This is a genomic window from Pseudomonas sp. MYb60 (genome assembly GCF_002979555.1).
Lineage (GTDB): Bacteria > Pseudomonadota > Gammaproteobacteria > Pseudomonadales > Pseudomonadaceae > Aquipseudomonas.
In genome coordinates, this window is the sequence record NZ_PCOZ01000025.1 from 1 (window position 1) to 46,714 (window position 46,714).

43 protein-coding genes and 1 riboswitch are annotated in these 46,714 nt (G+C 61.3%); of the genes, 24 read left to right on the forward strand and 19 right to left on the reverse strand.

What is annotated here, in order from left to right; genetic code table 11:
* Nucleotides 1–428 precede the first annotated feature (428 nt).
* A riboswitch (cobalamin riboswitch) is annotated at nt 429–630 on the forward strand.
* A gap of 97 nt (nt 631–727) precedes the next feature.
* The 4 genes from CQ041_RS24135 to cobM all read left to right on the forward strand — a co-directional run bounded on the left by CQ041_RS24135 (nt 728) and on the right by cobM (nt 2,849).
* Nucleotides 728–916 (forward strand): CbtB-domain containing protein, encoded by a 189-nt coding sequence (locus tag CQ041_RS24135; protein WP_105524917.1) that lies wholly within the window; start codon nt 728–730, stop codon nt 914–916.
* An 11-nt stretch (nt 917–927) separates the two neighbouring features.
* A complete protein-coding gene (locus tag CQ041_RS24140) occupies nt 928–1,632 on the forward strand; it encodes a CbtA family protein (protein WP_105524918.1) in 705 nt (234 codons plus the stop codon).
* Entirely contained in the window at nt 1,629–2,021 is a 393-nt protein-coding gene (locus tag CQ041_RS24145) for a cobalamin biosynthesis protein (RefSeq protein WP_105524919.1), read from the forward strand. The genes CQ041_RS24140 and CQ041_RS24145 overlap by 4 nt, the downstream gene beginning before the upstream one ends.
* A gap of 69 nt (nt 2,022–2,090) precedes the next feature.
* Nucleotides 2,091–2,849 (forward strand): precorrin-4 C(11)-methyltransferase, encoded by a 759-nt coding sequence (cobM, locus tag CQ041_RS24150; protein ID WP_105524920.1) that lies wholly within the window; start codon nt 2,091–2,093, stop codon nt 2,847–2,849.
* A gap of 84 nt (nt 2,850–2,933) precedes the next feature.
* Here the strand turns inward: cobM and nfuA are convergent, their stop codons facing one another.
* Nucleotides 2,934–3,518, reverse strand: coding sequence for a Fe-S biogenesis protein NfuA (gene nfuA, locus CQ041_RS24155; RefSeq protein WP_032887092.1), 585 nt, complete (start codon nt 3,516–3,518; stop codon nt 2,934–2,936).
* Between the two features lie 95 nt (nt 3,519–3,613).
* Nucleotides 3,614–5,905, reverse strand: a complete 2,292-nt coding sequence (locus CQ041_RS24160; protein WP_105524921.1) for a fatty acid cis/trans isomerase — start codon at nt 5,903–5,905, stop codon at nt 3,614–3,616.
* Nucleotides 5,906–6,070: 165 nt separating this feature from the next.
* Here CQ041_RS24160 and metH point away from each other — a divergent pair, with 165 nt between their 5' ends.
* The 4 genes from metH (at nt 6,071) to CQ041_RS24180 (ending at nt 12,599) form a co-directional block, all read left to right on the forward strand.
* Nucleotides 6,071–9,781, forward strand: coding sequence for a methionine synthase (gene metH, locus CQ041_RS24165; RefSeq protein WP_105524922.1), 3,711 nt, complete (start codon nt 6,071–6,073; stop codon nt 9,779–9,781).
* Between the two features lie 52 nt (nt 9,782–9,833).
* Nucleotides 9,834–10,052: a DUF2970 domain-containing protein gene (locus CQ041_RS24170; protein WP_105524923.1), complete on the forward strand. Its 219-nt coding sequence runs from the start codon at nt 9,834–9,836 to the stop codon at nt 10,050–10,052.
* Between the two features lie 410 nt (nt 10,053–10,462).
* A complete protein-coding gene (locus tag CQ041_RS24175) occupies nt 10,463–12,121 on the forward strand; it encodes a nitrite/sulfite reductase (RefSeq protein WP_105524924.1) in 1,659 nt (552 codons plus the stop codon).
* Complete coding sequence (locus CQ041_RS24180) at nt 12,105–12,599, forward strand: DUF934 domain-containing protein (RefSeq protein ID WP_048727764.1); 495 nt, start codon at nt 12,105–12,107, stop codon at nt 12,597–12,599. The genes CQ041_RS24175 and CQ041_RS24180 overlap by 17 nt, the downstream gene beginning before the upstream one ends.
* A gap of 39 nt (nt 12,600–12,638) precedes the next feature.
* Here CQ041_RS24180 and CQ041_RS24185 read toward each other — a convergent pair whose 3' ends face one another.
* Nucleotides 12,639–13,043 carry a MerR family transcriptional regulator gene (locus CQ041_RS24185; RefSeq protein WP_105524925.1) on the reverse strand — a complete coding sequence of 135 codons (405 nt, stop codon included), beginning with the start codon at nt 13,041–13,043 and terminating at the stop codon, nt 12,639–12,641.
* A gap of 71 nt (nt 13,044–13,114) precedes the next feature.
* Here CQ041_RS24185 and CQ041_RS24190 point away from each other — a divergent pair, with 71 nt between their 5' ends.
* Both CQ041_RS24190 and poxB read left to right on the forward strand, forming a co-directional pair.
* Nucleotides 13,115–14,347, forward strand: coding sequence for an NADH:flavin oxidoreductase/NADH oxidase family protein (locus tag CQ041_RS24190; protein WP_105524926.1), 1,233 nt, complete (start codon nt 13,115–13,117; stop codon nt 14,345–14,347).
* 77 nt (nt 14,348–14,424) lie between these two features.
* Nucleotides 14,425–16,149, forward strand: coding sequence for a ubiquinone-dependent pyruvate dehydrogenase (gene poxB, locus CQ041_RS24195; protein WP_105524927.1), 1,725 nt, complete (start codon nt 14,425–14,427; stop codon nt 16,147–16,149).
* Between the two features lie 55 nt (nt 16,150–16,204).
* On the opposite strand, the gene CQ041_RS24200 is transcribed toward poxB, so the two are convergent.
* Entirely contained in the window at nt 16,205–16,759 is a 555-nt protein-coding gene (locus tag CQ041_RS24200; protein WP_105524928.1) for an NADPH-dependent FMN reductase, read from the reverse strand.
* Between the two features lie 227 nt (nt 16,760–16,986).
* Between CQ041_RS24200 and CQ041_RS24205 the strand changes: the two genes are divergently transcribed.
* Complete coding sequence (locus CQ041_RS24205) at nt 16,987–17,223, forward strand: hypothetical protein (RefSeq protein WP_105524929.1); 237 nt, start codon at nt 16,987–16,989, stop codon at nt 17,221–17,223.
* Nucleotides 17,224–17,284: 61 nt separating this feature from the next.
* Here the strand turns inward: CQ041_RS24205 and CQ041_RS24210 are convergent, their stop codons facing one another.
* Complete coding sequence (locus CQ041_RS24210) at nt 17,285–17,629, reverse strand: hypothetical protein (protein WP_105524930.1); 345 nt, start codon at nt 17,627–17,629, stop codon at nt 17,285–17,287.
* A 109-nt stretch (nt 17,630–17,738) separates the two neighbouring features.
* On the opposite strand from CQ041_RS24210, the gene CQ041_RS24215 reads away from it, so the two are divergent.
* Nucleotides 17,739–18,614, forward strand: a complete 876-nt coding sequence (locus CQ041_RS24215; RefSeq protein ID WP_105524931.1) for a LysR substrate-binding domain-containing protein — start codon at nt 17,739–17,741, stop codon at nt 18,612–18,614.
* A 48-nt stretch (nt 18,615–18,662) separates the two neighbouring features.
* Here the strand turns inward: CQ041_RS24215 and CQ041_RS24220 are convergent, their stop codons facing one another.
* From CQ041_RS24220 to CQ041_RS24240, 5 genes are all read right to left on the reverse strand, one after another.
* On the reverse strand, nt 18,663–19,229 hold the full coding sequence (locus CQ041_RS24220) for a GNAT family N-acetyltransferase (RefSeq protein WP_105524955.1): 567 nt from the start codon (nt 19,227–19,229) through the stop codon (nt 18,663–18,665).
* An 8-nt stretch (nt 19,230–19,237) separates the two neighbouring features.
* Entirely contained in the window at nt 19,238–21,493 is a 2,256-nt protein-coding gene (locus tag CQ041_RS24225; RefSeq protein WP_105524932.1) for an Orn/Lys/Arg decarboxylase N-terminal domain-containing protein, read from the reverse strand.
* Nucleotides 21,494–21,635: 142 nt separating this feature from the next.
* Entirely contained in the window at nt 21,636–22,376 is a 741-nt protein-coding gene (gene dnaQ / locus CQ041_RS24230) for a DNA polymerase III subunit epsilon (protein WP_163001950.1), read from the reverse strand.
* 70 nt (nt 22,377–22,446) lie between these two features.
* Nucleotides 22,447–22,899 (reverse strand): ribonuclease HI, encoded by a 453-nt coding sequence (gene rnhA, locus CQ041_RS24235; protein ID WP_010210917.1) that lies wholly within the window; start codon nt 22,897–22,899, stop codon nt 22,447–22,449.
* 31 nt (nt 22,900–22,930) lie between these two features.
* Nucleotides 22,931–23,689, reverse strand: coding sequence for a class I SAM-dependent methyltransferase (locus CQ041_RS24240; RefSeq protein WP_105524934.1), 759 nt, complete (start codon nt 23,687–23,689; stop codon nt 22,931–22,933).
* Nucleotides 23,690–23,754: 65 nt separating this feature from the next.
* Between CQ041_RS24240 and gloB the strand changes: the two genes are divergently transcribed.
* The 8 genes from gloB to CQ041_RS24280 all read left to right on the forward strand — a co-directional run bounded on the left by gloB (nt 23,755) and on the right by CQ041_RS24280 (nt 34,585).
* Entirely contained in the window at nt 23,755–24,522 is a 768-nt protein-coding gene (gene gloB / locus CQ041_RS24245; protein WP_105524935.1) for a hydroxyacylglutathione hydrolase, read from the forward strand.
* A gap of 98 nt (nt 24,523–24,620) precedes the next feature.
* Nucleotides 24,621–26,024 carry a transglycosylase SLT domain-containing protein gene (locus CQ041_RS24250; protein ID WP_105524936.1) on the forward strand — a complete coding sequence of 468 codons (1,404 nt, stop codon included), beginning with the start codon at nt 24,621–24,623 and terminating at the stop codon, nt 26,022–26,024.
* A gap of 210 nt (nt 26,025–26,234) precedes the next feature.
* The gene (locus CQ041_RS24255; RefSeq protein ID WP_105524937.1) at nt 26,235–28,064 is read left to right on the forward strand and encodes an extracellular solute-binding protein; all 1,830 of its coding nucleotides are present in this window, start codon (nt 26,235–26,237) and stop codon (nt 28,062–28,064) included.
* A complete protein-coding gene (locus CQ041_RS24260) occupies nt 28,061–29,893 on the forward strand; it encodes an extracellular solute-binding protein (protein WP_105524938.1) in 1,833 nt (610 codons plus the stop codon). Before CQ041_RS24255 ends, CQ041_RS24260 begins: the two co-directional genes overlap by 4 nt.
* Nucleotides 29,894–30,967: a microcin C ABC transporter permease YejB gene (locus tag CQ041_RS24265; RefSeq protein WP_105524939.1), complete on the forward strand. Its 1,074-nt coding sequence runs from the start codon at nt 29,894–29,896 to the stop codon at nt 30,965–30,967.
* A gap of 1 nt (nt 30,968) precedes the next feature.
* A complete protein-coding gene (locus CQ041_RS24270) occupies nt 30,969–31,988 on the forward strand; it encodes an ABC transporter permease (protein ID WP_105524940.1) in 1,020 nt (339 codons plus the stop codon).
* Nucleotide 31,989: 1 nt separating this feature from the next.
* Nucleotides 31,990–33,594 carry an ABC transporter ATP-binding protein gene (locus CQ041_RS24275; protein ID WP_105524941.1) on the forward strand — a complete coding sequence of 535 codons (1,605 nt, stop codon included), beginning with the start codon at nt 31,990–31,992 and terminating at the stop codon, nt 33,592–33,594.
* A 115-nt stretch (nt 33,595–33,709) separates the two neighbouring features.
* The gene (locus tag CQ041_RS24280) at nt 33,710–34,585 is read left to right on the forward strand and encodes an AraC family transcriptional regulator (RefSeq protein ID WP_105524942.1); all 876 of its coding nucleotides are present in this window, start codon (nt 33,710–33,712) and stop codon (nt 34,583–34,585) included.
* Here CQ041_RS24280 and CQ041_RS24285 read toward each other — a convergent pair.
* The 3 genes from CQ041_RS24285 to CQ041_RS24295 form a co-directional block, all read right to left on the reverse strand.
* Nucleotides 34,527–35,114: a LysE family translocator gene (locus CQ041_RS24285; RefSeq protein ID WP_105524943.1), complete on the reverse strand. Its 588-nt coding sequence runs from the start codon at nt 35,112–35,114 to the stop codon at nt 34,527–34,529. The genes CQ041_RS24280 and CQ041_RS24285 overlap by 59 nt on opposite strands.
* An 88-nt stretch (nt 35,115–35,202) precedes the next feature.
* Nucleotides 35,203–36,891 (reverse strand): phospholipase D-like domain-containing protein, encoded by a 1,689-nt coding sequence (locus tag CQ041_RS24290; protein WP_105524944.1) that lies wholly within the window; start codon nt 36,889–36,891, stop codon nt 35,203–35,205.
* A 54-nt stretch (nt 36,892–36,945) separates the two neighbouring features.
* Nucleotides 36,946–37,380: a helix-turn-helix domain-containing protein gene (locus tag CQ041_RS24295; protein ID WP_105524945.1), complete on the reverse strand. Its 435-nt coding sequence runs from the start codon at nt 37,378–37,380 to the stop codon at nt 36,946–36,948.
* 107 nt (nt 37,381–37,487) lie between these two features.
* On the opposite strand from CQ041_RS24295, the gene CQ041_RS24300 reads away from it, so the two are divergent.
* Nucleotides 37,488–38,186, forward strand: coding sequence for an SDR family oxidoreductase (locus tag CQ041_RS24300; RefSeq protein ID WP_105524946.1), 699 nt, complete (start codon nt 37,488–37,490; stop codon nt 38,184–38,186).
* Here the strand turns inward: CQ041_RS24300 and CQ041_RS24305 are convergent.
* Nucleotides 38,176–39,060, reverse strand: a complete 885-nt coding sequence (locus CQ041_RS24305) for an NAD(P)/FAD-dependent oxidoreductase (RefSeq protein WP_105524947.1) — start codon at nt 39,058–39,060, stop codon at nt 38,176–38,178. The two genes, CQ041_RS24300 and CQ041_RS24305, sit on opposite strands and share 11 nt — an antisense overlap.
* A 146-nt stretch (nt 39,061–39,206) precedes the next feature.
* On the opposite strand from CQ041_RS24305, the gene CQ041_RS24310 reads away from it, so the two are divergent.
* Nucleotides 39,207–39,644 (forward strand): Rrf2 family transcriptional regulator, encoded by a 438-nt coding sequence (locus tag CQ041_RS24310; protein WP_105524948.1) that lies wholly within the window; start codon nt 39,207–39,209, stop codon nt 39,642–39,644.
* On the opposite strand, the gene CQ041_RS24315 is transcribed toward CQ041_RS24310, so the two are convergent.
* Together CQ041_RS24315 and CQ041_RS24320 are read right to left on the reverse strand one after the other, a co-directional pair.
* A complete protein-coding gene (locus tag CQ041_RS24315) occupies nt 39,641–40,270 on the reverse strand; it encodes a ribonuclease T2 (RefSeq protein WP_105524949.1) in 630 nt (209 codons plus the stop codon). The genes CQ041_RS24310 and CQ041_RS24315 overlap by 4 nt on opposite strands.
* 36 nt (nt 40,271–40,306) lie before the next feature.
* Nucleotides 40,307–41,287 carry a Gfo/Idh/MocA family protein gene (locus tag CQ041_RS24320; RefSeq protein ID WP_105524950.1) on the reverse strand — a complete coding sequence of 327 codons (981 nt, stop codon included), beginning with the start codon at nt 41,285–41,287 and terminating at the stop codon, nt 40,307–40,309.
* A gap of 127 nt (nt 41,288–41,414) precedes the next feature.
* Between CQ041_RS24320 and CQ041_RS24325 the strand changes: the two genes are divergently transcribed.
* Entirely contained in the window at nt 41,415–41,777 is a 363-nt protein-coding gene (locus tag CQ041_RS24325) for an NUDIX hydrolase (RefSeq protein WP_105524951.1), read from the forward strand.
* 9 nt (nt 41,778–41,786) lie between these two features.
* Here the strand turns inward: CQ041_RS24325 and CQ041_RS24330 are convergent, their stop codons facing one another.
* Nucleotides 41,787–42,035 carry a DUF1652 domain-containing protein gene (locus tag CQ041_RS24330; RefSeq protein ID WP_105524952.1) on the reverse strand — a complete coding sequence of 83 codons (249 nt, stop codon included), beginning with the start codon at nt 42,033–42,035 and terminating at the stop codon, nt 41,787–41,789.
* 247 nt (nt 42,036–42,282) lie between these two features.
* On the opposite strand from CQ041_RS24330, the gene CQ041_RS24335 reads away from it, so the two are divergent.
* Complete coding sequence (locus tag CQ041_RS24335) at nt 42,283–43,227, forward strand: sensor domain-containing diguanylate cyclase (protein ID WP_105524953.1); 945 nt, start codon at nt 42,283–42,285, stop codon at nt 43,225–43,227.
* Between the two features lie 335 nt (nt 43,228–43,562).
* Here CQ041_RS24335 and CQ041_RS24340 read toward each other — a convergent pair whose 3' ends face one another.
* Complete coding sequence (locus CQ041_RS24340) at nt 43,563–43,892, reverse strand: hypothetical protein (RefSeq protein ID WP_105524956.1); 330 nt, start codon at nt 43,890–43,892, stop codon at nt 43,563–43,565.
* A gap of 80 nt (nt 43,893–43,972) precedes the next feature.
* The gene (locus CQ041_RS24345) at nt 43,973–46,471 is read right to left on the reverse strand and encodes a TonB-dependent siderophore receptor (protein ID WP_105524954.1); all 2,499 of its coding nucleotides are present in this window, start codon (nt 46,469–46,471) and stop codon (nt 43,973–43,975) included.
* Nucleotides 46,472–46,714: the final 243 nt, after the last annotated feature.

Sequence of the window (46,714 nt, forward strand, 5' to 3'; positions counted from 1 at the left end):
GTTGGGGCGAAGGCCTTTTGGTTACTTTTGGGCCTTTCCAAAAGTGACCCGCTGTAAGAGCGGAACCCTAAGCCGCCATTACCGCAGCAATGGATATGTACACAAAAAAATAGCCATCGGGGGCAAGCCCCCTCCCACATTTGAACTGTGAACCGCGCACCCAAACGGTCGGCTACCAGGCCGCCGCGCTTTTGCTCCTGATCTGGAGCGCCCCGTCAAACACGCTGGCCGAACGCAGGCTTGAATCCGTGGGCAACCCGACACGACGTGGTGCCAAGCGTTGGGCAAAGCGTTTTTGGTTACTTTTTGGGCGCTTTTCAAAAAGTGACCCGCTGCAAGAGCGGAACCCTACGTAGCCGTTACCGCAGCAACGGATATACCCCGACCCAGCGCAGATCCCAATTGACTCCCCTCCCACCCCCATGCTCTCCTACACCCTTGTTTCGGGTGCCCTGCAAAGGGTGAAACGGGAAACCGGTGCGTCATAGCGATATGACCAGTCCGGTGCTGCCCCCGCAACGGTAAGCGAGCGAAACGTCATATCCACTGTGCCCAGGCATGGGAAGGCGACGTTTTCAGGCATTGAGCCCCTCGCAAGCCCGGAGACCGGCCCGAAAATAATCAGATAACAAACCCGCGGTGGGCGGGCGCTGTTCGAAACCCTGCGTGCCCGGCTCGCGGGGTTTTCATGCGCTCGTCTCACCCTGAACACCCAAAGGGACGCGCCATGTCGACCATCAGCAGCACTTCGTCTACCGCCAGCAGCACCACCACCCTGAGCCAACGCCTGACCGCCGCCATTGGTGCGTCGATCCTCGGCGCGTGCCTGGTGTATTTCGCCGGGTTCTCCCATATCGAAGCGGTGCACAACGCCGCCCACGATACCCGCCACAGCGCTGCGTTCCCGTGCCATTGAGACCTGCCGACATGATCAAGCGTATCGCGCACACCGCAGGTTTCGCCGGCCTGGCGGCCGCCCTGCTGCTGACCCTGCTGCAAAGTTTCTGGGTCGCCCCGTTGATTCTGCAGGCGGAAGCCTTCGAGCAAGCACCCGCAGCGACCGAAATGCCCCATGACCACGCCGCAGGCGCCGCCGCACACAGCCACGACGCCGAAGCCTGGGAGCCTGAAGACGGCTGGCAACGCGTGCTGTCCACCACCGGTGGCAATCTAGTGGTCGCCGTCGGCTTTGCGCTGATGCTGGCCGGTCTGTACACGCTGCGTGCGCCTACTCGTACCGCCCAGGGCCTGTTGTGGGGCCTGGCCGGTTATGCCACCTTCGTCCTGGCGCCGACCATGGGCCTGCCGCCGGAACTGCCGGGCACTGCTGCTGCCGATCTGGCGCAACGGCAAGTCTGGTGGATCGGCACTGCCGCCTCCACCGCCGCCGGTATCGCGCTGATCGTATTTGGTCGCAACTGGCTGCTCAAGGCGCTGGGCGTGGCGATCCTGGTGGTGCCGCACGTGATTGGCGCGCCGCAACCGCAGGTGCATTCGATGCTGGCACCTGAAGAACTGGAAGCCCAGTTCAAGATCGCCTCGCAGCTGACCAACGTCGCGTTCTGGCTGGCCCTGGGCCTGATCAGCGCCTGGCTGTTCCGTCGCAACCGTGACGGCCAACACTCGGCATGACCCTGGTGGTCGGCCTGGGGTGCCAGCGGGGCTGTGACGTTCGCGCCCTGCTGGACCTGTTCGAGACCGCCCTCGCCGAGGGCGGTCTCGACCCCACGCAGGTAACCGCACTGGCCAGCATCGATCGCAAGCAGGATGAACCGGGATTACTGGCACTGGCGCAGCAGTTGCAATTACCGCTGCACTGTTTCAGCGCCGGGCAATTGGCGGTGTTCGAACACCGCCTGAGCCATAAATCCGAGGTCGCTTATGCCCATACCGGCTGCTATGGCATCGCCGAAAGCGCCGCCCTGGCCCTGGCCGAGCAACTCGCCAACAGCCCTGCGCGCTTGCTGATCCCTCGCAAAAAAACCACCCAGGCCACCTTTGCATTGGCGTGTGCCGGCTGAAATCCCGATAATTGTCCTTCCCGATCATGAGCAATCTTCATGCTCGCCCGCTTTCAAACAGGAATCCCCATGACCGTCTACTTCATCGGCGCAGGCCCCGGCGACCCGGAACTGATCACCGTCAAAGGCCAGCGGCTGATCCGCAGTTGCCCGGTGATCATCTATGCCGGCTCGCTGGTGCCCGCGGCGGTACTGGAAGGCCATCGGGCGCAAACGGTGGTCAACAGTGCCGAGCTGCATCTGGAACAGATCATCGATTTGATCAGGACGGCCCACACCAATGGCCAGGACGTGGCGCGGGTGCATTCGGGTGATCCAAGCCTGTATGGGGCAATTGGCGAGCAGATTCGTCATCTGCGCGAGCTGGGCATCCCGTTCCAGATCATCCCCGGTGTCACGGCCGTGGCCGCCTGTGCAGCCTTGCTGGAAACCGAGCTAACCCTGCCGGGTATCGCCCAGAGCGTGATCCTGACCCGCTATGCGGACAAAACCAGCATGCCCGCCGGTGAGGATTTCGACAGCCTGGCGCAGCATGGCACCACCATGGCGATCCATCTGGGGGTCAACCATTTGGATAAAATAGTCGCCGAGCTGCTCCCGCATTACGGCGCGGATTGCCCAATTGCCGTGGTACATCGGGCAACATGGCCGGACCAGGATTGGGCCACAGGCACGCTGAGCGACATTGCCGAAAAAGTCGCGGCCAAGGGGTTTCGGCGCACGGCACTGATCGTGGTGGGCCGGGTGCTCGCCAGCGACACTTTCAGTGAATCGTCGCTGTACCGCGCAGGCCATGCGCACCTCTTCCGCCCTGAGAAACAGGATTAGGTTATTGACGCAAGCCGCTGAATTTAAAGCATAAAAAACGGCGCTCACGGGGCGCCGTTTTTTCGTCTGCAGCGAACACCTTACTCAGTAGTAGGCGTTTTCTTTCTGCGTGTGGTCGGTCACGTCACGCACGCCCTTCAGCTCCGGCACACGCTCCAACAACGTACGCTCGATGCCTTCGCGCAGCGTCACGTCCGCCTGGCCGCAGCCCTGGCAGCCGCCACCGAATTTCAGCACCGCGATGCCGTCATCGACCACATCGATCAAGCTGACCTGACCGCCATGGCTGGCCAACCCAGGGTTGATCTCGGTTTGCAGGTAGTAGTTGATGCGCTCGTTCACCGGGCTGTCGGCGTTGACACTCGGGACCTTGGCGTTCGGGGCCTTGATGGTCAGCTGGCCGCCCATACGATCGGTGGCGTAGTCGACCACGGCGTCATCCAGGAAGGCTTCGCTGAAGTGGTCGATGTACGCCGTGAAGCTTTTCAGCCCCAGGGCGGTGTCTTCAGGTTTTTCTTCACCCGGCTTGCAGTAGGCGATGCACGTCTCGGCGTACTGCGTGCCAGGCTGGGTGATGAAGACGCGGATGCCGATACCCGGGGTGTTCTGCTTGGACAGCAGGTCGGCCAGGTAATCGTGGGCGGCGTCGGTAATGGTTATGGCAGTCATGGAAACTCCTCACAGGCTTGCCGGCAGTTTACGCCAAAATATTACCCAGGTACAAAGTCCGAGTAATTTTGTCAGGAACTTGCCGGCGATGGCGCTTACAGGTTCTCGTAGCGATTCATGTCCAGCACACCCTCTTCCACCGGCGTGGTTTCGTGGATGTACTGCGACAGGTCATGGAAGTACTGCCAGAACAACGGATGCGTGCGGCGCACGCCCCAACGGTCGACCACCTTTTCAAAGCCCTGGGCATCCTTGACCTGCTGCATCTGGGCCACAAATTCGCGTACTTCCTGAGTGGGGATATTGAACATGAAGTTCGGGTAGCTGCTCAGAACGCCTGGGTAGATCGTCACGGTGTCCAGGCCCGGCTGATAGCGATATGCCTCCCCCAGCAGGAACGCCACATTACTGTGGGCACGGTTGCGCAACAGGCTGTAGACCACACGTTTACCGGTAGATGTTTCGACCCGCAGCATGGTCGCTTCAGGCAATTGGTCGATGACCTTGAGGCCGGCCGCCGGGCGCGCGGTGAGCTGGCTCAGGGCCTGCTCGGCGTCCTGCAGCGCCGGGTCGATGCCGCTGCCCGAGCAATAGGCGCTGATGCAACGGTTGATCGGGTCCGGGCTGGCGTTCAAACTGCCATAGCGCGCAAGCAACTGGTTGGCGAAGTCGCGCTTCGGATCCTTTTCGCTCAGGTGCAGGCCAGTGGGCGTGTCGTCGTCAATGGCTTCGTAGTCCAGCCAGAGTTTGAGTTTGCCGCTGTTCTGGTACCAGTCATCGAGGAAGTCTTCGCGAGAGTCCGCCGGCATCAGGCGCAGGAAGTTCTGCTCGGCACCGTTGCGGATCAGGTCAAAGTACAGCCGCGTCTGGGCCTGATGCGACACATTGCCGAACACATCGAAGTTCACCGCCAACTGATAATAGGTGCGCTCCAGCAGCGGGTAGTCGAACAACCACATCGTCTGCGGCACTTCGCCGATCAACCCCTTGGTCACCGAGGCGCTGTCGAAGTGACGGAATATGCTCAACAAGGCGTTGTCATTGCCAGCCCACAGGCTAGACCAGTTGGGCGCCGGCAGGTCGGCGTAATTGTCGCGGCGCAAAGCCTCGTAGGCGTTGCGCTTGTCGCGGTAGGCCAGCCACAGGCTGAGGACGCTGCCGACATCATCGTTCTGCCCCGGCATCGCCAGCAACGGCGTGGTCTGGCCGCGATAACGGGCGTCGGTGATGTAGAGGTCATGGTCCGGGTCCTGGAACAGGGTCCAGAAGTTGTCGCGGATCACGTCCGTGGCAATCTGCCCACGGCACACCGGCCCGCGAATGAACGTGCGCACGAAGTATTCGGCGTTATCGAGCATGAACTGATAGCGGGCCTTGGCCGGGATGGCTTCGAACGTCTCGAACGGGTTGGCGCGACGGCCCGGCCCATAACCCGGCAAGGCATTGACCTGCCAGTTGTCGGCGTAGAACAGGTCCTTGACCCGCGCCAATTTCGCCGCGCTGAACGGGTACGTGATGTGGGTTTTGTGCACGATCACGCCCTGCACCGGCCACAGGCGGTAGTACACCTGCGTGCCCGGATCATCGTTGGGGCGCCGGGTGGCGATCAGGTCGATGGGCTGGCCGCTCGGCGTGCGTGAGCGCACCCACTGGAAGAAATGCCCAGGCTCGCCGCCTTCAAAGTAGATATGGGCGAGGAACAGGTGCTCGAACAACCAACGCGCGACCAGGCTTTCCTTGGCGCCGGGGCGGTTGAGCAGGTTTTCCCACTGCTGGACCTGCAGGGCCTCCTTGGCACTCGGTGCCAGCCCTTGTTCGTCAATCGGCGCACCGGAGGCGAGCCAGCGTTGCAGGGTCTGGTATTGCTGGTCGGTCAGGCCGGTGACGGCCAGAGGCATCCCTTCCTTGGGGTGGGCGCCCGCGTACGCATTGAACTCGCCCGGGGTGGCACACATGTTCGCGCGGTTCAGGCCCAGCACGATATTGTCGGGCAGCTTGGTGTTGGGGGGCAGCGGCGCGGTGTGCCCCAGCTCCAGCATGCGCGCCATCAGCGCGGCCTGGCTGCCCTGGGCGTCCAGCACGGAATAGAAGCCCTTCTGCTGCCAGGCCTGCTTGCCAAACGCGTCATAGAACAACCGCGTGGTCGGCGTCGCCTGGGTGCGTTCGCCGTCGTACACCGGCATTTTGCTCGCACCCCGGGCTGCGCCCTCGGCACTGCCCAGGTTCAACTGGCAGGCAGAGTCGTAGCAGGCATGGCAGGCCACGCACTTCTCGGTGAAAATCGGTTGGATGTCGCGGGTATAAGAGATCGCCGGGGCGGATCCTTCTGCCTGGGCAGTACTGGCTATCAAGGCCAGGACGGCGCTGACGATAAGACGAAGTGACATGTATCCGGTCCCGATTCAATGCTTGCGCTGTAATGTGTCGGTGATTCTACCGGGCCATACCTTCGAGCAACATGAACGATATTCATGCAAAACAGCACATGCTCAAAATCGGCACAGGTTTGTTATGATTCACGCCCTCCGAAATGCCTGACCTAGAGTAGTCCCATGTCCGATCGTAGCGTTCGTCTGCAAGCCCTTCATCAAGCCCTCAAGGACCGCATCCTGATCCTCGACGGTGGTATGGGCACGATGATCCAGAGCTACAAGCTTGAGGAAAATGACTACCGTGGCAAGCGCTTCGCGGACTGGCCGAGCGACGTCAAGGGCAACAACGACCTGCTGGTGCTGACCCGTCCGGACGTCATCGGCGGTATCGAAAAAGCCTACCTGGATGCCGGCGCCGACATCCTCGAGACCAACACCTTCAACGCCACGCGCATCTCCATGGCCGACTACGGCATGGAAGAACTGGCCTATGAGCTGAACGTCGAAGGCGCACGCCTGGCACGCAAGGTCGCCGACGCCAAGACCGGCGAAAACCCGGACAAGCCGCGCTTCGTCGCGGGCGTGCTTGGCCCGACCAGCCGCACCTGCTCGCTGTCGCCGGACGTGAACAACCCCGGCTACCGCAACGTGACCTTCGATGAACTGGTGGAAAACTACACCGAGGCCACCAAAGGCCTGATCGAAGGCGGTGCCGACCTGATCCTTATCGAAACCATCTTCGACACCCTCAACGCCAAGGCCGCGATCTTCGCGGTGCAGGGTGTCTACGAAGAACTGGGCCTCGAGTTGCCGATCATGATCTCCGGCACCATCACCGACGCCTCCGGCCGCACCCTCTCGGGCCAGACCACCGAAGCCTTCTGGAACTCGGTCGCCCATGCCAAGCCGATTTCCGTCGGCCTCAACTGCGCCCTGGGCGCCAGCGAGCTGCGGCCGTACCTGGAAGAGCTGTCGAACAAGGCCAACACCCACGTTTCCGCACACCCTAACGCCGGCCTGCCCAACGAGTTCGGTGAGTACGACGAACTGCCCTCGGAAACCGCCAAGGTCATCGAAGAATTCGCCCAGAGCGGCTTCCTCAATATAGTCGGCGGCTGCTGCGGCACCACGCCGGGCCATATCGAAGCCATCGCCAAGGCGGTGGCCGGTTATGCGCCGCGCCCGATCCCGGATATTGCGAAGGCTTGCCGCCTGTCGGGCCTGGAGCCGTTCACCATTGATCGCAGCTCGTTGTTCGTCAACGTCGGCGAACGCACGAACATCACCGGCTCGGCCAAGTTCGCCCGGCTGATCCGTGAAGACAACTACACCGAAGCCCTCGAAGTCGCCCTGCAGCAGGTGGAAGCCGGCGCGCAGGTGATCGACATCAACATGGACGAAGGCATGCTGGACTCGAAGAAGGCCATGGTGACCTTCCTCAATCTGATCGCTGGCGAGCCGGATATCTCCCGCGTCCCGATCATGATCGACTCCTCCAAGTGGGACGTGATCGAAGCCGGCCTCAAATGCATCCAGGGCAAAGGCATCGTCAACTCCATCAGCATGAAAGAAGGCGTGGAACAGTTCATCCACCACGCCAAGCTGTGCAAGCGCTACGGCGCCGCCGTGGTGGTGATGGCCTTCGACGAAGCCGGCCAGGCCGACACCGAAGCGCGCAAGAAAGAAATCTGCAAACGCTCCTACGACATCCTGGTCAATGAAGTCGGCTTCCCGCCGGAAGACATCATCTTCGACCCGAACATCTTCGCGGTCGCCACCGGCATCGAGGAGCACAACAATTACGCCGTCGACTTCATCAATGCGTGCGCCTACATCCGTGACGAGCTGCCGTATGCGCTGACGTCGGGCGGCGTGTCCAACGTGTCGTTCTCGTTCCGGGGCAACAACCCGGTGCGCGAGGCGATCCACTCGGTGTTCCTGCTGCATGCGATCCGCAACGGCCTGACCATGGGCATCGTCAACGCCGGCCAGCTGGAGATCTACGACCAGATCCCGGCCGAGCTGCGCGACGCCGTGGAAGACGTGGTGCTCAACCGCACCCCGGAAGGCACCGACGCCCTCCTCGCCATCGCCGACAAGTACAAGGGCGATGGCAGCGTCAAGGAAGCCGAGACCGAGGAATGGCGCAGCTGGGAAGTCAACAAGCGCCTGGAGCACGCGCTGGTCAAGGGCATCACCACCCACATCGTCGAGGACACCGAGGAATCGCGCTTGTCGTTCGCGCGCCCGATCGAAGTGATCGAAGGCCCGCTGATGTCCGGCATGAACATCGTCGGCGACTTGTTCGGCGCGGGCAAAATGTTCCTGCCCCAAGTGGTGAAATCCGCGCGCGTGATGAAACAGGCCGTGGCCCACTTGATCCCGTTCATCGAGCTGGAAAAAGGCGACAAGCCAGAAGCCAAGGGCAAGATCCTGATGGCCACGGTGAAGGGCGACGTGCATGACATCGGCAAGAACATCGTCGGCGTGGTACTCGGCTGCAACGGCTATGACATCGTCGACCTGGGCGTGATGGTGCCGGCGGAGAAGATCCTGCAGGTGGCCAAGGAGCAGAAGTGCGACATCATCGGGCTGTCCGGCCTGATCACGCCGTCGCTGGACGAGATGGTGCACGTGGCCCGCGAGATGCAGCGCCAGGACTTCCACCTGCCGCTGATGATCGGCGGCGCGACCACCTCCAAGGCGCACACGGCGGTGAAGATCGAGCCCAAGTACAGCAACGATGCGGTGGTGTACGTCACCGACGCCTCCCGCGCGGTAGGCGTAGCGACGCAGTTGCTGTCCAAAGAGCTGAAAGCCGGCTTCGTCGAGCGTACCCGCGAGGAGTACGTCGAAGTGCGCGAACGCACCGCCAACCGCAGTGCTCGTACCGAACGCTTGAGCTACGCGGCCGCTATCGCCAAGAAGCCACAGTTCGACTGGAGTACCTACAGCCCGGTGGTTCCAACGTTTACCGGCGCCAAGGTGCTGGACAATATCGACCTGAACGTCCTGGCCGAGTACATCGACTGGACACCGTTCTTTATTTCCTGGGACCTGGCCGGCAAATTCCCGCGCATACTCACCGACGAAGTGGTCGGCGAAGCCGCCACCACGCTGTACGCCGATGCCCGGGAAATGCTCAAGAAACTGATCGACGAAAAACTCATCAGCGCCCGCGCTGTATTTGGTTTCTGGCCGACCAACCAGGTGCGCGACGATGACCTGGAAGTTTACGGCGAGGATGACAAGCCGTTGGCGACCCTGCATCACCTGCGCCAGCAGATCATCAAGACCGACGGCAAGCCGAACTTCTCCTTGGCCGACTTCGTTGCGCCCAAGGACAGCGGCGTGACCGACTATATCGGGGGCTTCATCACCACCGCCGGCATCGGCGCCGAGGAAGTGGCCAAGGCGTATCAAGATGCCGGCGACGACTACAACTCGATCATGGTCAAAGCCCTTGCCGACCGCCTGGCCGAAGCCTGCGCCGAATGGCTGCACCAGCAAGTGCGTAAAGACTATTGGGGTTACGCCAAGGACGAGCAACTGGACAACGAGGCGCTGATCAAGGAGCAATACAGCGGCATCCGCCCTGCCCCCGGTTACCCGGCCTGCCCTGACCACACCGAGAAAGCCCAGTTGTTCCAACTGCTCGACCCTGAAGCCCGCGAACTGCAGGCTGGGCGCAGCGGCGTATTCCTCACCGAGCACTACGCAATGTTCCCCGCAGCGGCCGTCAGCGGCTGGTACTTCGCCCACCCGCAGGCGCAGTACTTTGCCGTGGGCAAGGTCGACAAGGACCAGGTCACCAGCTACACCGCACGCAAGGGCCAGGACCTGGCCGTGACCGAGCGCTGGCTGGCACCGAACCTGGGTTACGACAACTGAAGTCGGATGGATTGTCTATGCTGTCCCTGACACATCTCGTGCGGAGGGACACATGGACGATCCAGCCAATAACAAGCCCCCAACCTTTTGGCAGATGCTGCACAGCGTGATGGCGGCGGCGTTTGGCGTGCAGAGCGGGAAAAATCGTGCACGTGATTTTACCCATGGAAAGCCCAGCCACTTTGTGCTTCTGGGTATCGTGTTTACAGCGGTATTTGCGCTGACGCTGTTTGGCATCGTCCAACTGGTGCTGCACTTGGCCGGCGTGTAAACACAATCAAAATGTGGGAGGGGGCTTTCCCCCCTCCCGCATTGGGTTTCCTATTGTGTCTGCCTACTGGTGGCTCACCCAGAACACAGCTGTACCCACCACCAGAATAATCAAGAACAGAATCGCCCAGGCATCCACGGTACTGTCGGGTTTACGGGCTTTTGTCGAATTGCTCATCGCATCGCCTCTTATCGGTTTTGTCAGGTGATTGCATCAGACTCGACCTCAGTAAAGTCGAGGATTGCCCGCATGACAAATAGGGTTATCGCGAGAACCAGTCTCATTAGTCATTTTGGTTATTTGCATATACTCAAACATCACTTTTGCGCATAAACGCAAACTGGTATCGTGCGCCGGCTCCGTTGGGAGTGCGCGGCCGTGCGCGCAGATTTGCCGAGAACAGGACCTATATGTACGTATACGACGAATACGATCAGCGCATCATCGAGGACCGCGTCAAGCAGTTCCGTGATCAGACCCGACGCTATCTGGCAGGTGAACTGAGCGAAGAAGAGTTCCGCCCTCTGCGCCTGCAAAATGGCCTTTATGTTCAGCGTTTTGCGCCGATGCTGCGGGTTGCCGTGCCTTATGGCCAATTGACTGCGCGCCAGACGCGCATGATGGCCAAGATCGCCCGCGATTTCGACAAAGGCTATGCCCACATCAGTACCCGCCAGAACGTCCAGTTCAACTGGCCGGCGCTGGAAGACGTGCCGGACATCCTGGCTGAACTGGCCACCGTGCAGATGCACGCCATTCAGACCAGCGGTAACTGCCTGCGCAACGTGACCACCGACCAGTTCGCCGGTGTCGCCGCCGACGAGTTGATCGACCCGCGCCCCTGGTGTGAAATCGTCCGTCAATGGACCACCTTCCACCCGGAATTCGCCTACCTGCCACGCAAGTTCAAGATCGCCATCAATGGCTCGACCTCGGACCGCGCGGCCATCGAAGTGCACGACATCGGCCTGGAGCCGGTGTACAACGCTGCCGGCGAGCTGGGCTTCCGTGTACTGGTGGGTGGCGGCCTGGGCCGTACCCCGGTGGTCGGTGCCTTCATCAACGAGTTCCTGCCGTGGCAAGACCTGTTGAGCTATCTCGATGCCATCCTGCGGGTCTACAACCGCTATGGCCGTCGTGACAACAAGTACAAGGCCCGGATCAAGATCCTGGTCAAGGCGCTGACCCCTGAGGTGTTCGCCCAGAAGGTCGACGCCGAGATGGAACACCTGCGCGGCGGCCAGACCACCCTGACCGAAGCCGAGGTGCATCGCGTCGCCAAGCACTTCGTCGACCCCGAATACAAGGCCCTGAGCAATCAGGACGCCGAGATCGCCGCCCTCGACCGTGAGCACCCAGGTTTCGCCCGCTGGCGTGGCCGCAACACCCTGGCGCACAAGAAGCCGGGCTATGTGGCCGTGACCCTGTCGCTGAAACCTACCGGCGTTGCGCCAGGTGATATCACCGACAAGCAGCTGGACGCCGTCGCCGACCTGGCCGACCGCTACAGCTTCGGTCAACTGCGCACCTCCCACGAGCAGAACATCATCCTCGCGGACGTCGAGCAGAGCCAGCTGTTCACCCTGTGGGGCGAGCTGCGTGAAGGCGGTTTCGCCACGCCGAACATCGGCCTGCTGACCGACATCATCTGCTGCCCGGGTGGCGACTTCTGCTCCCTGGCCAACGCCAAGTCGATCCCGATTGCCGAATCGATCCAGCGCCGTTTCGACGACCTGGACTACCTGTTCGACATCGGCGAGCTGGACTTGAACATTTCCGGTTGCATGAACGCCTGTGGTCACCACCACGTTGGCCACATCGGCATCCTGGGCGTGGACAAGAAAGGCGAAGAATTCTACCAAGTGTCCCTGGGCGGCAGCGCCAGCCGCGATGCGAGCCTGGGCAAGATCCTCGGCCCGTCCTTCGCCCAGGAAGCCATGCCGGAGGTGATCGGCAAGCTGATCGACGTGTACATCGAGCAGCGCACCGAAGATGAGCGCTTCATCGACACCTACCAGCGCATTGGCATCGACCTGTTCAAGGAGCGCGTCTATGCAGCGAATCATTAAGAACAACGAAGTCCTCGACGAAACCTGGCACCTGCTGCCCAAGGACGCGAGCTTCGACGGCATTTCCAACTGTGACGACCTGATCGTACCGTTGGCCCTGTGGCGCGAACATGGCCACGCCCTCAAGGCCCGCGATGGCGGCCTGGGCGTGTGGCTGGACGCCGATGAAGAAGCCGAGGAAATCGGCGACGACGTGGAACACTTCCAGGTCATCGCCCTGAACTTCCCGGCCTTCACCGACGGTCGCAACTACTCCAATGCGCGCCTTTTGCGTGACCGCTACGGTTACAAGGGCGAGTTGCGGGCGATTGGCGACGTGCTGCGCGACCAACTGTTCTACCTGCGTCGCTGCGGTTTCGATGCCTTCGCCCTGCGCGCAGACAAAGACCCCTACGAAGCACTGGAAAGCCTCAAGGACTTCTCGGTGACGTACCAGGCTGCGACGGATGAGCCGTTGCCGCTGTTCCGCCGCCGCTGAGCCTTGCTCTGGAAAAAACCCTGGCATGCCAGGGTTTTTTTATGGGTTCGATTTGATTGACGCCAGTACCTGCTTTTGCCCCATGGAACACGGCACCCCTTCCGGCTGCGCTCGCACCGCCTCAATCACCCCCAACAATTGCGCCTTGCTGTGGGCCAATTGCGCCTGCATCTGTTCGATCTGCGCCACCTTGCGCTCCAGCGCCTCGATCAACTCTTCGCGCTTGTGCTCCCCCGGTGCCGGCATCAACGCCTTGAGCTCCTGCAAGGTAAACCCGGCCTGCTGCGCGCTCTGGATCAACTGCAAGGCCATCAACGCTTCCGGTGCATAACGTCGGTATCCGTTGGCTTGACGCCCGACCTGGCTGATCAGCCCCTCGGCCTCGTAGAAGCGGATGCGCGACGCCGCCAACCCACTCTGTTTGGCCAGTTCACCAATATTCATCGCCGTGCCTGCTTGACATTAAAGTTAACTTTAAGCTTAGCCTGAGGCCTCCCCTGCTCAGGAGTCAACCCATGTCACCCTTTGAAGCCTTGCAACTGCCTAATGGCCAAGTCCTCTCCAATCGCATCGCCAAGGCCGCGATGGAAGAAAACATGGCTGATGGCCGGCAAGCCCCGTCCCGTGAATTGAAACAGTTGTACAAGGCCTGGGCCGAGGGTGAGCCGGGCTTGCTGATCACCGGCAACGTGATGATCGACCGGCGCGCCATGACCGGTCCCGGCGGTGTCGCGCTGGAAGACGAACAGCATCTGCACAGCTTTCGTGAATGGGCGTCGGTCGCCAGGGACAAAGGGGTGCACTTCTGGGTGCAGCTCAGCCATCCAGGCCGCCAGACCCCGGCCAACCTGCGCCAGCGAGCCGTGGCACCTTCCGCCGTGGCCCTCGACCTGGGGGGCTTCTCGAAAATGTTCGCCAAACCCCAGGCCATGAGCGAGGACGATATCCAGGACGTGATCAAGCGCTTCGCCACCAGCGCCCAACTGGCCGAGAAAGCCGGGTTTACCGGGGTGCAGATCCACGGCGCCCATGGGTACTTGCTAAGCCAGTTCCTGTCGCCCTTGAGCAACCAACGCACCGACCGCTGGGGCGGATCCCTGGAAAACCGTGCACGCTTGCTGCTGGACGTGATCGCGGCCGTGCGTGCCAACGTCAGCCCGTCATTCTGCGTGGGGGTCAAACTCAATTCCGCCGATTTCCAGCGCGGCGGTTTTGCCGAGGCCGATGCGCGTGCCGTGATCGAGATGCTCAACCCGCTGCCCATCGACCTGCTGGAGCTGTCTGGCGGCAGTTACGAGGCGCCCGCCATGCAAGGCGAAGCGCGCGACGGGCGCACCCTGGCGCGCGAAGCGTACTTCCTGGAAATGGCAACCGAACTGGCGGGCGTCGCGAAAATGCCGGTGATGGTCACCGGTGGCATCCGCCGCCTGCCCATCGTGCAGCACGTGCTGGACAGCGGCATCGCCATGGCGGGCATCGCCACGGCCCTGACCCTGGAGCCCCAGTTGATCACGCACTGGCGCGAAGGCCGCGACCCCAATCCGCAACTCAAACCGATCGACTGGAAGCGCAAACCCCTGGCCTCCCTCGCCATTCTGGCCGTGGTGCGTTACCAGATGCAGCGCCTGAGCCGGGGTGACTTGCCCAAGGCCAAGGTCGCTCCATGTATGGCGCTGGTACGTGACCAGTGGTTTATCGCCCGGCGCACGCGGCAGTACCGAGCGTCCATGACGCAATCTTCACATTAAAAGCGGAGCATTCGCCGTGATCGAACTGTCCCCTATTGATCAGCAGTTTTTAACCTCACTGACGATTGGAGTTCTTCATGGCGAAAATCAACCTGGCCCAACAGATGGCGACCACCCTTGAACAGGCGGGCATCAAGCGCATCTGGGGCCTGACCGGTGACAGCCTCAACGGCCTCACCGACGCCTTGCGCAGCATGGACAGCATCGAGTGGATGCATGTGCGCCACGAGGAAGTTGCCGCGTTCGCGGCCGGCGCCGAAGCGGCAGCCACCGGCGAATTGACGGTATGCGCCGGCAGTTGCGGACCGGGTAACCTGCACTTGATCAACGGCCTGTTTGACTGCCACCGCAACCATGTGCCGGTGCTGGCGATTGCGGCGCAGATCCCCTCCACCGAAATCGGCTTGAATTACTTCCAGGAAACCCATCCCCAGGAGCTGTTCAAGGAATGCAGCCACTTTGTCGAACTGGTCACCAGTGCGGAGCAGATGCCTCACGTGCTGCACCGCGCCATGCGTTCGGCGATCCTCAATCGCGGCGTCGCCGTGGTGGTGATACCGGGTGACGTTTCACTGCTGGAAGTGGAAGACAAACTCAAGCCCTGGCCGGCCCTGCATGCACCGCGCACCTTGCCGGCGGAGCAGGACCTGCAGCACCTCGTCGAGATCCTTGAAAGCAGCCAGAAAACCACCCTGCTGTGCGGCAGCGGTTGCGCGGGGACCCACGACCAGGTGGTGGCCTTGGCTGACACCCTCGGCGCGCCGGTGGTACACGCCTTGCGTGGCAAAGAGCACGTGGAATGGGACAACCCCTTCGACGTGGGCATGACCGGCCTGATCGGCTTCAGCTCCGGGTACCACGCGATGCTCGACTGCGACACGCTGATCATGCTCGGCACGGATTTCCCCTACCGTCAGTTCTACCCGACCGATGCAAAGATCATCCAGGTCGACCGCGACCCACAAGCGCTGGGGCGCCGCGCCACGCTTGACCTGGGCATTGCCGCCGACGTGGGTGAAACCATCGACGCCCTGCTGCCGCGCTTGACGCGCAAGACCGATCGCAGCTTTCTCGACACGTCGCTGACGCATTACCAGAAAGCCCGCCAAGGCCTTGATGACCTGGCGCAACCGTCCAAGGCCAACCGGCCGATCCATCCACAATATGTTGCGCGCTTGCTCAGCGAACTGGCGGACGATGACGCGATTTTCACCGCTGACGTGGGCTCGCCCACCGTTTGGGCCGCACGTTACCTGAAGATGAACGGCAAACGCCGGCTGATCGGTTCGTTCAACCACGGCTCGATGGCCAATGCGATGCCCCAGGCGATTGGCGCACAAGCGGCATTTCCAGATCGTCAGGTGATCTCGATGTCGGGCGACGGCGGTTTCGCCATGCTGATGGGGGATTTCATTTCACTGGCACAGTTGAAACTGCCGGTGAAAGTCATCGTGTTCGATAACTCGTCGCTGGGTTTTGTGGCGATGGAGATGAAAGCCGCGGGTTATCTGGACGCTGGCACCGAGCTGAAAAACCCGGACTTTGCCGCCATGTCCAATGCCATGGGGATCCTGGGCATTCGCGTGGAACAGTCCGAAGACCTGGAACCGGCATTGCGCCGCGCCCTGGCCCATGATGGGCCGGTGCTGGTGGATGTAGTGACGGCGACTCAGGAACTGGTGATGCCGCCGACTATCAAGTTGGAGCAAGCCAAGGGGTTCAGCCTGTACATGCTCAAGGCCGTCATGAGTGGGCGCGGCGATGAGGTCATCGAGCTGGCCCGCACTAACTGGCTGCGCTGATCTAGAACGGTGGGAGGGGGCTTGCCCCCTCCCACCGTTTGCCCGTATTACCCATTCAGCCCTGTTGTTTTTCCACCCATTTGCCGTAGGCATCGATGAAGGCCTGCAGGAATGGCTTGGTCTTCTCCGACACCTTGCCCGCCTCGTCAAACACGTTGCCCGCCCCACCCAGGTAGGCTTCCGGTTGTTGCATGCAGGCCACGTCGAGAAACACCAGGGACTGGCGCAGATGATGGTTGGCACCAAAACCGCCGATGGCGCCCGGTGACACGCTGATGATCGCACCCGGCTTGCCGCTCCAGGCGCTCTGGCCGTAGGGGCGGGAACCCACGTCAATTGCGTTCTTCAACGGGGCCGGCACGGAGCGGTTGTATTCCGGGGTCACGAACAGCACCGCGTCGGATGAGCTCACCTGTTGGCGGAAAGTGCTGTAGGCTGCCGGCGGTGTCACGTCGATATCTTCGTTGTAGAGCGGCAAGTCGCCGATTTCCACAATGTTCAACTTCAGGTTGGCAGGGGCCAGTTCGGCCAATGCCAGTGCGACCTTGCGGTTGATCGAGTCTTTTCTCAAGCTGCCGACCACGACGGCGACGGTGTAGACCTTGCTCATTGGGGTTTCCCGACGTCTGACTAAAGGAGCCTGTAGTTATAGAGTTTTCGCGCCGTGTTCACCAGAAGGTTTTGATAATTCCCACAGCGTTTGCCTCGCTACCCAGCGCGTAGGAAGCGTCTGCAAATATCGACGAATAGTATTTTTATCCCGTAAGTAAACTACCCCGCTCCATAACGGTCTACAGAACCGCAAATCGAGTGTTTATCTCCAGAGGTTCTAAACAGATGGCAGCAGTACTAGTCGGACAGTTTCATGCCAGAGACGCGGAAGGTCGCGTGTATTCGGTGCATGAATTCCAGGAATCCAACCCGGCGCAAGGCGACCTGGCTGGTTCGGCACCTACCACCACCTACAAGCTGGCCATTGGCGACCGTGTAGAGAAACTGGAAGGCGACGAATTCAAGTTGATTCAATCGGGCACCATTCTTGTGCGCGAATCCGAGACCACCCTCGCTTCATAAGATCGCGCCTTGTGCACCTGCTCAGTCCTGGCCATTGATGGCATTGACTGGGCTGGCATGATCATGGTGCGCGAATCTGCGTTACTTCGACCCCCGAGTCCCCTTCCCCGCTTTTGAGTGTCACCAGCACGCGCCCCCGCTCGCCTTCGACCGCATATTCCGAGCGCGTATAGCCCGCAGCGTTGTAGCCAGGATGCGCCACTACCTGCCTGACCAGGGCAACCTCCAATACCGCACCGACTTGCTCGGCCACCTGCTCCTGAGAACGAATGAAGCCTTCCAGCGCAAGATTGTGCGGCGTTGTGTCGTTTTGATCATCGATGAGATAAGCGGCCACGCACCCGACGGTCACCAGGACCAGCAATTGCTTGGCCGTTACCCCGAAGTATTTCGAGGGAAGAGGCATATGAGACCAGACCTGTTTTTGTTGTAAGTGCCGGCAGCCGGCTTTGGTCGTTGTTGATCAGCACCGCCATTCTATTGAATCCCCGGCGCGCTGCACATAGACTCCGTCGATGCGTTTACGTCATCTCGAAGTGATTCAGGCCATCTTGCAGACCGGACACCTCGGCACGGCCGCCGAATGGTTGCAACTCCCCGTGGGCGAGGTGGACGCAGCCCTCAAGGACGCCGAGCAGCAGCTTGGCTTCATGTTGTTCGCCAGCGTGCGCGGACGCTTGCAGGCCACCCGGGAAACCCTGGAATTGCAAGCCGGGATTGCCCAGGTGTACGAAGCGCTCGAGCCTGTGCAACGCCTGGCCAGCCGATTGAAACACCACCACGCCCCACCCTTGCGCGCCTTGTGCACCCCGCCGCTGGCCAATCAACTGTTGCCACAAAGCATCGCCGCGCTGCGCCGACGGTTCCAGGACACCCCGTGCAACCTGTCGAGCCAGCCAACCCGGGAGATCATCAGGAGCCTGTTGTTGCACGAAGCCGACGTCGGTCTGAGCCTGCACGACCCGGAACATCCGCAAATCCGCAGCACGGTGCTGGCTCAGGGCAAACTGCAATTGCTGGCGCCCCATGGCTGGCTCAAGCCCAAGCAGAAGTACATCGCCCTGCAGGACCTGGCCGGCCAGTCATTGATCGGGCTCGAAGGCCAAGACCCCCTCAGCCGCTTGCTGGACGCGAAGCTGCAAGCCCTGCGACCGTCACCGGTGGTGCAGACGCACGTACAGACTTACCAGATGATGCGCAGCATGGTGGAAGCGGGAGAAGGCCTGGCGGTGGTGGACCCGTTTACGGCCGCGGGGGCGCAGGGTGCGTGCCCGCTGTCGCCGCCGATCACGGTCAACCTGTACGCGCTGACCCTCAAGGATGCCGTGGCATCACCCGCATTGAACGCGTTGATTGAGATCATCACGCAGAAAGCCGAAGCACTCCTGTAGGCGCAGACAACACGCCGCGCGCTCGGGAGTTTGCGAGCAAGCTGGCGCCTACGTTTTGAAAAGGCGGTACCAGAAAATCGCCACTTCACGGGTCTGGGGGTCGATGCCGCGATAGCGCAGCTGATCCACACCACCCATCACGTACCCACAGCGCTCATACAGACGGCAGGCGCCGAGGTTGTTGTTCTGGGTTTCGAGCATCATGCCCGGCAGGTTCTTCTTGCGACTCCAGAACTGCGCCACATCCAGCAATGCCTTGGCCACGCCATGACGCCGCGCGGGCAAGGCAACCGCCAACTCATCGACATGGGCAAAGCCGTTCCAGTTGGTGCTGACCACGATATGCCCCACCGGGCAATCATCCAGGTAGGCCATGAAGATCGCACTGTCCGGCGCATCACGGAAACTGGCGAACTCTTCCGGATCGATGCCATAACACTTGCGGTACGGCAAGATGCGCTCCACGGGCCATTGGTCGACCCGCTTGCCCATCTGCGGTTCACCGTAGGCGTTGACCTCAAAGCTGAAATCATTGCCCCACACGTAGGCGTCAAAGCCCTCGTCGGCGACCCGTACACTGAGCCCTGGATACTTCGGGTTCATTACAGCTTGCATAAACATCCCTAACTCTTGATGCAATCGACGGTGTAACAACGACCACTGCCGTCGTCTTCGTGTTGCAGCCCATGCACATCGGCAACAAAACCGGGAAAACTGCTATCGAACGTCCGGGCAAACGCCAGGTAGTCGATGATTGACCGCGTCGACTCGGTAAAGCGTTCTCCCGGCATGATCAGCGGAATGCCAGGCGGGTAAGGCACCAGCATCACTGCTGCGACGCGCCCTGGCAAGGCGTCGATGGAAACCGCCTCCACTTCGCCTCGCACCAATTGGTCATAGGCATCGGCCGGTTTCATCGCGATTTCCGGCAGTACGGTGTACATGCGCTTGAGGTGCTTGGCCGTAGCGTTGCTGCGGTAGCACCCGTGCAACTGGTTGCACAGATCGCGCAAGCCCAGGCCCTGATAGCGCGCCTGGCCTTGGGCAAACACCGACGGCAAGCAACTGGCAAGGCTGGCATTGGCATCGTAGTTACGCTTGAATTCCAGCAATTCGGTCAACAAGGTACTCCATTTGCCCTTGGTAATGCCCATGGAAAACAGCACGAGGAAGGAATACAAGCCGGTCTTTTCCACCACCAGCCCACGCTCCCAGAGGAATTTACTGACAACCGCGGCGGGAATCCCGCAATCGCTCAACGCGCCGCCGGCCGTCAGGCCGGGCGTTACCAGGGTGACTTTGATCGGATCGAGCAGCACGTAATCCTCGGCCACCTCGCCGAAACCGTGCCAGTCATCGCCTGGGTGCAACAACCAGTCCGCGGTGGCCACACGGTCGATGCCCGCCACCGACGGCGGTTGCCAGATGGAGAACCACCAGTCCTCGGCGGCGATGTGCTGACGCAGGTTGGCCAGCGCCCGGCGAAAGCTCAAGGCCTCATCGAACATTTCTTGCAACAACGAACGCCCCGCCGGACCTTCCATCATCGCCGACGCCACGTCCAGCGAGGCGATGATGCTGTATTGGGGCGAGGTGGAGATATGCATCATGAACGCTTCGTTGAAGCGATCGCGGTCCAGCTGGCGCGCGCCGCCGTCCTGCACATGGATCATGGAGGCCTGGCTGAACGCCGCCAACAGCTTGTGGGTGGAATGGGTGGTGAACACCAGCGGGCTGTCCGGGCTACGCGAGGTGCCCATGCCGTAACGCCCGGCGAAAAATTCGTGGAAGGCGGCGTAGGCATACCAGGCTTCGTCGAAATGCAGCACCTCGACACTGTTGCCCAATTGCTGCTTGATCAGCTCGGCGTTGTAGCACAAGCCGTCGTAGGTGGAGTTGGTGACCACCGCCAGCTTCACTTTCGGTTCGCGGCCACGGGTCAGCGGGCTGGCGTCGACCTTGGCGCGGATCGAGTCGGGGCTGAATTCGCTCAAGGGAATGGGGCCGATGATCCCCAGTTCATTACGTTCCGGGCACAGGTACAACGGGATGGCGCCGGTCATGATGATCGAGTGCAGCACCGACTTGTGGCAATTGCGGTCCACCAGCACCAGGTCGTCACGCCCGACCATGGAATGCCAGACGATTTTGTTGGCGGTTGAAGTGCCGTTGATCACGAAGAACGTATGGTCGGCGCCAAAGTTGCGCGCTGCCCGGGCCTCGGCTTCGGCCAGCGGCCCGGTGTGGTCCAGCAGCGAACCCAGCTCGGGTACCGAGACCGACAGGTCCGAGCGCAGGGTATTCTCCCCAAAGAACTGATGGAACGCCTGCCCGACCGGGCTTTTGCGATAGGCCACGCCACCGCCGTGTCCGGGGGTGTGCCACGAATAATTGGAGTCAGCGGTGTGTTGCACCAGCGCCTTGAAGAATGGCGGCAACAGGCCATCCAGGTAACTGCGCGCTGCGCGGGCTACTTGCCGGGCCAGGAATGGCACCGTGTCTTCAAACAGGTAGAGAATGCCGCGCAACTGGTTGAGTTCGCTCATGGCGTCGGCCGGTGCGTTTTCCAGGGTCACTTGCTCGCCCAAGGCGAAGATCGGCAAGTTGGGCGCTCGCAGCCGCGCTAGGCGGATCAGCTCGACCATATTCTGCAGCAAGTGGGTGTTTTCGCCGGCGCCTTCGGCGGCGATGAGCATGCAGGCCAAGCCATGATGGGTAGACGCCACCATGCGCCCCTCGGCGTAGTCCATCGCGGAAAAGACGCTGAAGCCCTCCTGTTCCAGCTCCCTGGCGATGCCTCGGACCCGATCACCGGCAACGGTGTCGGCCTTGATGTCGCGGTGCACGATAAGGACGGGAAACTTCAGGTCTTTGTACATGAGTGCTTGCAGTCCTGAGGGCTATGCACTCAAGGGTAGAAGCTGCGAGCAGATGTCGCGAATGAAGATTTAACAGGCCAGGAGGATCAAAATGTGGGAGGGAGCTTGCGCCCTCCCACACTAAGAATTCATTCAACCGGAATTATTGCTGGGTCAACTGAGTCCACAACGCCGGCGCACCCGCCGACTTGGCGATGGCTTCCAGGCGTGCCGCATGCTCAGCCATGTCCTGCTCGCTGGCGCGGATGATGGTGATCGGCTTGCGATCCGCCGGCAGCCGACGGATTTCCGAAGGACGGTTGCCCGAGCCTTCCGCCGAACCGCTGCCGTCCGAGGCGTTACCGGCCAGGGACAGGCTGGTCTGCCCGCCGGTCATGGTCAGGTAGACGTCGGCGAGAATCTCGGAGTCGAGCAAGGCGCCGTGAAGTTCACGGCCGGAGTTGTCGACGCCATAGCGTTTGCACAAGGCATCGAGGCTGTTGCGCTGGCCCGGATGACGCTCGCGGGCCATCATCAGGGTGTCGAGAATCGAACAGTGCTGGGAAATATCCGCGCGGTCGGTCTGCCCCATCAGGGCAAATTCGTTGTTGATGAAGCCAACGTCGAACGCCGCGTTATGGATGATCAACTGCGCGCCGTTGATGAACTCGAAAAACTCGTCGGCCACCTCGGCGAAACGCGGCTTGCCCTTGAGGAATTCGTCGGTAATACCGTGGACGCCGATCGCGCCCTCGTCACTGTCGCGGTCCGGTTGCAGGTAGACGTGGAAGTGACGGCCGGTGAGGCGACGGCCCAGCAGCTCGACGCAACCGATTTCGATGATCCGGTGGCCATCAGTCACCGGCATGCCGGTGGTTTCGGTATCGAGTACTACGGATCGGATGGCCATCAGGGTTCAGCTCTCAACGGTGTGATGTGTTTCGAAAGGCGCGATGTTAACACGTGAACCGGCATCAGCTCTGCTTGTAGCCCCGCACTTCGTCCACGCCACGGTTGGCCAACTGGTCGGCGCGCTCGTTGCCCGGGTGGCCGATGTGGCCGCGTACCCACTTCCAGGTAATGTCATGGCGATTGCATTGCTCATCGAGCAATTGCCACAGGTCGGCGTTCTTCACCGGCTCCTTGGCCGCGGTTTTCCAGCCGCGTTTTTTCCAGTTGACCATCCACTCGTTGATGCCCTTCATCACGTACTGCGAGTCGGTCACCAGCAACACGTTGCAGCGGCGCTTGAGCTCTTCCAGGCCACGGATGGCGCCCATCAGCTCCATGCGGTTGTTGGTGGTATTGGGCTCGCCGCCCCACAGTTCCTTCTCGACGCCCTTGCATACCAGCAAGGCGCCCCAGCCGCCTGGGCCCGGGTTGCCCTTGCAGGCGCCGTCGGTGAAGAGTTCTACGCTATCGGTCATCGGTTGCTCGACATCAAATCAAAAAGAGGTTCTACGGTTCGCGCTGCTCGCGGTTGACCTTGGCCATCGGCATCGGCACCAGCTTGCCCAGTTGCTCGCGGCGCACCTGCTGTACCGGCCGCAGGCCGACCACGATCTTGCGCGCCACCAATAAATAGAAGCCACCACCGGACAACTGCCACGCGCCGGCGCGGCGCTCCCATCCGGCGAGGCGAGCTTGCCACTTGGGGGACGAAAGCGGCGGACGATAGCACCCGAAGCGGCGTTTCTCCAGCGCGAAGCCCAGCAGGTTGAGCCAGTCCCCCACCCGTTGGGGCGAGATACAGCGCGCCTGGCGCAGTCCGTCATGGGCGAACATATGCCGCAAACCCCAACTGCTCCAAGGGTTGATGCCGACGATCAGCAAATGGCCACCAGGGCGAACGCTGCTCGCCGCTTCGCGCAGCAAACCGTGGGGCGACAGACAGAAATCCAGGCCGTGCTGCAACACCACCACATCGGCGGCATGCTCGCTCAACGGCCAGGCCTGTTCCTCGCACACGATCTCGACCCCCGGCAGCGGCGCGCCCAGGCGCACATTGCGCTGCACCTGCGGCGCCGACGGCGGGGTCTGGGCAGACGGGCCGTAATGCACCAGATAGCCACCAAAGAACCGGCCCAGCTCGTCTTCGAGCATGCGCCGCTCCTCCTCCAGCAGGAATTGCCCGATAGGCCCCGACAGCCATTCGCGGGCGGCGCTGATCAGGGCCAGCCACTCAGGATCGGCCTGGGCGAACGCTTTATCAGTCATTGCATTCTCCAACTCGCCTAGACGTTCTAAGATGCACCAATGTGTTCAGCTTGGCGAATCGAAGAATGATACAGATCAGTGCCCTGCCCGCCTTCACCGATAACTACATCTGGTTGTTACAGGACGCGCAGTCCCGACGTTGCGCCGTGGTCGATCCCGGCGATGCCGCGCCGGTACTCGACTGGCTCGACCAAAACCCCGGCTGGACCCTCAGCGACATACTGGTCACCCACCATCACCACGATCATGTCGGCGGCGTCGAGCAACTCAAACAGGTTACCGGCGCCAAGGTCTACGGCCCGGCGCACGAACAGATCCCGGCGCGGGATGTCGCCCTCGACGATAATGCCCGTATTAATGTGCTGGGCTGGGATTTCGACGTGTATGCCGTGCCCGGCCATACCCTGGGCCATATCGCCTTCTATCACCAGGGGGTGCTGTTCTGTGGGGATACGCTGTTCGCGGCTGGCTGCGGCCGCTTGTTCGAAGGCACGCCGGAACAAATGCATGCCTCGCTGACGCGTCTTGCCGAACTACCCGCCGACACACGGGTGTATTGCACCCACGAATACACGCAGAGCAACCTCAAGTTCGCCCAAGCGGTAGAACCGGAGAATGCGGACATCGCCGAACGGGTCGAAAACGTGCGCCAACTGCGCGCCCGTGGTGAAATCACGCTGCCATCGACCCTGGCGCTGGAAAAACGCACCAACCCCTTTCTTCGTACCTCTGAAACATCCGTTAAACAAAAAGCGGACGAACGGAATGGCCGCGACAACCGCTCTGGGGCCGAGGTGTTTGCTAGCTTGAGGGCTTGGAAAGATAAGTTCTAAAGGGATGCAATCTGATACGCAATTTCTGAATGGTTGACCGGAACCGAAGTGCTTTCTAGAATCGCCCGACATTTTTGCCCGGAACTTACTTCCAGCCAATGTCGTCATCTATTCGTAATTCCATCTCTTCAGACGCATTGACCCGCCTGGCTCAAGCCGTGGCGGTGGCCGTTTCCGCAACTCTGGCGGGCTGCCAATCGACAAATTACGCTGCACAATCCACCGTGCAACCCAAACCGAATCTTGCTGCCAAGATCAAGCAAAAACCCGTTATCTGGCTCTCAGAGAAGCCTGCCCCGGAAGTGCCACAGGATGTCTGGGAACGCATGCGCCGGGGCTTTCAACTGCAGGACGGCGTCGGCGTCAACCCGCGCATCGAGCAACAGCGCTTGTGGTTCGCCAGCAACCCGTCCTTCCTGGAGAACGCCGGCGAACGCGGCAGCCTCTACATTCATTACATCGTCGAACGCCTTGAAGAACGCAACATGCCGCTGGAGCTGGCGCTGCTGCCAGTGATTGAAAGTGCCTACAACCCAATGGCCTATTCGCGCAGCGACGCAGTGGGCCTGTGGCAGTTCATTCCTTCCACCGGGCGCTACTTCAACCTGCGCCAGACGCGCGCCTACGACGGCCGCCGAGACATCACCGCCTCCACCACCGCCGCCCTGGACTACCTGACCCGTCTGCACGATATGTTCAACGGTGACTGGTTGCTGGCCCTTGCGGCCTACAATGCCGGTGAAGGCACCGTGAGCCGGGCCATCGAGCGCAACGAGAAGCTCGGCCTGCCGACCGACTACTGGAACCTGCCACTGCCCCAGGAAACCAAGGACTACGTGCCCAAGTTCCTGGCACTGTCCCAAGTGGTGCTGGCCCCCGAGGCCTACGGCGTCAACCTGAACCCGATTGCCAACACGCCGTACTTCGAAGTGGTTGAGGTCAAGCAAAGCATGGACCTGTCCCGGGTCGCCGCGCTGGCCGAGATCGACGAAGACGAACTGTTCCAGCTCAACCCAGCGCTCAAGCAACGAACCACCCTGGACGGCCCCCAGCATTTGCTGGTGCCAACCTCCAAGGCCCAGTTGCTTACCAGCACCCTTTCGACGATGAAGCCGGAAGAATTGCTGAGCATGCGCCCGAAAAAGCCGGTGTTCGACGAAGTCGAGACCAAGGCCGTGGCCGGCCGTACCCGCAACTACAAGGTACGCAGTGGCGACAACCTTACGCTGATCGCCAAGGCCAACAGGGTCGACGTGCATGACCTGCAGCGCTGGAACAAGCTCAACGGCCAATCGCTCAAGGTCGGCCAGACCCTGGTGATGCAGGACACGCGCAAGATCGCCGCGAAAAAGCCGGTGCAGTACAAGGTCAAGAAAGGCGACTCGCTGTACATCGTCGCCAAGCGCTTCAACGTTGAAATGCAACACCTCAAGCGTTGGAACCCGCGCACTGGCCAGGCGCTGAAACCAGGGCAGATGCTGGTGGTTTCCGGGCCGCGCTGAGGCCTCAAGTCCACCGAGGACTCAATGTGGGAGGGGGCTTGCCCCCGATAGCGGAGTGCCAGCCAGCCGATTCATTGGCTGACACACTGCCATCGGAGGCAAGCCCCCTCCCACATTGATCGGCTGTGCTTTCAGCAACCTTTTTCCAACCGGAACAAGCTGTTACTGTACCGATCATAAAGCCCAAGCCGCATGGATCGGATCTCTGACTTGAAGCGTCCCCTCCTTCTACTGATAAGTCTGGCCTTGAGCTTTGGTGCGAACGCAGCGATTACCGAAAGCCACGGTTATACGCAGTTCGGCAGGCTCAAATACCCGGCAAAATTCACCCACTTCGATTGGGTAAACCCCGCAGCGCCGAAAGGCGGTACCTTGCGGGTCATGGCATTTGGCACCTTCGATACGCTCAACCCCTACACCTTCAAGGGCTCTAGCCCAGTTTCCACCCCCAATTTCCTGCAATACGGCGTCAATGAGCTGAACGAGCCCTTGATGGTCGGCACCGGCCAGTACGCGCCGTCCGGCGATGAACCCACGTCCAGCTACGGCCTGATCGCCCAGTCGGTGGAATACAGCGAAGATCGCAGCTGGGTGGTGTTCAACCTGCGGTCCGAAGCGCGCTTTCACGATGGCAAGCCGATCACCGCCTACGACGTGGCGTTTTCCTATCGCACCTTGTTGACCGAAGGCCACCCGCAATACCGCACCAACCTGCAAGAAGTGGCACGGGTGGATGTGCTCAACCGTCATCGCATCCGCTTTGTGTTCAAGCGCGCCGGCAACCCGTTGCTGATCCTGCGCCTGGGCGAACTGCCAGTGCTGCCCCAGCATTACTGGAAGAACCGCGACTTCAAGGCCACCACTTTCGAACCGCCCTTGGGCAGCGGACCTTACCGTATCAGCAAGGTCACGCCGGGCCGCCAACTGGTGTTCGAGCGGGTCAAGGACTATTGGGGCAGGCACCTGCCGGTCAACCAGGGTTTCTATAATTACGACAAGGTCGACGTGGAGTTCTACCGCGACAGCGACGTGGCCTTCGAAGCCTTCAAGGCTGGCGAATTCGATATCTATATTGAGCACCAGGCCAAGAATTGGGCCAATGGCTACCACTTCCCGGCGGTGAACCGTGGCGAAGTGATCAAGGCGCAGATCCCGCACCAGATCCCGACCCAGAGTCAGGGCCTGTTCATGAACACCCGGCGCGCCACCTTCAGCCAGACCAAGGTGCGCGAAGCCCTGGGGCTGATGTTCGACTTCGAATGGACCAACCGCACCCTGTTCAGCAGTGCCTACAAGCGCACCCTCAGTTATTACCCCAACAGCGAATTCTCCGCCACCGGCGTTCCCACCGGCCACGAATGGCTGATGCTCTCGCCTTACCGCGACCAACTGCCTGCCAACCTGTTTACCCAGCCGTTCAGCCTGCCGCAGACCGACGGGCGCGGCATCCCGCGAGACACCATGCGCCGTGCCCTCGCCCTGTTGAACGAAGCCGGCTGGCAGCTATCCGGCCAACGCCTGCTGGACAGCAAGGGCCAACCGCTGCGCTTCGAGATCCTGCTGGTGAATCCGAACCTGGAGCGCATCCTGCAGCCCTACGTCGAGAACCTGATCAGCATCGGCATCGACGCGCGCCTGCGCACCGTCGACCGTGCCCAGTACAAGCAACGCCTGGATCAATTCGACTTCGACATGATCCTCATCACCCTGGGGCAAACCCTCAGCCCCGGCCTGGAACAGTGGCAGTACTTCCACTCCAGCCAGGCCTCGATCAAGGGCAGCAAGAACTACGCCGGCATCGCCAACCCGATTGTCGATCACCTGCTCGAACAACTGCTCGCGGCCCAGACCCGCGAAGAACAACTGGCCGCCGGCCGCGCCCTGGACCGGGTGCTCCTGTGGCAGCACTACAGCATTCCCAACTGGTACCTCAACTATCATCGCCTGGCGTACCGCAACCGGTTCGCCTTTGTCACCACGCCGCCCTACAGCCTGGGCCTGAGTGCGTGGTGGCTGAAAGCGTCGGAGAAAGCCCAATGATGTCTTTGCGTACTGCCCTGTTCGGCAGCCTGTTGCTGTGCGCCGCGGCCAATGCCGCGCCGCAACATGCATTGACGCTGTACAACGAACCGCCCAAGTATCCGGCGAATTTCAAGCACACCGACTACGTCAACCCCGACGCGCCCAAGGGCGGCACGTTCCGTGAGTCGAGCCTGTCCGGCTTCGACAGCTTCAATCCGTTTATCAGCAAAGGCGTGCCTGCCGACAATATCAGCCTGATCTACGACACCCTGGCCACCCAAAGCCTGGATGAACCCTTTACCGAATACGGCCTGGTGGCCGGCAAGATCGAAAAGGCCCCGGACAACAGTTGGGTGCGGTTCTACCTGCGCCCCGAAGCCCGTTTCCACGACGGCCACCCCATGCGTGCCGAAGACGTGGTGTTCACCTTCAATACCCTGGTCAAGGACGGCACCCCGCTGTACCGCACCTACTACGCCGATGTCGACGAAGTAGTCGCCGAAGACCCCCTGCGGGTGCTGTTCAAGTTCAAGCGCACTAACAACCGTGAGCTGCCGCTGATCCTCGGCCAGTTGCCGGTATTGCCCAAGCACTGGTGGGCCAGCCGCGATTTCACCAAGGGCAACCTCGAAATGCCTCTGGGCAGCGGCCCCTACAAAGTGGCCGAAGTGAAAGCCGGTCGCTCGGTACGCTATGAGCGGGTCAAGGACTACTGGGGCAAGGACCTGCCGATCAACAAGGGCCTGTACAACTTCGACCAGCGCATCACGGACTATTACCGCGACGCCACCGTCGCGCTGGAGGCCCTAAAGGCCGGGCAATTCGATTACTGGGCCGAGTTCAGCGCCAAGAACTGGGCCAACGCCTACAACGTGCCGGCGGTGACCGAGGGCCGCTTGATCAAGGAGCAGATCCCCAACGGCAATCCCACCGGCATGCAAGGCTTCGTCTTCAATGTGCGCAAGCCGATGTTCCAGGACGTGCGGGTGCGCAAGGCCATCAGCCTGTTGCTGGATTTCGAGTGGAGCAACAAGCAACTGTTCAACGGCGCCTACACGCGCACCCGCAGTTACTTCGAAAACTCCGACATGGCCGCCACCGGCTTGCCCGGTCCGGATGAACTGGCGATTCTCGAACCGCTGCGCGACCAGATCCCGCCGCAGGTATTCACCGAGGCCTTCGAACCGGCCAAAACCGACGGCAGCGGCATGATCCGCACCCAGCAACGCGAGGCTTACCAACTGCTGCAGGAAGCTGGCTGGAAGATCGTCGACGACAAGATGGTCGACACCACCGGCAAACCGGTGACCATCGAATTCCTGCTGGCCCAGACTGAATTCGAGCGCATCCTGTTGCCGTTCAAGCGCAACCTGGCGGACCTGGGGATCGACCTGGTGATTCGCCGGGTCGACGTCTCACAGTTCATCACGCGGCTGCGCTCACGGGACTTCGACATGCTGGTGGGCAGCTTCCCGCAATCGTCGTCGCCCGGTAACGAGCAGCGCGAGTTCTGGAAGTCCACCAGCGCCGACAAGCCCGGCAGTCGCAATTACATGGGCCTGAAAGACCCGGCTGTCGACCGCTTGGTGGAAGAGTTGATCGACTCCGAATCCCGCGCCAGCCTGATCGCCCACGCCAAATCCCTGGATCGGGTGCTGCAATTTGGCTACTACGTGATTCCCAACTGGCACATCAAGACCTTCCGCGTGGCCTACTGGAATCATTTGGGCCACCCCAAGGTATCGCCGCTCTATGACGTCGGCACCGCGACCTGGTGGGCCAAGCCCGACGTAAAACCTGCTGTCACCCTGGACACGAGCGCCGAACCGGCGAGCGGAGGCGATTAAATGCTGGCCTATATCTTTCGCCGCCTGTTGCTGATCATCCCCACGCTGTTCGGGATCCTGCTGATCAACTTCGTGATTATCCAGGCCGCCCCCGGTGGCCCGGTGGAACAGATGATCGCCAAGCTCGAGGGTTTTGACGGCGCCACCAGCCGCATCGCCGGCGGCGGGGCCGAGGTCGCGGTGGCCGGTTCCAGCTACCGGGGTGCCCAGGGCCTGGACCCGGCGCTGATCAAGGAAATCGAGAAGATGTACGGCTTCGACAAATCGGCGCCGGAGCGTTTGTGGATCATGGTCAAGAACTACGCCCAGCTCGACTTCGGCAACAGCTTCTTCCGCGACGCCAAGGTCATCGACCTGATCAAGGAAAAGATGCCGGTGTCCATTTCCCTCGGGTTATGGAGCACGCTGATCATGTACCTGGTGTCGATCCCGCTGGGCATCGCCAAGGCCACACGCCACGGCAGTCACTTCGATGTGTGGACCAGTTCGGCAATCATCGTCGGCTACGCGATCCCGGCCTTCCTGTTCGCGATCCTGCTGATCGTGGTGTTTGCCGGCGGCAGTTATTTCGATTGGTTCCCGTTGCGCGGGCTCACCTCCAACAACTTCGATGAATTGAGCTGGGGCGGCAAGATCCTCGACTATTTCTGGCACCTGGCCTTGCCGATCACCGCCTTGGTGATTGGCAACTTTGCCACCATGACCCTGCTGACCAAGAACAGCTTTCTCGACGAGATCAACAAACAATATGTGGTCACCGCCAAGGCGAAGGGCCTGACCAACCACCGCGTGCTCTACGGCCACGTATTCCGCAACGCGATGCTGCTGGTGATCGCCGGCTTCCCTTCGGCCTTCATCGGCATCTTCTTCACCGGATCCTTGCTGGTGGAAGTGATCTTCTCCCTCGACGGCCTTGGCCTGATGAGCTTTGAAGCGGCGATCAACCGCGATTACCCGGTGGTGTTCGGCACCCTGTTCATCTTCACCCTGCTGGGGCTGATCGTGAAGCTGATCGGCGACCTCACCTACACCCTGGTCGATCCACGCATCGACTTCGCCAGCCGGGAGCATTGAGATGAACCTATCCCCCCTCAATCGCCGCCGGTTCGAGCGGTTCAAGGCGAACAAGCGCGGCTGGTGGTCGCTGTGGCTGTTTTTGATCCTGTTCACACTCAGCCTGGGCGCCGAGTTGATCGCCAACGACAAGCCCTTGGCCGTGCATTACGACGGCGACTGGTATTTCCCGGCGCTCAAGCGCTACCCGGAGACCACCTTTGGCGGCGAATTCCCGCTGGAGGCCAACTACAAGAGCCCGTACATCCAGGAACTGCTCAAGGCCAAGGACGCCTGGACGCTGTGGGCGCCGATCCCATTCAGCTACCAGAGCATCAATTACGACCTGAAAGTGCCGGCACCGGCGCCGCCCTCCAGCGTCAACCTGTTGGGGACCGATGACCAGGGCCGCGATGTGCTGGCGCGGGTGATCTACGGGTTCCGGGTGTCGGTGCTGTTTGCCCTGACACTCACCGTGTTGAGTTCCATCATCGGCGTCATTGCCGGCGCCTTGCAGGGCTTCTACGGCGGCTGGGTAGACCTGGCCGGGCAGCGTTTCCTGGAAATCTGGTCCGGCTTGCCGGTGCTGTACCTGCTGATCATCCTCGCCAGTTTCGTGCAGCCCAACTTCTGGTGGCTGCTGGGGATCATGCTGCTGTTCTCGTGGATGAGCCTGGTGGACGTGGTGCGCGCCGAGTTCCTGCGCGGGCGCAACCTGGAATACGTGCGTGCGGCACGCGCCCTCGGCATGCAGAACGGCGCGATCATGTTCCGGCATATCCTGCCCAATGCGATGGTCTCGACCATGACCTTCATGCCGTTCATTCTTACCGGCGCCATCGGCACCCTCACCGCCCTGGACTTCCTGGGCTTCGGCTTGCCGGCCGGTTCGCCGTCTCTGGGCGAATTGGTGGCCCAGGGCAAATCCAACCTGCAAGCGCCATGGCTTGGCATGAGTGCGTTTGCCGTACTGGCGATCATGTTGAGCCTGCTGGTATTTATCGGCGAGTCCGCTCGCGATGCCTTCGACCCGAGGAAATGAGATGAATCAGGACAATCTGATCGAAGTCCGCGACCTCAGCGTCGAGTTCGTCACCGGCGAGCACCACCACCGCGTGGTGAACGCCCTCAGCTTCGATATCAAGCGCGGCGAAACCCTGGCGCTGGTCGGCGAAAGCGGCTCCGGAAAATCGGTGACCGCCCACTCGATCCTGCGCCTGCTGCCCTACCCGCTGGCGCGGCACCCCTCCGGCACCATCCACTATGCCGGCCAGGACCTGCTGACCCTGAAGGAAAAATCCCTGCGGCATATTCGCGGCAACCGCATCGCGATGATCTTCCAGGAACCGATGACGTCGCTGAACCCGCTGCACAGCATCGAGAAACAGGTCAACGAAGTGCTCGGCCTGCACAAGGGCCTGCAAGGCAAGGTCGCCACCCAGCGCACCCTGGAACTGTTGGAACTGGTAGGCATCCCCGAACCGCACAAGCGCCTCAAGGCCCTGCCCCATGAGTTATCCGGCGGCCAGCGCCAGCGGGTGATGATCGCCATGGCCTTGGCCAATGAGCCTGAGTTGTTGATTGCCGACGAGCCGACCACCGCCCTTGATGTCACGGTGCAACTGAAGATCCTGGAGCTGCTCAAGGAATTGCAGGCGCGACTGGGCATGGCGTTGCTGCTGATCAGCCATGACCTCAACCTGGTGCGGCGCATCGCCCACCGCGTGTGCGTGATGCAGAAAGGTTGCATTGTCGAGCAGGCCGACTGCGAGACCCTGTTCCAGTCGCCGCAACACCCGTACACCCAGGAATTGCTGGCGGCGGAACCCAGCGGTGGGCCTGCCGGCAATGAGGTCGGCCCGCCGTTGCTGGAAGTCGACGACTTGAAAGTGTGGTTCCCGATCAAGAAGGGCTTTTTGCGCAGCACCGTGGATTACGTCAAGGCGGTGGATGGCATCAACTTCAGCCTGCCCCAGGGACAGACGCTGGGCATTGTCGGTGAAAGCGGCTCGGGCAAATCCACCCTGGGCCTGGCGATCCTGCGGTTGATCGGCAGCAAGGGCGGCATCCGTTTCGAGGGCCAGCAACTGGACCAGCTCAACCAGCAGCAGGTGCGCCCGCTGCGCCGGGAAATGCAGGTGGTGTTCCAGGACCCGTTCGGCAGCTTGAGCCCGCGCATGTGCGTGAGCGAGATCGTTGGCGAAGGCCTGCGCATCCACAAGATGGGCACCCCGGCCGAGCAGGAAGCGGCGATTATTGCGGCGCTCAAGGAAGTCGGCCTGGACCCGGATTCCCGCCACCGCTACCCCCACGAGTTCTCCGGCGGCCAGCGCCAGCGCATCGCCATCGCCCGCGCGCTGGTGCTCAAGCCACGGCTGATTCTGCTCGATGAACCGACCTCCGCGCTCGACCGCACGGTGCAACGCCAGGTGGTGGAGCTGCTGCGCAACTTGCAGGCCAAGTACAACCTGACCTACCTGTTCATCAGCCATGACCTGGCGGTGGTCAAGGCGCTGAGTCACCAACTGATGGTGGTCAAGCATGGCCAGGTGGTGGAGCAAGGTGATGCCCAGGCGATCTTTGCCAAGCCGCAACATGCCTACACCCGCCAGCTATTGGAAGCCGCGTTCCTGGTGCCGCCCAGCTGACATCACTCGGTTAAACAGGGGGCGCGAGCGCGCTTCAGCGCGAGGCTTGAATTGACCGGCCTTTTGTATGACGCTGTTGCCTGTCCACACCACGCTTGCCAGGGAACGCATGCCCATGACCGCTGCCACCTCACCGCTGTTCTGGCGCGACCCGGCGCTGGCATTCATCGAAGCGCGCACCATCGCCGATGGGCGCAAGGTGAGCTACAGCCTGCATGCCCACGAGCATTTTTCCATCGGGGCGATCACCAGCGGACGCAGTTTCTACCACTACGGCGCCGACACCTTCCAGATCGGCGCCGGCACGGTGGTGCTGATGAACCCCGGCGATGTGCATGCCTGCAATCCCATCGAAAACCAGCCGTGGTCGTACCAGATGCTGTACATCGATACGCCCTGGCTGACCGAGTTGCAGCACCAACTGGGGTTCAGTGCCGACCAGGGTTACCGGCCATTCGACACGCCGCATACCCAGGATGCCGTGCTGTACCGTGGCCTGCTGGAGCTGTATCAGATACTGGTGGATGGGCAGGCCGAGCACCTACACAAACAAACGGCCTTGGTCAGCTATTTCAGTGACGTGCAACAGCGGCTCAATCCGTCTGATACGCCATTGCGCGAAGTGAATTTCAAGCTGGAACGCGCCGCCGAGTACATTCGCGCGCACTGTACCGAGGCACTCAGGCTGGAAGCTATCTGCCAGGCGGCCGAGCTGTCGCCGTCCTACCTGATTCGCGCCTTCAAGCAGTATTACGGGTTGACGCCCCATGCATTCCTGCTCAACCAGCGCATTCAGTTTGCGCGTGCACAGTTGCGGGAGGGCCAGCCGATTGCCGACGTGGCCCTGGCGGCCGGGTTTGCCGACCAGGCGCATTTCCAACGCACCTTCAAACAGCATTTTGCCGCCACCCCGGGGCAATACCGCGAAGCACTCAAGCCATCAGCAAATAACCCACACTGGCCACCAGCAACGCGGCCATTGAACGGTTGAATACCCGCACGCCCTGTTGATTGCTCAGGTAGCGGCGCAAAAACGTACCGGCATACGCCCAGCACGCCACCGACAGGTAACAGATGACCAAATACAGGCCCGCAAACAGCCACACTTGCGCCGCATCCCCCTGCGCCACAAACAGCCCCATGCCCGCCACGCACGCCAGCCAGGCCTTGGGGTTGAGCCATTGCATGATCGCGCCGTAGAGCATCGACGGCGCCGTGGCGCTGCCGTCCGCGTCCAGACGCCCATCATCCATCGCCAGTTTCCAGGCCATGTACAGCAGAAAGGCCACCCCGCCCCATTGGATCAACTCGGTCAGGATCGGCCAGCGCAGCAGCACTTCATGCAACCCCAGGCCAATCAACACCAGCAACAGGGTGAAGCCCACGGCGGCACCGAACACGTGTTTCTGGCTGGCGACAAAACCAAAGCGCGCCCCCGAACTCAGTGCAACCACATTGACCGGTCCGGGGGTGATCGAGGTGGCCAGCGCGAAGGCGGCCATGGAGAGGATCAAGCTCATTGCGATTCCCTTTTTGTGCTGACGCTGAAGAGAGCATCACTCTAAAGGGGCCATCGCACGCGGTATTGAAGAAAATGCGCCTGGCGCGCTATTTCACAAACAGCTCACGGTCCCGTGCCTTCACGTGTCCAGGGCGATAGTAGGCGTCGAACCAGGTCTTGCACCCGGCCGCCGGCGGTTTGGCCAGGCGCAGGGTGCGCAGCGCACCGGGCTGGCTGGCGTTGACGCGAAAGTGGAAGTGGTCGAACAGGCGCAACGCTTCGATGGCATAGACCACCGCCACCTTGCGGTCTTCGATGCGCACCAGGTGGTCGCCGTTATGCTGCTCGCCCCCTTCGGCCAGATTGGATGAGCCGGTGTACACCGTAGGGTTGGCGCCGTTGAAGTCGGTGACCACGAATTTGTTGTGCAGCATGTTCCCGGCATTGCCCGACCATTCCGACCTGAAGGGTGCCGGCGCATTGCTGGCCAAATACGCGAAAGGCAACAACCCTACCGAACCATCGGGCTTACGCACCGCCAGCTTGCCGGTGCGCTGAGCCACGCCGTAGGAAAACAGCGCACGCTGCATCAGCTCATCGAAGGCCGCGCGCACCTTGCCGTTGATCTGGTTGAGGAACGCGATGGAGTACAGCACCGAGCTGCTGGCCTGTTCGATGCTGGTGGCGATGGGATCCAGGGACAACGCACTGTCGGCGTGAGGAGCGAAACACAGTGACACTTTGGATCCCGGCTGATCGCGCACCACCCACCACTGCTGCGAGAGCGGGTGTTGGCGAAAAGTACCAGGCGAACGCCAATAAGCCTCGAACACCTCGCCGAACTTGCCGGCAACGCTTTCATCGTCGAACAACAGCACATTATTGGCCTGCACATACAGGCCGCGCAGCGCGAAGTTGGTGGAGCCACCGAGCACCCGGACCGCCTTGCCCGCGCGACGCACGATCAGCACTTTGTGGTGCTGCAAGCCGGAGAAGTGCATGCGTTTGACCTGCGCCCCGCTCGCCGCCAGGCGTTGCGCACTGAGGCTCTCGCAACTGGTCGCAGGCTTCTGCCTGGCGCTGTCATCGATGATCGCCCGCAGGCGCGGGCCCAACTGTTCGAGGCGACGCAGGATGTCCGGTTCCTTGCTTTCGAACATCAACGCATCGAGCGTCAGTTCAGGGTCACCGGCCGCCTGCTCCAGCACGTCGAGTATCAACTGGCGCGCCTCGAACCCCAGCCAGCGGTAATGGGCCTCGAACGGCGCCATGTCCAGCTCGAGGTTGGCCGACACCGCCGAGCCCGAGGGCGGCAGGATACGGGTTTCGTTGTCGAACCGATCGCCATACGCCTGGGAGGATGCAAATCCTCGGGTAAAGCCGATATTGAGGAACTGGCTGATGGTTTGCGCTTCGAGGCTGACCTGGCCTTCCACCGCCACGCCTTTGCTCAGCGTGCCGTCCGCGCGCATGTAACAGGCGGTGACGCGATAGCGGTAATGCCCCGGCAGGATGTCGCTGGGCACATGGACCCAGCGGAATTTCTGGAACGGTGCTTCGGTGGAGGGAAACGTCCGCGGGCGCTCAGGCACTGGCGGATAGTCGAAGTGCAGGCGGTTGTGCAGCACGCCCCAGTGGCTGGCGCCGGGGTATCGCACTTCAATGCTGAAACCGACAAAGTCGGGCGTGGCCAGGTCCGGTGCGAGGTCAAAAGCGAGCAAGGCGGCCCCCTCTCCGCGATACAGCTTGAAGGTCAGCCCCTGGAACGTGGTCTTGCTCTCGAAATCGGCACTCACGGGTTTTCCCTTCTGCCGGGAGTCGGTCTGCTGAAGTCTAGCTGCTGTAGCGTTTCAAGCCACTGGCGCCTGGGTGACGATGTCGTCGACGCCCAAGACCCGCCCGTCCTCGGCGAGGATTTCGACTGTACGCAGCGGCTTGAGCGAGTGTGCATCCAGCAGACGGGTGCCGACGTCCTCGGGCTCAGTGAACGCTTCGCCCCATTGGGCCAGGGTGACCAGCACCGGCATCAGCGCGCGGCCTTTATCAGTGAGCTGGTACTCGCTGCGTGCGCCGACTTCGCGGGTCACCAGCAGGCCTTGCTCGACCATGTCCTTGAGGCGGGTGGCGAGGATATTTTTCGCCACGCCCAAGTGCTTCTGGAAATCCCCGAAGCGCGTCACACCGGCAAAGGCGTCGCGGATGATCAGCAACGTCCACCAGTCGCCCACCACGTCGAGGGCGCGGGCAACGGGGCAACCATTGCCCTCCATGCATTTGCGTTTCATCGTCGAGCCTCCAGGCTGCCTGAAAAATAAGGTTGCATTATAGGACCAATGCTCTCAAGATAAAAACGGTTTCATCATTAAACCTAACTGGCAGTGTGGAGTTCAGCATGGATATTCGTGGAAAAGCAGTACTGGTCACCGGCGCCAATCGCGGCCTGGGCAAAGCGTTTGTCACCGCACTGCTCGCCGCGGGTGCGGCCAAGGTGTATGCCGGGGCGCGGGACCCGGCCAGTGTCGATATCCCCGGCAGCACGCCGATTGCCCTGGACATCACCGACCCGGCCAGCGTGCAGCGCGCCGCTGCGCACGCCAGTGATGTAAGCCTGGTGATCAACAACGCGGGATTCCTCAAGTACGGCTCGCTGCTGGCGCCAGACAGCGTCGAGAACCTGCAACAACACTTCGACGTCAACACCTTCGGCACCCTGCGCGTGAGCCGTGCGTTTGCGCCAGTCCTGGCCAGACAGGGCGGCGGTGCGCTGATCAATGTGCTGTCGGTATTGAGCTGGCTGAGCCCACCGGGCACTGGCGGCTACAGCACTTCCAAGTCAGCCCAGTGGGGTCTTACCAATGGCCTGCGCGGCGAGCTGCGCGAACAGAACACCCTGGTGATCGGCGTGCACCCGGCCTACATCGACACCGACATGGTCGCGGGCGTCGATGCGCCAAAAAGCACACCGCAGGAAGTGGTCGCCCTCACTTTGCAAGCCCTGAACGAAGGCCGTGAAGAAGTGCTGGTCAGCGATACGTCCTACGGGGTGAAGGCCTCGTTGTCGACTGAAAAGCCGGTCTACCTCAGCCAGTGATCAGCGAAAAGTGTGTGCCCGTGCCGGCGCGCACGCCCTCGCCCACGGCCAGCGCCACCGAGCCGCTGGCCAGGGCAGTGTCACCACAGGCAAACACGCCGGGCACGGATGTCTGGCGCATGTCGTCAGTGTGCAGATACGCTCCGGTCGGCCCCTCGGCCAATTGGCAGCCCAGTTGCTGCACCAGTGGGCTGATCCGCGTGCGGGACAGCGTGAACAGGCCGTCGAGGCTGAACACCTGGCCATCCTCCAGCTCCACATCTGCGCGCTCACCGCGAATACGCCGGACCACCCCGGCCTGCACGCTGACACCGCGCCGATCCAACTGCGCCTGTTGTTCGGCATCCGGGGTAAACACGCCATGGGTGAACAAGGTGGTGGTTCCCCAGTCCGGCAACATCAGCGCGTGGTGCATCGACAGCGGCGACGAGGCCAGCACACCGATGCGTCCCTGATCCAGCTCATACCCATGGCAGTACGGGCAATGGAAGACCCGCTTGCCCCAACGCTCCTGCAAACCTTCGATCGCCGGTAAATCGTCCGACACACCCGTGGCAATGATCAGGCGCCTGGCCTGGAAGTCACCCTGGCCTAGGGTGCGTACGCGGAAGGCATCCAGGTGCCCGTCAACCTGTATGGCGCTGTCTTGCACCCAACTCACGCTGGGGTACTCCATCAGTTGGCTGCGCCCCTGCGCGGCAATGACTTCCGGCGGCTGACCGTCCTGGCCGAGAAACCCGTGGGACGTTGCGGCAAACCGGTTGCGCCGCTGCCCCGCATCGATCACCAGTACCGTGCGCCGCGCGCGGGCCAGTTGCAGGCCCGCAGACAGGCCGGCATAGCTGCCGCCCAGGATAATCACGTCGTGCATCATCAACGTACCGCCGCTAAAAAGGTGCACACGGTCATCCGTGCGCTTTCACGACACACCATAAGTTACGTGAAATAACCCCGTCAAGAGTCTCGCAACTCATCAGGTTACAAAGGATACTGCCGACGGATTCAACCCGAGGTTTATCGATGAGAAACGACACCCGCCTTTCGCGCATGCTGCACGTGCTGATCCATATGGGTCGCCATGAAGAACGCGCCACTTCAGAGACCATTGCGCAGATGCTCGGCACCAATCCGGTGGTGGTCAGGCGCACGCTTGGTTTGCTCAAGGAGAAAGGCTACGTGCGCTCGGAAAAGGGTCACCAGGGCGGCTGGAGCCTGGGCAAGCCCTTGAGCGACATTACCTTGCTGGATATTCACAATGCCTTGGGCACGCCGTCGATATTTGCCATCGGCCTGTCCACCGATCACCCGGAATGCCTGGTGGAGCAAGCCGTGAACGCCGCGCTCACGGATGCGTTCGAGCAGGCCCAGGCGCTGCTGCTGGAGCGCCTGGGCAAGGTCAGCCTGGCGCAATTGGCCGAGGATTTTGACGAACGTTATCGCCTGGCGATGCTGCCCTAGCGCTGCGCAGGAATACGAATTTCACCGGCGCGGCATTGGCTTTTGACACTGCGCGGGCACCCGGTGAAGGCCAGGTCCTTGGTCAGGCATACCCGTACTTCCGACAATACCTGGCCCTTGCAGATCACCGCCAGCCCACGGTTGCCCATGCGCGGGTTGCTGTCGCGGAACAGCGCCTCGATGTCACGCGCCGTCATCGATGGCGAGGTATTGAACGGCTGCAACTGCTGCGGAATGGCAACCACGCCCAGCGCCTCGTCGGTTTTTTCCAGGTATTCCAACGGCTCCAGGCCGCTGCAGGTGCCGTGCTTGGCCCATTCATGCTTGAGCAGCGAACGGGTGGGAAACAGCGCGGCGCCCTTCTCCATGGCTTCGCGATCCAACCGCGATTGCGGCGCGCAGGACGCTGGCCACCCTCCCCGCGCATATTGCGGCCACAGGCCGTGCAGCACAAAACCGTAGCCTTTGCCCGAGCACTGTTCGTTGTTCGGGTGCGTGAGGCAAAAGGTCGGCGACCACGACAGCGACAACAAATAGAAATCAAACTCCCCAGGCGTGCCCTGGTTACGAGGGGCCGCCATTGCACTCGTGGCCAGTACCAGCCACAACGCCATCCAATATTTCATCCGCCTGCTTCCTTGAAAAGAAAAACCCTATCGCGCTTAACCAGGGTGATGGGGGTTACGTTGCAACACCTTGTCCATGATCCGATCAGTCTTCAAGGCCTCTATCGCCAAGGACGGATGCTCGGCCTCGCCGCGAATATGCGCGTTCATGGCCAGCACATGGTGCCACTGGATGTGCGTGTGGCACGGCACGTCAAGCACCTCGACGGTCTCGGCTTCAAGGCGCAAGGGGTGGTCGTCGAACACCGAAAACTGGATGCGCCCACGGCTGCCGATCAGCTCGACCCGGTCTTCACGGCGGTCGGCGACGAAATTCCAGCAGCCCATGCCCAGGGCGCCCGAGCTGAAGGTCCAGCAGGCGGTCACCGCATCTTCGGCCGCATAGCGTCCAGCCTGGCGCGCGGTAAACCCGGACACCTCGACGATATCGCCGGCCAGGTATTGGAACAGGTCGAAGCCATGGCTGGCCAAATCGGCAAAGTAACCGCCACCGGCGATGGCCGGGTCGGTGCGCCAGTTGGCGGCACTGGCATCGTCAGCGGCGGCGGGCTTGCACAGGGTCCAGGTGAGGTGGCGCAGTTCGCCGATGCGCCCTTCGTGCAGCCAGTGGCGTACTTGCTGAAAACGCGGCAGCGAACGGCGGTAGTAGGACACGAACAAATGCAGCCCGGCACGCTCGAACGTGCGTTGCATCAACGCGCTCTGCTCGGCATTCAGGGACATGGGCTTTTCGACACAGCAATGCTTGCCGGCCGCGGCCACCATCAGGCTGTATTCGAGGTGGCTGTCGGGCGGCGTGGCGATGTACACCGCGTCCACCTCAGGGTCATTGATCAGCGCCTGGGCGTCGGTATAGAAGCGGGCAATGCCGTGGCGCGCGGCATAATCACGCACCGCCTCGAGGCGGCGCCCCATCACGGCCACCAGTGCCGAACCTGGCGCTTTGTAGAAAGCGGGTCCACTCTTCAATTCAGTGACACTGCCACAGCCGATCATGCCCCAGCGTACGGTGCTCATCAGTTCCCCTCGTCCGTTTTCGTCAAGCGGGCAGTATCCACATACCCGCGGTCGCACGCCATATCCACTTAGCATGACAATTGCATTACACTTTTGTGACACTCATCCCGCAACGGGGGCACAAACGATGAAAATTCGCGCAACAGTCATTTGTGAACACGAGGGACAGATCCTTTTCGTGCGCAAAGCCAAGTCAAAATGGGCGCTGCCAGGCGGCAAGGTCGAACGCAACGAGCGCCCCGTGGGCGCAGCCGCGAGGGAGCTGGAAGAAGAAACCGGCTTGAATGTGGACGGGATGCTTTACCTGCAGGCGTTGAAGGCGCGCGACACCTTGCACCATGTGTTCGAGGCGTCAGTGGTGAACATCGCACAAGCGCGGCCGTGCAACGAGATTGCCGATTGTCAGTGGTACGCCCATAGCGCGCTGGAGCAATTGGATACGACGGAAGCGACCAAGCATATCGTCAGGTCGTTCTTGCGCAGGTTGTAGGCCCGCGCCTCAACCGAACGCCGCAAATCCACGCCGACCGGCCTTGATCTCGGTGCGCAGTTCACCGATCAGGTTGGAAATCGAGCGGATACTGTCGAGCCCATCGGGTGACACGCAGGTCAGCAACAAATCCACGCGCCCGGATTCGGGCTCAAAGATACTGATGCGCAGCGAACCATCGCTGTTTTGGGTGCAGTCACACGCCAAGGGTAAAAAACCCGACGCCATGATGCGATTGAATTCGACGATGGAAATCATGCTCCGCACCCTTCCCCCGGGCCCCACCCAGTCGTTGTGATGGGAGCAGCGTAGACCACGTTTCACGGGGGTTCTAGCCCTTCGCGCAAAAGTGTTAGCCACGCCTCATTTTGCCCTGAAAGCGCCGAAACACTGGCGTCAGAAAACCCTCTGAGTTACCTCTCGTCTGCCTGCCACACCAGCACTTGACGCGCGTTTGCGATCAAAAGACCCTCTTGTTTTTTCACCCTCCGCCCGAGCATTTTCCATGAGCATCGCACCCCCGAGCCAGCCCGACAGTGACGTCTACAAAGCGCTGCTGGAATCGACCAAAGCCATCCCCTGGCGTATCGATTGGGCCACCATGTCCTTCAGCTACATCGGCCCGCAAATCGAGACCTTGCTGGGCTGGACGCCGCAGAGCTGGGTCAGCGTGGATGACTGGGTCGAGCGCATGCACCCGGATGACCGGGAATACGTGGTGAATTTCTGCGTGTCTCAATCCCGTGCTGGGGTAGACCACGAGGCGGACTACCGCGCGCTCACGGTGAACGGTGACTACGTCTGGATTCGCGACGTGGTGCACGTGGTGCGCAAGGGCGACGAGGTCGAGGCATTGATCGGTTTCATGTTCGACATCAGCGAGCGCAAGAAGACCGAGGAGCACCTGGTGCGTCTGCAAAAACAACTCGAGGAGTATTCCTATCAGGATGGCCTTACCGGCATCGCCAATCGACGCATGTTCGACACGGTGCTGGAGCGTGAATGGGTCGCCGCGCAACGCAGTCAGTTGCCACTATCGCTGATCATCATGGATATCGACTTCTTCAAGCAGTACAACGACCACTACGGCCATATCAAAGGCGACGAGTGCCTGCGCCAAGTGGCGCGCACCCTGTCGCTGGCGGCCAACCGACCACGAGACTTCATTGCGCGTATCGGCGGCGAGGAGTTCGTCTGGTTGCTGCCGGAAACCGACGCAGCGTCTGCCCGGCAGGTGGCCCAGCGCTGCCTGCACCTGATCAAGCAACAGCAGATCGAGCACGGTTTTTCGAAGGTTTCGAACCTGCTGACGTTGAGCCTGGGTGTGGGCACGCGCATCGTCGCGGCGGATGACCTGATGCTGGAGTTTGTCGAAGACGTCGACAGACTGCTGTACCAGGCCAAGCGCAATGGGCGGATGCGTGCCGAGTTTGCCGAAGGTCGAATGTGACACCGAGGTCAAATCGCAGGCAAAAAAAATCCCAAGTAGCTGATGGAAACCTGGGATTTAAAAATGCATAAACCGTGGGAGGTGAACGCCCGGCAATAGTACCGAGTGTCTAATTGCGTCACAAGACTAAATTAACCCTTTCGTCGGATTGAAACTGTCGTAAGTCATTCAATAACCACACATTTTTAAAGGTTGCGAGGCATATAAGTGCCACTTATTGGTGCAACTTCCCGACTCATTCCACGTGTATGAAAAGGTTATTGAATCTCCGCTGCCCCGCTTTGCGTGCTGGGTGACTGGCCTCTGTTTGCACCGCGCCGAGGCGGCCGGGGCAGTTATTTGCGTGCGACTTTGTAGCGCACGCAATCCTGATAGAAACCCTGGCGGATCGCCTCGGGCTTGAGCCGCGAACGGCTGTCGTAGGTCTGCTCGGTAATGCCCATGGCCATCATGCGCATCCAGGATTTGTTGAACTTCATGCCCTGGATCTTCTGCCGGGCGGCATACAGCGACACCCCCGACAGCTTGAGTTCCTGGGCCCTGGCGGCCGTACCGGCGCCCCAACTGCACATGTATTTGTCACCCTCGCGCAGCTCCCGTGCCTGCGCGGCAGCCGCGCCACCGGCCAGGGAACAGGCGAACAGCATGATTCCAACAGTGCGCATTTGCATCCCTACCTAACCACCTGAAAATAAAAGCGATTCTGGCGAGGATTTTGTTACAAAGGGGCCATTAAATTGCCTTATTACCACTGATACGTCGCACTGGCCTGCACGGTACGCTGGGAACCGTACCAGCACCACGAGTAGGAGTAGCACGACGCGACGTACTCTTTATTCGCCAGGTTGGTGGCGTTAAGGGCCAGGCGCAGGTTGTCCTTGAGGCTGGTGATGTTCGGGATGTCGTAGTGCACCGCTGCATCGAACAGCGTATAGCCCGGCACTTTCAAGGTGTTGGCGGTATCGCCCCACGACGAGCCGATATAACGCGCACCGGCCCCGGCACCAAAGCCCTTGAGGTTGCCCTCGCGGAAGGTGTAATCCGCCCACGCTGAAGCGGTGTGGCGTGGCACGGCGTAGGTGGTGGTGCCTTTGGCCGAGAGCTGCGGGCCGATGCCCACATCCGTGACAGGCGCATATTGCACAGTGTTGTTCGACTGGGTGATACGGTTATCCAGATAGGCGTAAGCCGCCGTGATATCCAGGTTGTCATTGAGGCTGGCCTTGCCTTCCAGCTCGAAGCCTCGGGACTGCACTTCGCCATCCTGGCTCTGGCAACGCCCGCTGCCGCAGATGTGATTCGGGTCCGGGTCGGTGGTCAGTACGTTGCTCTGGCGCAAATCGAAGATCGCCGCACTGATGAAGCTGTTGCTGCCTGGCGGTTGGTACTTGATGCCCACTTCATATTGCTTGCCCTCGGTCGGCTTGAACACCGAACCGCCGTAGCCCGTGCCCGATTGCGGCTGGAAAGATTCCGAGTAACTGGCATATGTCGCCAGGCCGTTGTCGAACAAATAGACCAGGCCGATACGCCCGGTGAACGCCTTGTCGTCCAGGGACGACTTGGACTTGGCGCCGGTGCTCAAGGTCTTGGTGCTGTTGTCGGTGCTTGCCCAGTCATAGCGACCACCGAGCAACAGCACCCACTTGTCCCATTTCATCTGCTCCTGCAGGTAAGCGCCGGTCTGCTGGCTGCGGGAGGTGCCATCGGTGCTGTAGGCCGGAACCGGAATCGCCTTGCCGTACACCGGGTTGAAAATATCCTGGGTGGGCGCAGTGCCGGCGCGGGTCGAGCCCGACAGTGTATCGGTGCTGGTGTACTGGTAATCGGCGCCCATCAACAGCGTGTGTTGCAACGGCCCGGTGTCGAATTTGGCCTGCACCTGATTGTCCAGGGCATAGGCGTCCATGTTCACGTCGCTGGCAATGGTCGCGCGCTGCATGGTGCGGTAATCGCTGCGCAGGTTGTTGCTGTAGAGGCTGCGGTAACGCCCTTCGCTGCGCAGATAACGCGCATTCTGGCGCACGGTCCACACATCGTTGAAATGGTGCTCGAAGGCATACCCGATGGAGTAATACTCGCGGTCGCTCTTCTCGAAATCCTTTTCACCGTCGTAGAAGCCCACGTCGATATCGTGCCCGGTCGGGCTGTCCAGCACCGAGCCCCAGGCCGGCACCGAACCATACGAGGCGCCCTTGGGGTCCTTCTGCAAATGCCCGAGCAAGGTGAGTGACGTGGCGTCATCCGGGCGCCAGGTGAACGCGGTGGACAGCGATTGCCGGCGGGTCTCGGTGTGGTCGACCTGGCCGTCGGCGTCGTCGAAAAGGCCGGCCACGCGGTAGGAATACACGCCCTGATCGTCAATCGGGCCACTGAAATCGAAGGTGGTGCGCTTCTTGTCGAAGGTGCCGTATTCCACGCCGATCTCATGGAACGGCGTATCCAACGGCCGCTTGGTGACCATGTTGATCACCCCGCTCGGCGTCCCCTGCCCGTACAACACCGACGCCGGGCCACGCAGCACTTCGACCCGCTCCAGGTCGAACGCATCCTTTTGCGGCAAGGCGTCGCGACTGCTCGGCATGCGGAGGCCGTCCAGGTAGGTGGCCGGCGAGAAACCCCGGATGGTCAACTGGTCCAGGCGCGACGCGGTGGCACCCCGGGTTTCCGGGACCACGGCGGCACTGTAGCGCAGGATCTGATTGAGGCTCTCGGCGTTCTGCGCGCGCATCTGGTCTTTGGTGACGATGGAAATCGACTGCGGGGTTTCGATGATCGGCGTGTCGGTCTTGGTGCCTGACAGGCTGCGGGTCGCCACATAACCAGCGACCGGCCCGGTGGGGCTTTCGGCCTGGTACGCGCCGCTGATGGTAGTGGCCTGCAGCTCCATGGCACCGCCGATGTCTGGAATGGCCTCCAGACGGTAGCGGTCACCCGCAATTTTCACCGCTTGCAAGCCGCTGCCCGTCAGCAACTGGTTAAGGGCCACATCGGTGTCGTATTGCCCGCTCAAGCCATCGCTGCGTTTGCCGCGGGTCAGGCTCGCATCGAACGCCAGGGCAAGGCCCGCCTGCTCGGCCAGGCTGTTGAGCGCCTGGCTCAAATCGCCCGCGGCAATCGAGAAACTGCGCACGGCGCTGCTTTCTGCGGCGACGGAAGACTGGACGGTCAGCAACGGCACAGCGGCAAAAGCCATCGCCACGGACAAAGCCAGTGGGTGCAAGGGACGAGCAAGGCGCGACATGGGAAATCCTGCGTAATAGAGGTTCTATTAACCATGACGGCCATGTCGGGAAATCGGGCAAGAATGAGAGCGATTTTTATTTGATCTTTTTCGCTGCAGTCGGAGAGGTCTGGTTTTTGCCTGGTGGGTGAGTGGCGTTTGCTGTGGATTTTTTCCCCTTACAGTCAGCCTTTCTGATTTTTCAGCCGTTCGTCAGGCCGTTTGGGCTAGGGCTGATGTGAAAGCCCCCTCACCCCCACGCCA

Excerpts from the sequence above, each read along its gene's own strand:
- CQ041_RS24345 (WP_105524954.1), bottom strand. The coding sequence starts at position 46,471 with ATGTCGCGCCTTGCTCGTCCCTTGCACCCACTGGCTTTGTCCGTGGCG.
- CQ041_RS24200 (WP_105524928.1), bottom strand. The coding sequence starts at position 16,759 with ATGAGCAAGGTCTACACCGTCGCCGTCGTGGTCGGCAGCTTGAGAAAA.
- CQ041_RS24210 (WP_105524930.1), bottom strand. The coding sequence starts at position 17,629 with ATGCCTCTTCCCTCGAAATACTTCGGGGTAACGGCCAAGCAATTGCTG.
- CQ041_RS24225 (WP_105524932.1), bottom strand. The coding sequence starts at position 21,493 with ATGTACAAAGACCTGAAGTTTCCCGTCCTTATCGTGCACCGCGACATC.
- CQ041_RS24260 (WP_105524938.1), top strand. The coding sequence starts at position 28,061 with ATGATGTCTTTGCGTACTGCCCTGTTCGGCAGCCTGTTGCTGTGCGCC.
- cobM (WP_105524920.1), top strand. The coding sequence starts at position 2,091 with ATGACCGTCTACTTCATCGGCGCAGGCCCCGGCGACCCGGAACTGATC.
- CQ041_RS24170 (WP_105524923.1), top strand. The coding sequence starts at position 9,834 with ATGGACGATCCAGCCAATAACAAGCCCCCAACCTTTTGGCAGATGCTG.
- CQ041_RS24295 (WP_105524945.1), bottom strand. The coding sequence starts at position 37,380 with ATGAAACGCAAATGCATGGAGGGCAATGGTTGCCCCGTTGCCCGCGCC.
- CQ041_RS24335 (WP_105524953.1), top strand. The coding sequence starts at position 42,283 with ATGAGCATCGCACCCCCGAGCCAGCCCGACAGTGACGTCTACAAAGCG.
- gloB (WP_105524935.1), top strand. The coding sequence starts at position 23,755 with ATGATACAGATCAGTGCCCTGCCCGCCTTCACCGATAACTACATCTGG.
- CQ041_RS24190 (WP_105524926.1), top strand. The coding sequence starts at position 13,115 with ATGTCACCCTTTGAAGCCTTGCAACTGCCTAATGGCCAAGTCCTCTCC.
- CQ041_RS24300 (WP_105524946.1), top strand. The coding sequence starts at position 37,488 with ATGGATATTCGTGGAAAAGCAGTACTGGTCACCGGCGCCAATCGCGGC.
- rnhA (WP_010210917.1), bottom strand. The coding sequence starts at position 22,899 with ATGACCGATAGCGTAGAACTCTTCACCGACGGCGCCTGCAAGGGCAAC.
- nfuA (WP_032887092.1), bottom strand. The coding sequence starts at position 3,518 with ATGACTGCCATAACCATTACCGACGCCGCCCACGATTACCTGGCCGAC.
- metH (WP_105524922.1), top strand. The coding sequence starts at position 6,071 with ATGTCCGATCGTAGCGTTCGTCTGCAAGCCCTTCATCAAGCCCTCAAG.
- CQ041_RS24315 (WP_105524949.1), bottom strand. The coding sequence starts at position 40,270 with ATGAAATATTGGATGGCGTTGTGGCTGGTACTGGCCACGAGTGCAATG.
- CQ041_RS24305 (WP_105524947.1), bottom strand. The coding sequence starts at position 39,060 with ATGATGCACGACGTGATTATCCTGGGCGGCAGCTATGCCGGCCTGTCT.
- CQ041_RS24250 (WP_105524936.1), top strand. The coding sequence starts at position 24,621 with ATGTCGTCATCTATTCGTAATTCCATCTCTTCAGACGCATTGACCCGC.
- CQ041_RS24320 (WP_105524950.1), bottom strand. The coding sequence starts at position 41,287 with ATGAGCACCGTACGCTGGGGCATGATCGGCTGTGGCAGTGTCACTGAA.
- CQ041_RS24340 (WP_105524956.1), bottom strand. The coding sequence starts at position 43,892 with ATGCGCACTGTTGGAATCATGCTGTTCGCCTGTTCCCTGGCCGGTGGC.
- CQ041_RS24135 (WP_105524917.1), top strand. The coding sequence starts at position 728 with ATGTCGACCATCAGCAGCACTTCGTCTACCGCCAGCAGCACCACCACC.
- CQ041_RS24145 (WP_105524919.1), top strand. The coding sequence starts at position 1,629 with ATGACCCTGGTGGTCGGCCTGGGGTGCCAGCGGGGCTGTGACGTTCGC.
- CQ041_RS24325 (WP_105524951.1), top strand. The coding sequence starts at position 41,415 with ATGAAAATTCGCGCAACAGTCATTTGTGAACACGAGGGACAGATCCTT.
- CQ041_RS24220 (WP_105524955.1), bottom strand. The coding sequence starts at position 19,229 with ATGCAAGCTGTAATGAACCCGAAGTATCCAGGGCTCAGTGTACGGGTC.
- CQ041_RS24265 (WP_105524939.1), top strand. The coding sequence starts at position 29,894 with ATGCTGGCCTATATCTTTCGCCGCCTGTTGCTGATCATCCCCACGCTG.
- CQ041_RS24180 (WP_048727764.1), top strand. The coding sequence starts at position 12,105 with ATGCAGCGAATCATTAAGAACAACGAAGTCCTCGACGAAACCTGGCAC.
- CQ041_RS24270 (WP_105524940.1), top strand. The coding sequence starts at position 30,969 with ATGAACCTATCCCCCCTCAATCGCCGCCGGTTCGAGCGGTTCAAGGCG.
- CQ041_RS24240 (WP_105524934.1), bottom strand. The coding sequence starts at position 23,689 with ATGACTGATAAAGCGTTCGCCCAGGCCGATCCTGAGTGGCTGGCCCTG.
- CQ041_RS24215 (WP_105524931.1), top strand. The coding sequence starts at position 17,739 with ATGCGTTTACGTCATCTCGAAGTGATTCAGGCCATCTTGCAGACCGGA.
- CQ041_RS24275 (WP_105524941.1), top strand. The coding sequence starts at position 31,990 with ATGAATCAGGACAATCTGATCGAAGTCCGCGACCTCAGCGTCGAGTTC.
- CQ041_RS24310 (WP_105524948.1), top strand. The coding sequence starts at position 39,207 with ATGAGAAACGACACCCGCCTTTCGCGCATGCTGCACGTGCTGATCCAT.
- poxB (WP_105524927.1), top strand. The coding sequence starts at position 14,425 with ATGGCGAAAATCAACCTGGCCCAACAGATGGCGACCACCCTTGAACAG.
- CQ041_RS24185 (WP_105524925.1), bottom strand. The coding sequence starts at position 13,043 with ATGAATATTGGTGAACTGGCCAAACAGAGTGGGTTGGCGGCGTCGCGC.
- CQ041_RS24205 (WP_105524929.1), top strand. The coding sequence starts at position 16,987 with ATGGCAGCAGTACTAGTCGGACAGTTTCATGCCAGAGACGCGGAAGGT.
- CQ041_RS24175 (WP_105524924.1), top strand. The coding sequence starts at position 10,463 with ATGTACGTATACGACGAATACGATCAGCGCATCATCGAGGACCGCGTC.
- CQ041_RS24285 (WP_105524943.1), bottom strand. The coding sequence starts at position 35,114 with ATGAGCTTGATCCTCTCCATGGCCGCCTTCGCGCTGGCCACCTCGATC.
- CQ041_RS24330 (WP_105524952.1), bottom strand. The coding sequence starts at position 42,035 with ATGATTTCCATCGTCGAATTCAATCGCATCATGGCGTCGGGTTTTTTA.
- CQ041_RS24160 (WP_105524921.1), bottom strand. The coding sequence starts at position 5,905 with ATGTCACTTCGTCTTATCGTCAGCGCCGTCCTGGCCTTGATAGCCAGT.
- CQ041_RS24140 (WP_105524918.1), top strand. The coding sequence starts at position 928 with ATGATCAAGCGTATCGCGCACACCGCAGGTTTCGCCGGCCTGGCGGCC.
- CQ041_RS24280 (WP_105524942.1), top strand. The coding sequence starts at position 33,710 with ATGACCGCTGCCACCTCACCGCTGTTCTGGCGCGACCCGGCGCTGGCA.